The organism is Arthrobacter sp. NPDC056727, from assembly GCF_042790555.1.
GTDB lineage: Bacteria > Actinomycetota > Actinomycetes > Actinomycetales > Micrococcaceae > Arthrobacter.
The window spans coordinates 1-57,047 of the sequence record NZ_JBHTZA010000010.1 but is presented as its reverse complement, the minus strand read 5'-3'; the positions used below and the strand labels follow the sequence as shown (position 1 = coordinate 57,047).

Sequence of the window (57,047 nt, the reverse complement as noted above, 5' to 3'; positions counted from 1 at the left end):
ACGCCGATGCTCATGATCGTGCTCGGCGGGGTGGTCACGGGGTCCTTCTTCTCGGCCCTGGTGGCCCTGGTGACCTACATTGCGGACCCCAACACCACGCTGCCCGCCATCGTTTTCTGGCTGCTGGGCAGCGTGTCCTCGGCCACCTTCGCCAAAGTGGCGGTGGCCCTGCTCCCTGTCCTGGGCGGTGCCACCGTCCTCGTGGCCCTGCGCTGGCGGATCAATGTGCTGTCACTCGGCGACGAGGACGCGGCCGCCCTGGGGGTCCGCCCGCGGCCGCTCCGGTGGGTGGTGCTGGTGGCGGTGGCCATGATCGTGGCCGGCGCGGTGGCGGTCAGCGGCGCCGTCAGCTGGGTGGGCCTGGTGATCCCGCACCTTGCCAGGATGTGGGTGGGCCCGGACCACCGCGTCCTCCTGCCGGTGTCATTCCTGCTCGGCGGCGCCTACATCGTCCTGGTGGACACCATTGCGCGCACCGCCACTGCCGGGGAGATCCCGCTCGGTGTCCTCACGGCCCTGATCGGTGCGCCCGTGTTTTTCCTGCTCCTGCGCCGGAACCGGGAGAAGGTCTGGGACAGTGCTTGAACTCGACGGCGTGGGTTTCGGCTACTCGCCCCGGGACTGGGTGTTCCGCGGCGCCAGCTTCCGTGTGCCGCCGGGAACCGCCACCGCCGTGCTGGGGCCCAACGGCAGCGGAAAGACCACGCTGGTGCGCTGCGCCGCCGGGTTGCTTGATCCGCAGGAGGGAACTGTCCGGCGGAGCGCAAGCGCCGGCTACGTTCCCCAGGCCCATGGCAGCGCCTTCGCCTACCGGGCGCTGGACATGGTCCTCATGGGGCGGGCCCGGCACGTTGGCATGTTCCGGACGCCCGGGCCCTCCGACCATGCCGCAGCGCTGGAGGCGCTCGAGCGGGTGGGCGCGGCCGGGTTGCGGAACCGGCGATTCCCCACACTCAGCGGCGGTGAGCAGCAGCTGGTACTGATCGCCCGGGCCATCGCTGCCGGCTCGCCCGTCCTGGTGCTCGATGAGCCCGCCACCGGACTCGACCTCAGGAACCAGGCACGCGTGCTGACGCTGCTGCGCGAATTGATGGCTGACGGCATGGCCCTGCTCCTGAGCACCCACCATCCCGACCACGCCCTGCACCTGGCCGACCGCGTGGTCCTGCTGGGCTCGGCGGGGGTGCGGACAGGCCCGGCTGGGGAGCTCCTGACCGACGCGCAACTGTCGGCACTCTACGGCGTGCGCGTCAGCACCGTGGCCTACTCCGACGATGCCCCCGGCAGCCCCGGCTACGGGAAAAACACAGCCCGCCGGACCATAGTCGTGCACTACGGCAACTGACGCTTCCTCACCTTTTGCAACTTTTCCACGAACGCTCCATCAGATCCCGTCGCCTGGATCCAAACCCTCCTGCAAGTCCTGTCGCCTGGATCCAAACCCTCCCTCACCCGCACTTACGATCGGTGAGGAAGGGTCCGAAACAACCCGACCAAACGTGAGGAAAGGTCCGAAACAACCCGACCAAACATGAGGAAGGGTCCGGGGTGAGAACTACCCGGTGTTGCGGAGGCCTGCTGCCACACCGTTGACGGTGATGAGCATGGCCCGCTGCAGGCGCTCGTCGATCTCGCCCTTGGAAATGCTGTCACCCTCGGCACGCACGCGGCGAAGCAGTTCCACCTGCAGGTAGCTGATCGGGTCGAGGTACTGGTCGCGGATTTCCAGCGACCGCTTGAGCGTGGGCTGGGCGTCCAGGAGCACGTTCTCTCCGGTGAGGTTCTGGATCTCGGACACGGTGAGCTCGTATTCGGCGCGGATGGCGCGGAACAGGTGGTGGAGCTCCGCCGGGACCAGGGTGTCCACGTAGTAGCTCGCGATCTCCATGTCCGTCTTGGCGAGGGTCATCTCCACGTTGGAGAGCACCGAGCGGAAGAAGTGCCAGCCGTGCATCATCTCCACGAGCTGGGCGGAGTTGCCGGCTTCCCGCGCTGCCTTCAGCCCCGAGCCGACGCCGAACCAGCCCGGCACGATCTGCCGCGACTGGGTCCAGCCGAACACCCACGGGATGGCGCGCAGACCACCGAGCCCCGCACCGGAGTCCGGGCGCTTGGACGGGCGGGAGCCGATGTTCAGCGACCCGAGCTGCTCCACCGGCGTCGAAGCCAGGAAGTACGCCGGCAGGTCCGGGTGGTCGATGAGGCTGCGGTAGCGGGCAAACGCGGCGTCGGAGATGGTCTCCATGACATGGCCGAACCGCTCGCGCTGGTCGTCCGAGGTGCGGGGCGTGCGGTGCAGCGCAGATCCCTGCAGCACGGCGGCCAGGGACAGCTCCAGGTTTTCCCGGGCAAGCTCCGGCAGCGAGTACTTGTCCGAGATGACCTCGCCCTGTTCGGTGAACTTGATTTCGCCCTCGAGGACGCCGTTCGGCTGGGCCATGATCGCGTCGTAGGTGGGTCCGCCGCCGCGGCCCACGGAACCGCCGCGGCCGTGGAACAGGCGCACGCGGACGCCGTGCTTGGAGGCGATGTCGCGCAGCTTCCGCTGGGTCTTGTGGATTTCCCACTGGCTGGTCATCACACCGGATTCCTTGTTGGAATCCGAGTAGCCGAGCATGACTTCCTGGACATCCCCGCGCAGCCGGACCAGCTCACGGTAGGACGGGTCGGACAGCAGCTGGTCCACAATCTCCGCCGAGGCACGCAGCTCCTCGACGGTTTCCAGCAGCGGCGCAAAACCGATCTTGGCGTACGGGGCGTCGCCGAAGAGGCTGACCAGCCCGGCTTCACGCGCCAGGACAGCGGCGGCCAGGACGTCATCAGCGCCTCGGGTCATGGAGATGATGTACGTCTCGATGACGTCGGGACCGTACGTGCGCAGGGCGCGGCGGATCTCACGGAAGACGTCGTACGTGCCGTCAGCGGCGCCGTCGAGCCTGATCGGGTGGCCGGACAGCGGACGGCGGGACGCGAGCTCGGCGCTCAGGACCTCGAGGCGCTCGCCCCGGGTCAGTTCGGCATAGCGGATGCCGGGGCCGCCGAGGCGGTCCATGAGCTGCCCGACGGCGTCATGGTGGTGGTCGGCGTGCTCGCGGATGTCGAGGGTGGCCAGGTGCAGGCCGAAGGAGGCGATGGCGCGGCGGACACGGGCCAGCGCGCCGTCCGCCACAAGGGACGCCGAGTGGTTGCGCAGCGACAGTTCCAGCAGCTCGAGTTCGCCGATGAGCTCCTCGGTGGAGGTGTAGTCGCGCCCCGGCTGGTGCTTCGAGCCGGCGGAGACCCGCTTGCCCGTGTTGATGAGCTTGGCCTTGATGCAGGTCAGCTTCAGCCGGTAGGGCTCCTGGGCATTGAGTTCCAGGATGCGGCGGTCCAGTCCGGGCAGCTTCGCGAGGTCGGCGTCGATGGAGTCGAGGAGCGCCTGGTCGGCACCGGCGAGCGCCGTCGAGTTGGACAGCACAGAGATGAGCTCGTCGATCATGGCGATGCTGATCCGCACCGCGTTCTGGTTCTGGAGCTGCAGGATGTCGTGCGTCACGGCCGCGGTGACGTTGGGGTTGCCGTCCCGGTCACCGCCGATCCACGACCCGAACCGGATGGGGGCGTTCTTGGCCGGGAGGGCGACGCCGTGCTCGCCGAGGAGCTCCGAGAAGTCCGTGAGCATCTCCGGCAGCGCGTCCGTCAGGATGCTGTTGAGGTAGTAAATGGCGTTGCGGGCCTCGTCCACGGGCGTGGGCCGGACCTGGCGCAGCTCGTCCGTCTGCCACATCTGGTCGATCATTTCGGACAGCTGGCGGTCCTGCCGGCGCCGGGCGCTGGTGCCTTCCTCGGTGGGCTGGGCCAGCACGTCCGAGAGCTTGCGGATTTTGTCCAGCACGGAACGGCGGGAGGCCTCGGTGGGGTGCGCGGTGAAGATCGGGCGCACATCCAGTTCGTTGACCACTTCCTGCAGCACCGCCGGGCCGGCCTGGCCCGCGATGTCCTCGACGGCCTTGGCCAGCCAGCCGTCCTTTTCCTGCCGGGTGCGCAGCCCGCGGACCCGGTGGACCTGCTCGGCGGCGTTGGCCAGGTGGAAGTAGAAGGCGAAGGCGCGGACCAGGTCGGTCGCCTGCTCGAGCGGCAGGGAGGCGAGCAGCTCGCGGACCTGGGCGACGACGTCGTGCGCGCTCCACGGGCCCGTCGCGTCCGCGCCGCCCCGGGCGGCCTCCTTGGATTCCTTTGTCAGCAGGCGGACCTGCTCCACCAGGTCAAGGAGCTCGGGGCCGTGCTGGCGGACCAGGGATTCGCCCAGCAGGGTGGAGACGCGGCGTACGTCCGCGCGGAGTTCGGCGGCGAGATCTGTTTCGGAATTCATTGCAGTGTCAGCCATGGAAACTATCTTTCGAGTGTTTGACTTTGGCTCGTACACTGCGCTGGATACTGTGAGCCGGGTTACTGTTCCTATGGGATGTTACCCGCAGCAGGCCGCAGCCCGGGAATATGTCTCAGATGCTGTCGCACCCTTGAATCGAGCATAGGGTCGCTGTATTGGGACGCTGCATCCGGGACACGGCCACCGGTTCCGGCCGGAACGGACCCCTTCACCAAGGCTACGCCGGCTGGCGCCGGAATGAACCGGCACTGCGCGGAGTTGTCGCCAAGGCCGCTCGAGGACACGCACCATTGGAGGACACATGAGCACCGCAGCAGACGCCCAGCTGGAGCGCTGGCTCCGCTTCCGCAAAGGCCGTGACACCGCCCTGGCAGCCGAACACGGCTGGCTCACCCTCACGTCGTTCCAGTGGCTGGAAAGCCGGCCGGCCGCCGTCGACCTCGTCCCCGGGCTGTGGTCAGCGGACAGTACGACGGCGACGCTCACCGCGTCAGCGTCGGACGGGCTGACGCTCGTGGAGAGCGGGGTGCGGGTGGACGGGACGATCACTGCGGGGCTCGCCGACGAGGAATCGCTGATGTGGGTACAGTTCGGCGGCACCGACGGCCGGCAGGTGGTGGTGGAGCTGGCCATGCGCGCGGACAGGTATGCGATCCGCACCCGGGATTCGGCGTCGCCGGTGTTCACAGAGTTCGACGGCGTGCCCACCTTCGATTACCGGCCCGACTTTGCGGTGGAGGCCAGGTTCGAGGCCTTTCCGGAACCGGTGGACGTGCCCATTTCCACCGCCAATCCGCTGGTGGATGGGGTGCACCGCAGCATCGGCGAACTCGTGTTCCGGCTGCCGGGCAAGGACCACGAGTACCGGCTCCAGGCCGAGGAGGAGAAGCTCGGCGCCCTGACGGTCACGTTCCACGACGAGACGAACGGGGAAGAGACAGACGAGTGGCGCAAGGTGTCCACCGCTCGCCCGCGGCCGGACGGCTCCGTGGTGCTGGACTTCAACCGCGCCATCAACTACCCCAGCGCCTTCACGCCGTACGGCACCTGCCCCATGCCGGTCCGGAACAACAGCCTGGACGCCCGGATCGAGGCCGGGGAGAAGCAGCCGGTCTTCTAAGACGTCAGGCGATCGCCGACACGCCCGTCACAGCCCGGCCCACGATCAGCGTGTTGATCTCGTACGAGCCCTCGTAGGTGTAGATGGCCTCGGCATCGGCGAAGATCTTGGCCATCCGGTAGTCCGTGACGATGCCGTTCCCGCCGAGGATGGACCTGCCCATCGCCACGGTTTCGCGCATCCTGGCGGACGTGTAGGACTTGGCCAGTGCCACCTGCGCCATCCCGGCGCCGTGCTCCAGGGAAGCCTGCTCCTGCAGCTGCGCGATCCGGACCATCATGCCCATGCTCGCCACGGTGTTGCCCAGCATGGACACCAGCTGCTGCTGGATGAGCTGGAACCGCGCCAGCGGCCGGCCGAACTGCTGGCGTTCGACGGCGTACTGCCGGGCGGCGTCGAACGCCGCCAGCTGCTGTCCCACCGCCTGCCAGGCGACCATGATGCGCGAGCCGCGGAGCAGCTCATTGGTGTCCTCGAAACTGCCGATGCCTGCAAAGCGGTCGGTTTCGGCAACCCGGACATCCTCGAACACGATGTCGGCGTTCTGCACGGTCCGCAGCGCGATCTTGTTCTCGATCCGGCTGCGGCTCACTCCGGGCAGACCCGCGTCCACGATGAAGCCGCGGACGGCGCCGTCGGCCTCATCCCGCGCCCACACCAGCATGTAGTCGCAGAACGTCCCGTTGCCGATCCACCGCTTGGCGCCGTTCAGCACCCAGCAGTCCCCGCCGGCGTCGGCCTCCCCCGTGAGACTGGACATGCGGCGCGCCCGGGTCTCCATGCCGCCGGCCACGTCCGAGCCGTGATCCGGTTCGGTCAGGGCAAACGCGCCCGTGGTCCTGAGGTTCGAGGCGTCGTCGAGGTACCGGCCGCGCTGCTCCTCGGAGCCGAACCGGTAGAGCGACTCGACGAAAAGGTCGTGGTGGACCAGGAAAAACGTGGCGATCGAGGTGTCCACGCGCGTCATCTCCGCGATCACCAGCCCGGCGAAGAGGTGGCTGTAACCGCGCTGGGCCGGCGTGCTCAGCTCCAGGGCGGCCAGTTTGGGGAGGATATGCGCCGGAAATTCGGCCTTGTTCCACCAGTCCCCCGCGTACGGCGCGATCTCCGCGGCCAGGAACCCGCGGAGCTCGTTCAGTTTCCGCTGTTCGGAGGCGCTGAGCAGGGACTCGTAGCCGAAAAAGTCGGCGCTGGGCAGGGTGTCGACGGCGGTCACTGGCTGTGCGGGTGCGCTCACGCCGGTGCCGTGAAATCCCGTGCCGCTCACTTCGGGCCCATCCGGATGGCGCCGTCGAGGCGGATGGTTTCGCCGTTGAGCATCGCGTTCTCCACTATGTGCGCGGCGAGGTTGGCGTACTCTGCGGGCCGGCCCAGGCGGGACGGATGCGGCACCTGCTTGCCCAGCGACTCCTGCGCCTCCTGCGGCAGCCCGGCCATCATCGGCGTCTCGAAGATGCCGGGGGCAATCGTCACCACGCGGATCAGCGACCGGGCGAGTTCGCGGGCCAGCGGCAGGGTCATGGCCGCCACGCCGCCCTTGGACGCGGCATAGGCCGGCTGGCCGATCTGCCCGTCGAACGCGGCCACCGAGGCGGTGTTGATGATGACGCCGCGTTCCTCCCCGCCGAGTTCGGACACGGCCGGCTCGGTGGCGGCCATCGCGGCGGCAGCCAGCCGGACCACGTTGAACGTCCCCACGAGGTTGATCTGGATGACGCGCTGGAAGGTCTCCAGCGGCAGCACGCCGTCGCGCCCCAGGACCTTGCCCGGCGTAGCGACGCCGGCGCAGTTCACCACGATGCGCAGCGGTCCCAGGCCGGCGGCGGCTTCGACGGCGGCCTGCACCTGCTCCTCACTGGTCACGTCAGCGGGGACGAAGACCGCCTTGGGGAGGGCGGAATTTCCGCCCGCGAGGTACTGCGGTCCGGCCGCGTTCAGCTCGTCGGCGTACGCGGCACCGTCCGAGGAGCCAAGGTCGGCGAGCACCACGGAGGCGCCGGCGTCGAACAGCCGCCGGGCCGTTGCGGCTCCCAGGCCTGACGCACCGCCCGTGATGAGCGCGACGGAACCCTCGATTTCCATCCATCCTCCTTGATGCGGAACCGGTCGATGCGGATCCGGGATACCCGGCCGCGAGCGTTAGTTAGTGAATGTTAACTGAAATCCGCGGCGGGCGCACCCCGCACCCCGCCGCCAGCTAGGCTGGCCCCATGACCCAGCCAGATGCTGACGCCACCCCGGACACCTCCAACGGACGCGCCCCCGGCGGGCCTGACAGCGCCTGGGGAGAGCGGGCCGACGAGGCAGCGAGGTCGGTGACGCACCTGTTCGGCCAGCGGCTGTTTTTCCTTCCCGGAACACACATCGCCGCCACACTGCGCCCCTCCGGCCGCGTCGGGAACCTCCGCCGCCCATGGCACTACTGGTGGCAGGCACACTATCTGGACTGCCTCGTGGACACAGGTTTCCGCGAACTTGGGAAGGCGGGTCAGCCGCCGGAAAAGTTCGACGGCGATGCCCGCCCCAGCGCCGGCCGGCTCGCTTCGCGGCTGGTCACCGGCATCCGGCTGCGGAATTTCCTGACGTACGTCAACCATTACTACGACGACATGGCCTGGCTGGCCCTGTCCACACTCCGGCTGGAGCGGCTGGCCGAGGAGAGCCGCAGGCCCAGCCCCCCGCGGCAGGAGAGAATCCGCAGAAGCCTGACGCTGCAGTTCGACTCCGCCTCCACCGACGACCTGGGCGGCGGCACCTTCTGGAGCACCAAGCGGGACTTCAAGAACACCCCGGCCACGGCGCCGGTGGCGCTCTACTACGCGCGCACAGGCAACACCGGCAAGGCGCAGGCCCTGCTCGACTGGCTGGACGCGCGGCTGTTCGACAGCACCCGGGGGCTCTATCTGGACGGAATCCGGATCCGCAGCGCCGGGGAAACGGTGCTGGAGGACGCGATTTACACCTACAACCAGGGGCCCGTCCTCGGTGCCCTGCTGGAGCTGGGCGGCACCGCCAACCTGGAGCGCGCCGCCACGGTGGTGCGCGCGGTGGCCACGCACCTGACCCTGCCGGGCGCGGCCGGCACCGGGACGCCGGCCGACCAAGCGGACACCAACTCCACGGCGAAAGACACCAACTCCAGCTTGGTCCTCCGCTGCGACGGGACCGGCGACGGCGGCCTGTTCACCGGCATCCTCACCCGCTACCTGGCGCTGGCCGCCACCGACCGGCGGCTCCCGCAGGACGTCAGGACCACCGCCGCCGGGCTGGTCACCGGCACCGCAGGGGCCTTCTGGGCGGGCCGGCGCGAAATAGCTGCCGGCGAGCCGCTGGCCCCGAGCCGACGGGCCCGCGGCCCCATTTTCTCTTCCGATCCCCGGCGGCCGGCGGGCGAGACGTATCCGGCGGGCGCCGCCGTCGAACTTTCCACCCAGCTCCAGGCCTGGATGGCCCTGGAGTCAGCGGCCAAAGTGGCGGCAGCAGACACCCGGGGAAGCGGGAATTAGGACACGCAACAGTGTCGTAATTGATGTGATCCTCATCACTTAATGCCCTCGGCGCTTGGTTGCTTAGGTTTGGCTAACCTACAGTTTTTCGAGTGAGCTTCGCCTAACTTCCCCAGCTCACCGAGGGCCTCGCCCACCTGACTTTGCAGAAAGAAGCACCCTGATGAAGATCCGCATCAACGCGCTGGCCGGCATCGCGATCGCCGCCACTGCAGCCCTTGGCCTGTCGGCCTGCGGCTCCAGCACCTCCCCCGCTGCCTCGCCTTCCGCTGATCCCGCCAAGGGTGAGATCACGGTCTACAACGCCCAGCACGAAAGCCTGACCAAGGAATGGGCGGACGCCTTCACGGCGGAAACCGGCATCAAGGTCACGGTGCGCCAGGGCTCGGACACCGAGATGTCCAACCAGATCATCCAAGAGGGCGCTGCCTCCCCCGCCGACGTCTTCCTGACGGAGAACTCCCCCGCAATGGCGCAGGTGGAGAACGCCGGACTCTTCGCCGACGTGGACAAGGCCACCATCGCCCAGGTCCCCGCGGAATTCCGGCCGTCCACGGGCAAGTGGACGGGCATTGCGGCCCGCTCCACCGTCCTGGTGTACGACAAGAACAAGATCTCCGAGGACAAGCTGCCGAAGTCCATGCTGGACCTGGCCAAGCCGGAGTGGAAGGGCAAGTGGGGAGCTTCCCCCAGCGGCGCCGACTTCCAGGCCATCGTCTCCGCCCTCGTGGAGCTCAAGGGTGAAGCCGCAGCCAAGGAATGGCTGAAGGGCATGAAGGAAAACTTCACCGCCTACAAGGGCAACAACACCGCCATGAAGGCAGTGAACGCCGGCGAGGTTGATGCAGCACTGATCTACCACTACTACTACTACGGCGACCAGGCCAGGACCGGCGAGAACTCCAACAACGTCACGCCGTACTACTTCAAGAACCAGGACCCGGGCGCGTTCCTCTCCGTCTCTGGCGGCGGCGTCCTGAAGTCGTCGAAGAACGCGGACAAGGCCCAGGCCTTCCTGAAGTTCATCACCGGCAAGAAGGGCCAGGAGGTCCTGCAGAAGGGCACGTCCTTCGAATACGCCATCGCCTCCGGCGTCCCGGCCAACGACAAGCTGGTCCCGGTCAAGGAACTCGCGGCCCCCACCGTGGACCCCGCCAAGCTCAACTCCAAAAAGGTCACCGAGCTGATGACCGAGGCAGGACTGCTCTAATTCTGTGATCACGCAAGTATCGGCGCCGGAAACTTCCGGCAGCACGACGACGGCGGGCCGGGGCAAGCGCCCCCGCCCGCCTTTCGGCGTTTCAACAGTGGCCATCCTGGCCATGCTGATCGCCCTGTTTTCCCTCCTGCCGCTGGGCTACGTCGTGTTCATGACCGTGTCCACGGGCTGGGACACCGCCATTGAACTGGTTGTCCGCCCGCGCGTCGGCGAACTCCTGCTGAACACCGTGCTCCTGATCGTGTGCACGGTGCCGCTCTGCCTCATCCTGGGTGTGGGCGGCGCGTGGCTCGTGGAACGGACCACGCTGCGCGGGCACAAAGTGTGGGCCGTGCTGCTCGCGGCCCCGCTGGCCATCCCGGCCTTCGTCAACAGCTACGCATGGGTGTCCGCCGTGCCGTCGCTGCACGGCCTGTTTTCGGGCGTGCTCATTGCCACCCTCTCCTACTTCCCGCTGGTTTACATTCCCGCGGCCGCGACGCTGAGCCGGCTGGATCCCGCCGTGGAGCAGTCGGCCGCGTCCCTGGGCCTGGGGGCCTGGCGGACGTTCTTCCGGGTGGTCCTGCCCCAGCTCCGGATCGCGATGACCGGCGGCGCCCTGCTGGTGGCCCTGCACCTGCTGGCCGAGTACGGCGCCTTCGCGATGATCCGCTTCGACACGTTCACCACCGCCATCATGGTGCAGTACCAGTCCACGTTCAACGGCACGGCCGGCACCATGCTGGCCAGCGTGCTGGTGGTCTTCTGCCTGATCCTGCTCCTCGTGGAAGTGCGCAGCCGCGGCACCGCCCGCTACGCCCGCGTGGGGTCCGGTGTCCAGGCCAAGGCCCTGCGCCTGCCGCTGCACGTGTACCAGGTGCCGGCCCAGCTGGCCCTCCTTGCCCTGACCGTGCTGGCGTTCGGGCTTCCGCTGCTGTTCGTGCTGCGCTGGATCTTCGCGGGCGGCGCGGAAATCTGGTCGGCTGACGAGTTCGTTCCGGCCCTCTGGCAGACCCTGCTGTATGGACTCGTGGGCGCCGCGGCCACCACCGTTGTTGCCTTCCCCATGGCGTACCTTGCCGTCAGGCATGCCAGCTGGTTCAGCAAGGCCCTTGAACTCTCCAACTACGTCACCAGCTCCATGCCGGGCATCGTGGTGGCCCTGGCCTTCGTCACGGTCAGCATCCGGATGTTCCCGGGCGTCTACCAGACGGCGGGCGTCCTGGTGGCCGCCTACGTCCTCCTGTTCCTGCCGCGGGCATTGGTGAACATCCGTGCCGGGCTGGCCCAGGCACCCAAGGAACTGGACGAGGCGGCGCAGGCCCTGGGCACGCCGCCGCTGCTGTCCTTCATCCGCGTGACGCTCCGGCTCACGGCCCCCGCCGCGGCCGGCGGTGCCGCGCTGGTCTTCCTCGCCATCGCCAACGAACTCACCGCCACCCTGCTCCTCTCCCCCAACGGCACCAAAACCCTCGCCACCGAATTCTGGAGCAAGAGCAGCGAAATCGACTACGCCGGCGCTGCGCCGTACGCCCTGCTCATGATCGTGATCTCGGCGCCCATGACCTATTTGCTCTTCCAGCAGTCCAAGAAAGTAGCGGGACAGTGACCGAACAATCCCCGTCCAGGCTTCCGGCACCGCGGATCTCACCGTCCGTGGCTCCAAGCACCAACAGCCACCTGGAGATCGACGCCGTCACCAAGAACTTCGGCCCGCAGGCCGTCCTCAAGGGCGTCAACCTGTCCGTGGCCAAGGGCGGAACCACCGCCATCGTGGGCCCCTCGGGTTCCGGCAAGACCACGCTGCTCCGGCTGATCGCCGGCTTCGAGCACCCGGGCACCGGCACCATCTCGCTGAACGGCTCGCCGGTGGCGGGCGACGGCGTGTGGCAGCCGGCGCACAAACGCCACGTCGGCTATGTGGCGCAGGACGGCGCCCTGTTCCCGCACCTGACCGTGGGGCAGAACATTGCGTTCGGACTCAGCCCGTCCAAGGTCGACGGCGGCCGGCGCGCGGTTAATGCGCGGGTCGAGGAACTCCTGGAGATGGTGTCACTGGACACGGCCATGGCCAAGCGCCGCCCGCACCAGCTCTCCGGCGGCCAGCAGCAGCGCGTCGCCCTGGCCCGGGCCCTGGCGCGGGAACCCGAACTCATGCTGCTGGACGAGCCGTTCTCCGCCTTGGACGCCGGGCTGCGCGTCGCCACCCGGCGCGCGGTGGCCAAGGTCCTGAACGAGGCCGGGGTGACCACCATCCTCGTCACCCACGACCAGGCCGAGGCGCTGTCCTTCGCGGACCAGGTGGCGGTGATGCGCGGCGGCAAGCTGGCGCAGATCGGCAACCCGTTCGTGGTTTACACCCGGCCGGCGGACCGTGCCACGGCTGAATTCCTGGGCGACGCCGTGATCCTCGATGCGTGGATGGAGGGGTCCCTGGCCACCTGCTCGCTGGGCGGAATCCCGGTCCGGCGCCCGCCCGCGCAGGGCCGCGTCCAGCTCATGCTGCGCCCGGAGCAGATCCGGATCGCCGAGGACGGGCCCATCCGTGGCGTGGTGGTGGATACCGACTATTTCGGCCCCGAGACCACCGTGCGGCTCAAGCTCGCCGTGCTGCCGAAACTGGCCGGCGCCATGCCGGACCACCGCTACCCCGGTGGCGGCGAGGTCATCACCATCCGGCACTGGAACGCGTCCATCGCCCAGCCCGGCACGGAACTGTGCCTGCGCGTCGTGGGTGAAGCGGTGGCCTTCCCGATCGAGTCGGCCTGACGTTCACCTGCGTCTATCGCGCGTCCAGCACCGTCGCCAGCGGCGTGTACTTGAACGACTTCAGCGTCAGCTTTCCGCCGGCCGTCGCGGCGCTGACCGCCGGCTGTCCGGACTTCGGCAGCACCACCGAGGTCAGGGTCTGCTCCCCGCCGTTCACGAAGACCTCCACCGACGAGTAATCCACGAAGATGGTCAGGTCCACACTGCCGCCTTTTTGTGAAACGGTGTTGCCCCGCTGGCTCCCGTCCCGGGGCGGGCTCTGGGCGCTCCTCCGGTCGGTGAAGAGCGGTCCGAGGGCGTCCGCGCCCGGCACCACGGCTGCGCGGTCCACCCACGCCGTTCCGGCCTCGAAGTTGTAGCCCACCGTGGCGTAGTCCGCCCCGCCGTTGCCGAGTTTCAGCAGGGCTTCCGTGCCGTTGTCGCCCGGCGCACGCTCCAGCGTCACATCCAGCCGGTAGGCGCCGCTGGCGGGCACGGGAAGCTCCCCGGCGCCCTCCGCGGTGAGCGCCCTGGTGCCGGCCGTCTTCGCTTCGCCGTCCAGGGTGGACAGGGCGGGAGTGGGGGTTGACACGAGGGTGGGCCTGCCCCGCACGGTCTTCAGCCGGATGTCCCGGACGATCGAGTCGGCACCGCCCTGCCAGTCCGTGGTGGGCAGCTGGCGGGCGTACGCCCAGTTGTTCATCCAGCCGATGGCGTGGCGGGACGCCATCCTCTCGTTTTCCGGAAGCCGGGGATCGTCCCAGGTGACGGCCGCATAGAAGTCTGACCCGGCGTCGAGCCACTGGTGTTTGTCATTCGCCGGGGTGAACGTGGTCCCGTCAAAGATCCCGGTCCAGTAGGCCACGCCGGTGGTCCGGCCTTCCTCCGTGCCGTTCGCGCTTGCGGCGAGGATCCAGGTGCGCTTGGCGGGATCGCCGTCGAGGTCCAGCTGGAAGAGGTCGGGGCATTCGAGGATCCCCAGGCCCTTACGCTCGAAGCCGGACACGTAGCGCCAGTCCTTCAGGTCCCGCGAGGTGTACAGGCCGATCTTCTCCCCCTCGGCCAGTGCCATGACCCACTGGCCCCGGGCCTCGTCGCGGATGATTTTGGGGTCGCGCCAGTGCGGCGCCCCGGGGTTGTCCATGACCGGGTTCCCGTCCGCGGCCTTGAACGTGTAGCCCTTGTCCGTGGAGTAGAACAGCGACTGCCGCTGCACGCCCTTGTCCTGCTGGGTCATAACCGCGACGACGGCGCCCTTGCCGAAGCCGGCTGTGTTGTCGGAGTCCACCACGGCGCTGCCGGTCTCAATGTCCCCGAGGCCGTTCTTGAACTTTTCGATGGCAACGCCCTCGTCCTTCCAGTGCACCAGGTCCGTGCTGGTGACGTGGAACCATTCGGTGCCGTTCCCCTCGGGGTGGTCCGCGTTGTAGAGGTAGTAGTAGTGCCACACCCCGTCCAGCAGGAAGGGGCGCTGGGGATCGTTCATCCATTCCTTGGCTGGCGTGAGGTGGTAGGAAGGCCGGAACTGTGAGGCGCCCTCCGGCCTGCTGAACGCCTGGGGGGCTTCGCTCTGAGTGCCGCTGCTTTGGGGGCCGGCACTGCCCGGCGATACGCCGTCGCCCGAACGCCCGGCCAGGCCGATCACCAGAGCCGCAGCGAGCACCAGGGCAAGGACCACCGCCGCCGCAATCCACCGCCCGCGGGGGCCCAGCGTGCGTAGGGAATACCGCTGCATGTCCGCCGTTCGTGTTGGGAATAGGCACCAATTTTAGCGCGGGCGCTCTTTTCCGGCTGGTTCAGGCCTGAACGGGCGGGCGCTTCTTCTGCGGATACGGCGTCTCGCCGCGCGCCAGCATCTCAACGAATCCGGCGATCTTCCGTTCGCGTGTAGCGGCCTGCTTGACCGAGTTGGTGCGGTAGATCAGCGCGAAGCGGTTCACGGAGGTGAGTACGTCGAACATGGCTTGCGCCTCGGGCACGGCGGCGATGGCGGCGGCCAGGTCGGCCGGGACTTCCGCCGTCGCCGGACCGGCGTATGCGGCCTCCCAGCGTCCGTCGGCCTTGGCGGCGTCGACGGCGGCCCTGCCGGCAGCGGTCATCTTTCCTTCCGCCTCGAGCCGGGCCACATGGCCCACGTTCCGCTCGGACCAGGGGCTCTTGGCACCCCGGCGGGTCATGCGCTGGAAGTAGCTTTCGCCGTCGCGCTTTTTGACCTGGCCGTCGATCCAGCCGAAGCAGAGTGCTTCGTCCAGGGCGGCGTCGTAGTCGAGTTCGGTGACGTTGCCGCCTTTCTTGTGCAGGACCAGCCAAACGCCCGGGCTGTCGCTGTGGTGGGATTCCAGCCAGGTCCGCCAGCCGGCGGCATCGGTCAGCAGCAGTTCCTCGAGTTCAACGGCCATGCGCCTATTCTGCCCGCAGGGCCATTTGATTCAACCCAGTGCTGCGTGATTCCACCCGGTGCCACGCGATTCAAGACGTGGCATCATGGCCATTGTCGGCGCCGTTTTCGAAGATCCTGGTGTTTCGAGTTCGAGGAGAGAGCATGCTTCGTGTCCGCCCCATCCACTTCACGTCCCGCATCGAGCCCTGGGAGCGGTTCCTCACCGATCTGGGGATGATCAAGTCCGCCGGCGAGGGGTCCTGGCGGGAGTACGACGCCGGAGCGGGCCGGCTGGCGCTGCACCAGGCCGAGCCGGGCGCCGCGGAGGACGGCATCACGCACTTTGGCGTGGAGGTCGGCGACCTCGAGGAGTTTGCCCGCCGCACCAACCAGGCTGGCGCGGAATCGGACACCTCCACCGCAGAGCTCGTCCAGGCGGACCACGGCGACTCCTGCCGGATCACCGGCGCGGACGGCTTCAGCTTCTTCGCCGACAAGGCCGCCCACGGGGCCAACTGTGCGGATGCTGATCCCGCCCTGGCCGTGGTGGAGGTCTGGTTCAGCGAGGACGTGACGGCCGCCGCCCAGGCACTGCGGGACATCGGCGCCCGGTTCCGGCCGGTCCCGGACGATGACGAAACGGCCGATTTCACGGCCAAGAACGGCGGCGTGCTGATGGCAAGGCCCGGGACGGGCGCGGCGCACGCGGGTCTCGGTTTCGAATACACCGGTGACCTTGACGCCCTGCGGCTCGGCCTGACCGCCGCGGGGCACGAGGTGACGCTGACCGAGGAGGCCTTCGGACGCACCCTGCACGTGCCGCACCCGGACAATGAGGGCGCGGCATCCCAGCGGGCCCCGCTGTGGATCTCGGCCCGTCGCCCGTCGTAGCCGGCGGGCACGCTGCCTAATCCGCGGCCGCGCCCGAACGCGAGGCGGATCTAGGGGTGGGATCTCGCCGCTTTGGCCGCCGCTAAACGCCGGGATCCCACGCTTCGGCGGCCGGACCTGTGGCGATGGGGTAAAAATGATTCATGAACGTGCGCACCCCTGACCCCAACCCCGGCTGGCTCTCGGACGAGGATCTCTTCGAAGCCCGAGGCAGGCTCCCCATGGTCTACGTGGAGGCGGTGCCCGTCCGGCTGGATCCCCTCGGGTTCGTCAACGAGGTGGGCACGCTGCTGCAGGCGGACGAGGACGGCACCATGGTCCGGTCCCTCGTCTCCGGCCGTGTGCTTTACCGCGAGACCATCCGCGCTGCCCTGCTGCGCCACATGGAAAAGGACCTCGGACCGCTGGCGTTCCCCCAGCTCCCTATCAGTCCCGTGCCGTTCACCGTGGCCGAATACTTCCCCGCGCCCTCCCACACGGGCTTCACCGACGACCGCCAGCACGCCGTTTCACTGGCCTACATCATCCCCGTGACCGGCGAATGCGAACCCCGCCAGGACGCGCTGGAGCTGACCTGGATGACGCCGCAGGAAGTGCTCAGCGATGGCGTGCAGCTCGAGTTCACCGGCGGCCGCGGCGCCCTGGTGCGGCAGGCGCTGGCCTACGCCGGTGTGGGCGCCTGACGCCCGGGCGCCCGCGCCTCCCCGACTTCGCACCCTCTCCTTTGTAGACTGTTGGGCGGACCGCAAGAGAACTTAAGGACTCCCGATGAACCACCCCGCAGCTGCCAAGACCTACCGTGAACAGCAGGCAGGATCTCTGCGGGCGGGCGATCACCTCCTCCTGCCGGACGGCGAGCGGTCCGCGGAAATCCACTCCGTGGAAGTCGAAACCGATGATTTCGGCAGCCCCGCCATCATCCTCGCAACCCTCACCGGGGGCGGCACGCTGCGGATCGCAGCCGGCTCGTCGGTCCGGATCCCCGGACCCGCCGCTGAGGACTTCTTCTCCCCTGAGGATGCCCAGGACACTTCTGCCGCAGACGGCGACGCAACGGCAAACGGCGACCGAACAGCGGACGGCGCCGCCCCGCCGTCGGACATCCAGCCGCCGGACATCCAGGCGTCCGACGCCGGCACTCCCCTTTCCGTGGCGGGGAACCCGGGTGGTGACGCGCCGCAGCGCACGGCGCCTGCCGCCGTCGTCGTTCCTCCCCTGCCTTCCACCACGCCGGTGGTGATCGGCCCCGGCGCCGAAGACCTGGCCCTGATCCCGGAGCCCTCCGGAACGCCCGAATCCGTGGTGGAGGCTGTGGCTGAGGCGCATCCTGACTCTGTCGGGGTGCAGCTGCTGGCCGACAAACTTGTCAAGGGCATCAACACCAAATCCGGCAGCTGCCTGAAGGACCTGAGCGACCTCGCGCATGAGCTGTTCATCATGCTCAAGGACGCCGACGCATCACTGAGGGTGGCCGATTTGCTGAACGTGCTGCCGTTCGACGGCAACCCGGGGCGCTGGGGATCGGTGGAGGCGTCGCTGGCGCTGTCCAGTTACGTGTGCCGCCAGACGGGGCACAAGGACCGCGCCGCCGTGTATGAGAAGCTGCTCCGGGCCCCGGACAACCAGGAGACGGATCCGTTCAAGGCGCGGATGCAGGCAAGGGTCCGCCAGCGGTCGCTGAACGAGCCGAACCTGTACGACAAGGAGATTTTCCGCTCCATCGACAACTCCAACCACGAGGCCGAGCGCGAGTGGCGGCTGCTGCGGCTGGAATCGCTGCTGTTCCTGCGCGCGCACGGCGGATCACAGACCATCAGCCCGTCCGAACTCGAGCGGCGGATCGCGAACGAACTGGAATCCGTCCGGGGTTAGGCGGCCCAGTCCTCCGCCGGGGACGACTCAGCCTGTTTTCGGCCGGAAATTTCCCTAGCCCGGTTGCGCCCCAAGTTGTAGATTCAGGCCATGACGAACAATCTCAGCGTTGTGATCAATTCGGACGCGCCACAGGTTTGGACGATGCTGCGTGAACCCTCGAAGGTCGCGCAATGGCATGGCTGGGAAGCCGATGAGCTGGCGGCGGAAATCAATGATATCTACTTCAGCAAGAACGTGGTTGAAGGGCCGGACCACACCGAGCTGACGGTCAATAACGGCGATGTCTTCGAGCTCAAACCCGTGCCCACCGGAACCGAGGTCTGCGTCACCCGCGCCGGTGTGGACCACAACTCGGAATGGGCCGCGTGGGACGAGGACATCACCCAGGGGTGGCTGGTCTTCCTCCAGCAGCTGCGGTTCGCGCTGGAACGGCATCCCCACGGAAGGCGCCGCACCTGCTACTTCTCCGTGCCCGGCTCGGGCGGCTCCGCCATCGAGAAACTCGGCCTGAAGGAAGTCCCTGCCACCGGCGAGGAGTACTCGCTCACACTGGGCACCGGCGAGGAGGTCTCGGGCAGGGTTTGGCACAGGACCAACCACGTGGTGGGGCTCACCGTGCACAGCTACGCGGAGCACGGCGAGGGCCTGCTGATCGTGGCCGACCAGCCCGTGATCCCGGACAAAAGGCCCGACGGCGGCTCCATGGTGATCCTCTCGCTGTACGATCTGGGCGCTGGCAGCATGGAAACGATCCGCACCCTGTGGGACGACTGGCGCTCTGAGAACTACCCCACATCCGAACCCATCCAGTGAAGGTCCGCCGCCGTTAGCTGGCACACTTGAACCGTGCCAGCCAATCCTGAACCGCCCGCCCGGCGTGAACTGTCTTTGTCGGAGGCGGTGACGGCCGCGCGTCAGTCGGAGTTTTCTTTCCGCGTGGGCAAGCGGCTGACTGAAACGTGCAGCCCCTCCGCAGAGCAAGTGGCCGACAACGGCGGCGGGTTCCTGGGGCGGACCGGCACCATCACCACCCCGCACGGCGAGATCCAGACGCCGGCGTTCATCGCCGTCGGCACCAAAGCCACGGTGAAGTCAGTGCTGCCCGAATCAATGGCTGACCTCGGCGCGCAGGCCCTGCTGGCCAACGCCTACCATCTGTACCTGCAGCCCGGCCCGGAGATCCTGGACGAAGCGGGCGGCCTCGGCGCGTTCATGAACTGGCAGGGACCCACCTTCACCGATTCCGGCGGCTTCCAGGTGATGAGCCTCGGCTCGGGGTTCAAGAAGGTCATCGACATGAAATCGGTTGACTCCTCCGGCCCGGATGATGCGGTGGCGCCGGGCAAGGAACGCCTGGCCCACGTGGATGACGACGGCGTGTGGTTCAAGAGCCACCTCAACGGCGACCGCCACCGCTTCTCGCCCGAGATCTCCATGCAGGTCCAGCACCAGATCGGCGCGGACATCATGTTCGCGTTCGACGAGCTCACCACGCTGCAGAACTCCCGGGGGTACCAGGAGGAATCGCTCGAGCGCACGCGGCTCTGGGCTTTGCGGTGCCTCGAGGAACACTTCCGGCTCACGGCGTCCCGGGCGGGGAAGCCCTACCAGGCACTCTTCGGCGTGATCCAGGGAGCGCAGTACGAGGACCTCCGCCGGAAGGCCTGCCGGGACCTCGGTGCCATGGCGTTCGACGGCTACGGGATCGGCGGCGCCCTCGAGAAGGAGAACCTGGGCACCATTGTGCGCTGGTGCAATGAGGAACTCCCGGAGAACAAGCCGCGGCACCTGCTCGGCATCTCCGAGCCGGACGACATCTTCACGGCCATCGAGAACGGCGCCGACACGTTCGACTGCGTCTCCCCCACCCGTGTGGCCCGGAACTCGGCGTTCTACACCCCCGACGGCCGCTTCAACCTCTCCGGCGCCAAGTACAAACGGGACTTCGGCCCGCTGCAGGACGGCTGCGACTGCTACGCGTGCCTGAACTATTCGCGGGCCTACATCCACCACCTGTTCAAGGCCAAGGAGATGCTCTCCGCCACCCTCATCTCCATCCACAACGAGCGCTTCGTGGTGAAGATGGTGGATGACGCCCGGCTGGCGATCGAGTCCGGCGACTTCTTCGCGTTCAAGGCCGAGACCCTGGGCCGGTACTACTCCTAGGCGCTGCGCCGAACCCGCCGGAAACGTGCCGGGCCGCCGGAAGGCAACAGCGGTCCGACGGCTCTCCGGCGGGTTCGCGTTTTCCACATAGCGACGGCGGTGTGTCGCCTGCTGCGGGACGCTCGCCGAAGCTGGTGCCATGCCTTCTCACAACTCCCCTGGACTCCCGCCAACCGGCAAACTGTGGCGAACTGACGAGCTGACGGACCTTGGATATGGCTCGCGGTCCATCAAGTCCCTGCTGGATTCGGGGTCGCTGGTCCGGCTGCGCTACGGCTGTTATATCCGCGCCAGCGTCTGGGAAGCCCAGTCGCCACGCGTCCGCAGCCTGCAGCTGATTTACTCGCACGCGCACGGAACACGCACGACGTCGACCGGTCACTTCGCATACAGCCACACCTCCGCGGCACGCCTGCACTCTCTCTACCTCTGGAATGTGGACGATCTGATCCATCTTCTGCAGCGGGTGAATCCGTCAAGCGAGCGCCACGGCAGGGACGTGAAATGCCATACCCGTCCCTTCTCGGACGACGAGATAGTGACGCTGAACGGACTCCGCGTGACTTCCTTGGAACGGACCTCAGCGGATTGCGCGATGTTGCTGACATACCGGCAGTCATTGATCGTTATGGACCATGCGCTCCGGCGGGGCGCGGACCGCTCCCTGCTGCAGGCGATGGCGGATTCACTGGATGGGCGGCGCGGCGTCCGCACGTTCCGCCGGGCGCTGGAGAACGCGGACGCCCGTGCGGAGTCCCCCGGCGAAACGCTCACCCGGGCACTGATCCTCCGGCTCGGGATCAAGCCGCCCACGCCCCAGTTTGAGGTCACGAGCCCGATTGGCCGGCACCGTCTGGACTTCGCCTGGAAGAAGGAGAAAGTGGCTCTGGAGTTCGACGGCAAGGTCAAGTACTTCGACTACAAACGCACCGACGAAGTCCTTCTCGAGGAGCGTCAGCGGGAGAATGCCTTGACGGAGGAGGGCTGGAAGTTCCTTCGGATCGTGTGGAAGGACTTGTTCAACGAGGCACGGTTTAAGCACCGCGTGCTCCATGCACTGGCTGGCCGGTGAACCGCCTGAGCGGGGCCGGGGCACCGAACTCGCCGGAACGCATCGCGGACGCCGGAGTGCTACGGCGTCGTCGAACGATTCCGGCGTCCTCGGCGCAGCAGGAAACGGCGCCGAGACTACGCGTAGCTCGGTTCGCGCTTCTTGACCCAGCCGATCGCCAGGGCGGTCACGGGGACGAAGAGGAACTCCACGAGGGTCTTGTACAGGAAGCCCACGAGCACGTAGTTCGCAAACATACCGAAGTCGCTGATGCCGATCACGGAGGCGGCGATGCTGCAGAAGATCACCGTGTCCACAAACTCCCCCGCCACCGAGGAGCCCATGATGCGTGCCCACAGGGACTTCTCCCCGGTCCGGGCCTTCATCCGGACCAGGATCCAGGAGTTGATGGTCTGCCCGGCGAAGAACGCGAGAAGCGAAGCCAGCACGATCTGCGGAACCGGCCCGATGGCGCCTTCGAGGGCGGCCTGCTTGGCGGTGCCAAAGTCGTCGTCGAAGCCGGGCAGGGCAATGATCACCCAGTAGCAGAGCGAGGCGAAGACCGACAGCCCGAACGTGGTAACAATGGCCTTCCGGGCAACCCTGAAGCCGTAGACCTCACTGATGACGTCGCCGAGGATGTATGCCAGCGGGAACAGGAAGAAGCCGCCGTCCGTGACGATTGGGCCCAGTGCCACGCCCTTGGAAGCGCCGATGTTGGACAGGATCAGCACCACGGCCATGACCGCGAGCATGATGCCGAAGTAGGGCGAACCCACCGAGGCGAACTTGGGCGCCTCTTTGGGCAGGGAGGACTGGGCGGTGGTCATGGGTTTCCATTCGTGGTGGTTCGCCTGGCCCCTGCTTAAGGTGCGGGCGCCGGCTGTATTAGCACTGGACGGGTCCCGCCGGCTGGCCACCGAAACCGCCCTCCATTCTGGCACCCCCCGGTAACGGACGACGGCGGGCTGCCGCCCCGGAGACCCGAAGGTCACCGCGGCGCCGGCCACCCGCCGTCGTGCGTTACATGAGTTGTGCGTTACTGGGGATCAGGCGTTGACGAAGTCCTCGTCGTCGTCCTTGCGTGTGGACGCAGACCATGCGTGTCCCTGCTCGCGGTCCAGGTGCGTGGTCTTCTTGTTCTTCAGCGCGAAGATGTAGACCAGCAGCGACAGGCCGATCGCGATGGTGACGTAGGTGAAGAAGACGTCCACCTGGTCCGACTTCTGCAGGGCGGCGCCGACCAGCGGAACCGTGCCGCCGAACAGTGAGTTGGCGATCGCGTAGCCCAGGCCGACGCCGAGCGCGCGGATGGAGGCCGGGAAGAGCTCGGCCTTCACGAGGGCGTTGATGGAGGTGTAGCCGCCCACGATCAGCAGGCCGCCCATCATCAGCAGGAACGCGGTGAACGGGTCCTTGGTGCCGGCGAGGGTGGACAGCAGCGGCCAGGTGAACAGCACACCGGTGATGCCGAACCAGAGAAGCAGCGGCTTGCGGCCCACCTTGTCGGAGATGATGCCGTAGACGGGCTGGAGCAGCATGAAGATGAACAGCGCCCAGAAGTTGATCACGGACGTGTCGGTCTTGGCGATGCCGGAGGTATCGTTCATGAACTTCAGGATGAAGTTGGTGTAGGTGTAGAAGGCCACGGTGCCACCCAGGGTCACGCCGATGCAGACCAGCAGCGGCTTCCAGTGCCGGGTGAAGAGCAGCCTCAGGGTGCCGGGCTGGGCCTCGCCGGATGCGGCCGGAGCCTTGGCGGCCTGGACCTGCTCCGCCGAAACCGTCTCCTCCATGGAACGCCGCAGCCACAGGACCACCAGCGCCGCAACACCGCCCACCGCGAACGGAATGCGCCAGCCCCATTCCTTCAGAAGGCCGTCGCCCAGGGAGTTCTGCAGGATCACCAGCACCAGCAGGGCGAGCATCTGGCCGCCCACGAGGGTCACGTACTGGAAGCTGGAGAAGAAGCCGCGGCGCCTGGAGGTGGCGGCCTCGGACATGTACGTGGCACTGGTGCCGTATTCGCCGCCCACGGAGAAGCCCTGCAGCACGCGGATGAGGATCAGCAGGACCAGGGCCCAGATGCCGATGACGTCCTGGGTCGGGAGGACCGCGATCGCGAAGGACCCGGCGGACATCAGGGTCACGCTGAGGGTCAGGGCAGCCTTGCGCCCGTTGCGGTCGGCGTAGCGGCCGAAGAACCAGCTGCCGATGGGGCGCATAAGGAACGACGTCGAGAAGACGGCCATCGCCTCGAGCCCCGCCTGCAGCTCGTCCTTGGAATTGAAGAAATGCGCCTGGAAGTACGCCGCGAAGACTGTGTAGACGTAGAGGTCGTACCACTCCACGAGGTTGCCGGCGGAGCCTTTGAGGATGTTGCCGACCGCCCTGCGTGTCTGTGCGGCCTCGCTGGATGCCGCGCTGTGGGGCGCGGCGTGCTGGGTGCTCATCAATGAACCTTCCTGGGTCGGTGCCACCGTCGGCGTCCGAGGTGCGAAATGGTGTCCTGCCGGAATTCCGCTACGGTTTCCGCTGCGTCTGTCCGGCGGCGTTGAGCGGTTCCCCGCCGGCAGCCCCGGACCGGGCGCCTTGCCGGCGGATCCTGCGATTGGACACCTGCCAACCTATGCGTGATCCTTGGCACATCCAACGTGGAGAGGCAATTCCTAACACTTCCTTAGGAATTGGAAACTGCCGACGGCGGCGGGTCGGCTTTGCGCTCCACCCAACGGCACTGAAGGCACTCCGTCATCCCGCCACGGCAGCAACAAGGCGAAATCCGCAGACAAGGAGTAATGTCCAAACGGACTCCGATGGCCCCCAACAGCAACGAAGGCAGAGGACACAGGCAATGCGCGTGCTCATCGTCGAGGACGACGACGCGATGGCGTCGGCCCTCGAGGCGGCTGTCGTTTCCGCAGGCCACAAGGCGCATCGGGTGTCCCGGGGTGCGGATGCATTGCTGGTCCACCGGGAGCACGATGTCATCCTCCTGGACCTCGGGCTTCCGGACATGGACGGCCTCGAGCTCCTGCGCAAGCTTCGCCAGGTCACGGGCTGCCCCATCCTCATCCTCACAGCACGCGACGACGAGCGGAGCGTGGTCCTCGGGCTCCGCTCCGGCGCTGACGACTATCTGGTCAAGCCGGTCAAGCTGGTGGAACTCCTCGCCCGGATCGAAGCCGTCACACGGCGGACGGGCCGCGGCGGCCCCGGGAAATCCCACAGCATCGTCCTCGGGGAACTCGACGTCGACCTCGACCGGCGGGTGGCGGCCATCGGATCCCGGGTCCTCCCATTGACCGCAACGGAATTCGATCTCCTGGCCCTGCTGGCCCGGAACGCCGGCTCCGTGGTGACCCGCGAACAGATCCTCGATGCCCTGTGGGGTGATGCTTTCCTGGCCTCGTCCCGGTCCCTGGATGTGCACCTCACCGGGTTGAGGTCCAAGCTGCAGATGCCCGGCTTCATCATCAACGTCCGGGGCGTGGGATACCGGGTCGAAGCGGAACCGGCGTGAAGCGCCGGGTCCTGGGCATCCTGAGCCTGTTCGCCCTGGTGATGGTGCTGGCGGTCTCCAGCGCCATCCTCACCTCGGCCGGGCGGGAGCTGACCCAGGAAGTCCAGATCAACCGCGTCTCGGCACTCAACCGGTTTGCCCAGGTTGCCTACGACGCCTCTCAAAGCGGCGACCCGACGCAGCTCCAGCACGAGATGGAGCGTTATTCCAGCCTTTACGGCGAAGGCGTGCTGGTTCGACTGCAGGAGGCCGCCACGGTGCAGTCCGGAGGCCTTAACCCTGACCGCCCCGATGTGCGGGATGCGGTCTCCCGCGCCGGCCTGAACCTCAATGACACAAAGCTCGAGCCGTTGCAGCCGTTTGGCTCCGGCAGGGCCCTTATTTCGCGCTCGTTCGGCAGCGCCAGCCAGGTGCTGGGCGAAGCGGTCCTGGAAGTGGACCTCGAGGCTGCACGGCAGAAACTTCGCGAACGCTGGCTGCTGGTGGGCCTGGGCGCGGCAGGACTTTCGGCGGTCCTGCTCCTGGGGGCGCTCCGTGCCACGGGATGGGTGATCCGGCCGGTGCTGCGGTTGAACTCGGCGGTGGCGGAACTGGAGGCCACCGGCAGGGCCGCGCGGCTTCCCGAAGCCGGGCCGCCCGAGCTCAAGGAACTGAGCCGTTCCTTCACCAAAATGGCCGAGACCGTGAGCAACAGCACCGAGTCCCAGCGCCGGCTCATCGCCGACACCTCCCACCAGCTGCGCAACCCCATCGGCGCGCTGCGGCTGCGGATCGACCTGCTGCAGCTGGAGCTCCGGACCGACGCCGAACGGGCCAAAGCTGCGGGGGTCGTGAAGGAACTCGAGCGCGTTGAGGAAATCCTGGACGACGTCCTGAAGCTGGCCACCGCCGAGCACCGTGCTTCCGAGGGTGCGGCCAAAACCGTCAGGCCTGGCGCGGGCGGCTCCGTGCAGCCCATCGATCCGTACCCCGTGCTGCAGGAGGAAGCGGACCGGGCACGCCCCGCAGCCAAACACGCCGGCTCCAGCCTCGTGCTGAAGGCTCCTCCCGCGCCGCCCCTGCAGCTTCGCTGCAGCGCCGCCGAGCTCGCCCAGATGGTGGGTGAACTGATCACCAATGCCATCAAGTATGCGCCCGGGGCCACCATAACGGTGGACGCCCGCCCGCTGGCCGGCTCGGTGGTGGTTGAAGTGTCCGACGACGGCCCGGGGCTGCCGCCCGAAGAGCTCGCCGCTGCGGCCACGCGGTTTTGGCGCTCCCCGCGTCACGGCGACATTCGGGGCACGGGACTGGGAATGACCATTGTGGACCGGCTGGCCGGTGCGAACGGCGGCCGCCTGACGCTTCGCGGACGCCATCCGCACGGCCTGCTCGCGCTCCTGGAATTTCCTGCCGCCCCGGCAGCAGCCGCTCCGGCACCTGCCGCTCCGGCACCAGCCGCTCCGGCTACAGACAGGGACCGCAGCTCCGGAGGGACCCCCGGGACGGGCGCTGGAGACCGGGAAGGACGGCAACCATGAGGCCGGCAAACCAGCACCCGGTGGGCCGGCGCGGGGTCCTGAAGTCCGGACTGGCCCTGGTCCTCGGGGCCGTTGGCTTCCCGGGCATTGCGGCATGCACTGCGCCACCGGGGCCGGCCAGGGTGACCGTGGCCGGCGGTGAAGCCGGCGGCTTCTACCTTGAGTTCGCCACGCTCCTCGCAGAGTCGCTCCAGCGCCACGGAATCGCCCAGCGCGCGGAACCCCTGACCACCGGCGGCAGCCTGGACAACATGAAGCGGCTGATCGCCGGCGAGGCAACGTTCGCCGTCGCCCTCCTCGACGCCGCAGTTCAGCAGTCAGCAGTGCAGCAGGCAGGTGGGCAGCAGGCGGTGGGCCAGGCCGCCGGGGCGATGGCCGCCGTCGGGAAGGTCTACGAAAACTATGTCCACTGCCTGGTGCGGCGGGACAGCGGAATCGGGAACTACCGCGACCTCACAGGCAGGAGGATCGGGATTGGTGAGGCGGGGTCCGGAACGTCGCTGACGGCCAACAGGATCCTGGAAGTGTCAGGGCTGGGAGGCTCCGGCAGGGCCGTTACGAAGGTCAATCTGGGCCTCAACGACGGACTCGCCGCGCTCCGGAGCAAAGCCGTGGACGTGCTGTTCTGGTCCGGCGGAGTTCCCACCGCCGCCATCACGGACGTGAACGACGGGCCGGGGCTTCGGCTGCTCGACCTGTCCAACCTGGTCCCGCCCCTTCGCGAGCGCTTCGGCGCCTTCTACGACCGCGTGCTGATTCCCGGGAGCGGCTACCCGGGAGCCGGGTCGGTCTGGACCGTGGGCGTGGCGAACCTCCTGCTGTGCCGCGGCGACCTCGACGCCGACATCGTCCGGAACACCGTCAGGCTGCTGGTGGACCATGCAGACGAGCTCGTTCCCCGTTCCAGCCTCGGCGTACAGTTCCTGAGCCCGGATACCCTGATCAACACGGCCGACCTGCCCCTGCATCCTGCCGCCGCAGAGGCCTACCGCACGCTGCACGGTTAGGCAGGGTCCCCGATGCGGCCGGCTTCCGGGGCATGGCAGGATGGAACGATGACTTCTGTTGCTTCTGACAACCTTTCCGGGGCGAATCCCGCCGCCGCCCCCGCCGTCGTACTGACCATCGCCGGCTCGGAGGCTACCGGCGGCGCCGGAGCGCAGGCGGACCTGAAGACGTTCCAGGAACTGGGCGTCTTCGGCATCGCCAACCTCACGTGCATCGTCTCGTTTGATCCGAAGAATGAGTGGGGCCACCGCTTCGTGCCCGTGGACCAGGAAGTCATCGCGCACCAATTGGAGGCGACGACGGCGGCCTACGGTGCCGCTTCCGGCGCACCTTCCGTCCTGGACACCGTGAAGATCGGCATGCTGGGCAGCCCGGCCACCATTTCGACCGTGGCCTCCGCGCTGTCCGCCGGTGCCTTCAGCAACGTGGTGCTGGATCCGGTGCTGATCTGCAAGGGGCAGGAGCCGGGCCACGCACTGGACACGGACCAGGCACTCAAGGCGCAGATCCTGCCGCTGGCCACGTTCGTCACGCCCAACCACTTCGAAGCTGAATCCCTGTCCGGCCTGGAGATCAACGACGTCGAGTCCCTCAAGGCTGCGGCAATCCGCATCCACGAACTGAGCGGGGCAGCCGTCCTGGCCAAGGGCGGCGTGCGCCTGACCGGGCCCGACGCCGTGGACGTTTTCTTCGACGGCGAAACCCTCGAGGTGCTGACCGCCCCGAAGGTGGGCGAGGTGGCCGTGTCCGGCGCCGGCTGCTCGCTCGCCGCGGCCGTGACGGCAGAGCTGGCCAAGGGAGCCACACCGCTGGAGGCAGCGCGGGCGGCGAAGGCGTTCGTGACCGCGGGCATCCGGAACCGCGTGGCCTCCGGCGCTCCGTTCGACGCCCTCTGGCAGGGCGGCCCGCGCTAAACCCGGCCGTCAGGAGCGGGGGTCGGCCACTATTCCCATGAACAGCGGCAGCCCTGTTTCAACGTGCACGATCTGGTAATGGAACGGCCGGTCGAAGTCGATGGTCTGCTCGGGCCGGGGCGGCGCGCTGGTGGCCCTGCCGTTGATCTGGGTTACCGCGGCAGCCACGGTTCCCTTCTCGGCCACCGTGATGTTGGCGGCCTGCGCCGCCTGCGTGATGGTCATTTTCGGCTGGATGGCGTTGAAATCCTCGGTGGTCGAGAGGGTCTTCCGCAGTCCGGCGGATTCCAGGACCTTGCGAAGGTCGAAGCTGCATCTGTGGTCCCAGCGCGGCAGCTGAATCTGCACAGTCGCCAAGGGCGCGGCGTCCAGGGCATCCGCAATTTCCCCGAGCTGTGCCACCCCGAATAAGGCGTCTGTTCCTGAGTCCGGCAGGACAAGCCGCATCACGAATCCCTCAGCATACGGGAGGTCCACGCCCCGCCAGCCGGGACCGTCCGCGTACTTCATCCCAAGCAGGTTCTGCATGGCGGGAACGTCGATTTCCGTTCCCCCGCCCGTGGTGAAGGGCAAATCCGATGTGGCGCTTGGGTCAAACGGGGCCTGCCAGGCTGCCGCGACGTACAACGAATTGAGCAGACTGAACGTGTTCCGGGGATCGTACTTCGCGGGCGCCTCCTTGATCCGGCCGCCCGTGTTCCTGTCCACCCAGGCGTCCATAGCGGGCTTGGTCACGCCCTCGTTGCTGAAGTCCACCGGGTAGACGCCGGTCCCGTAGTGCCTGGCCAGCGTGCCGAGATATGCCTCCCCGGTTGGCACGTCCTTGTCCACGAACAATCCGTTGGCGGCATGCATGACAGGCTTCCGCGGCGGATTGTCCTCATCCACGGCGCCCGGGTCGCCGTCGAACTTTGACAGGGACGCGAGCAGCGCATTCATTGCCTCGTCACGCCCTTCCGGCGGAAGACCCAGCACGGCGTCCAGCTCGGCGGCAGATTCCCCGGCGGCGCCGGCGCGAAGCATCGCCAGCGCAATGAGCAGGCTGCCGGGCGAGGACACCACATTCCCGCCTGTACCGTCACCGCCGTCGGCCAGCAGTTCACGCCCGAGCCCCAGCGCGGAGTCCCGGAAGGCGCGCAGCTCGGCGGCGTAAACCGCTGCATCCACCGAGACCCGCTCCACGCCGTCGGCCTTCAACAGCTCCGGCACCGGGGGCGGCGCCGAACACGCTGCCGCAAGCGCAACTGCGGCCGAGGCCGCCGCCATTTTGGCCATTCGAATCCTGTTCATTGCAGTCCTCGGCTCATCCGCAGAACACCGTATGTCCCCAGTCAACCAGTGGGCACTGACAGTATCGATGCCGGACCGGTCACGGTTTGCCGTCGGTTTGATCTCAGGCCCCCGCGCTCTCATTCCTGCGCAGGCGTATTCTCAAGGCATCCCGATGGATCCTGGAGGAGCGCGGCATGGCCCAGCATTTCGACAGCGTTGACGAGTACATTGCACAGTTTCCCGGCGAAGTGCGGGATGTCCTCCAGGAGGTCCGACGCCGATGCCACGAAGCCGTGCCAGGTTCCGGCGAAATGATCAGCTATGGCATCCCCACGGTCACCCTCGGCGGCATATACGTGATGTACTTCGCGGGCTGGGCACACCACATTTCGGTGTATCCCGTTCCAACCGGCGACGACGCCTTCCAGACTGACATTGCACCCTTCCGGGCCGGCAAGGGCACCCTCAAGTTCCCACTGGGCAAGCCTGTCCCCTACGGCCTCATCGAACGGACGGCGGCGCTCCTCGCCGCCGGACGCCGCGGGCGGTAACGCCCGCCTGCAGCTACCGCCGCGGAATGTTCCGAAGGTTGCTGCGGGCCATGCTTACGGCTTCGCCGGCGCCGCGGTTCAGAACCACCTTGGACATCGCTGTCGCGAAGCCGAGCACCTGCGAGCCCTTGATTTTTGGCGGAATCGAAAGTGCCTTGGGATCGGTGATGACCTCCACGAGCGACGGTCCCGGATGGGCGAAGGCTTCCCGGTACGCGTCCTCGATCCTGGTCGGATCAGTGACCCGGACCGCATGGAAACCGAGTGCACGGGCGACTGCGGAGTAATCGGCGTCGGGCACGTCCACGCCGAAGTCCGGTAGCCCGTCCACCAGCATTTCGAGTTTGACCATCCCGAGCGTCGAGTTGTTGAAAACCACCACGTTGACCGGCAGCCGGTGCGCGGCAACGGTGATGAGCTCGCCCAGCAGCATGGACAGGCCGCCGTCGCCCGACACTGAAATCACCTGGCGTCCGGGGTACGCCACCTGCGCCCCGATGGCGTGCGGCAGCGCGTTGGCCATGGAGCCGTGGAGGTACGAGCCGATCAGCCGGCGGGTGCCCAGCGGGTTGATGTAGCGCGCCGTCCACACGTTGCACATGCCGGTGTCCGCGGTGAAAACGGCGTCCTCGGCCGCCACCTGGTCCAGGATCGAGGCAGCGTATTCGGGATGGATGGGCACCTTCTTCCCGACATTCCGGGTGTATGCGCCGACGGCCTTGTTCATGAGCCGGTCGTGCTTCTTCAGCATCTGGTTGAGGAATCGGCGGCTTTTCTTGGGCTGCAGCAGGGGCATCAGCGACTTGAGGGTCGGCAGCACGTCGCCATGGACGGCTACGTCGACGTCGGTGCGCCGGCCGAGCTTGTGGGCAGCGCGGTCCACCTGGGCGGTGCGGGTATCCGGAAGGAACTGGTCATACGGAAAGTCAGTGCCGAGCAGGATCAGCAGGTCGGCATCCTCGATCCCCTCTGCGGCGGCACCGTAGCCCAGCAGGCCGGTCATGCCGATGTCGTAGGGGTTGTCGTACTGCAGGAAGTCCTTGCCCCTCAGGGTGTGGCCGATCGGGGCGCCGATGAGCTCCGCGAGCGCGACGACCTCATCATGGGCTCCCTGGGTGCCCGCACCACCGAAGATGGCCACCTTGTCTGCCGCGTTGATGGCATCGGCGAGTTCCCTGACGCTTTCGGAGGCCGGGATGAGCGTCGCGGGCCGGAACGTCGCGGGAAGCGGGGTTGCGCCGGTGGCCTCCAGCCCGGCTATGTCGCCGGGAAGGGTGACGACGGCGACGCCGCCCAATGCGACGGCGTGCTGGATCGCGCTGTGCACCACCCGGGGCGCCTGTTCGGCTGTGCTGATGAGCTCGGAGTAGACGGAGCATTCGTTGAAGATCCGGTCCGGGTGGGTTTCCTGGAAAAAGCCGCTGCCGATCTGCTTGCTGGGGATGTGCGAGGCGATGGCCAGGACGGGTGCGCCGGAACGGTTCGCGTCGTACAGGCCATTGATCAGGTGCAGGTTGCCAGGGCCGCAGGAGCCGGCGCACACGGCAAGTCTTCCGGTCAGCTGGGCCTCGGCCGCGGCGGCGAAGGCTGCCGCCTCTTCGTGCCGGACATGGATCCAGTCGATGCCGCCCTGCTGTGAGCCGCCGGTCTGGCGGACGGCGTCGACGATCGGGTTGAGGCTGTCCCCGACGATTCCGTAAATCCGCTGCACACCTGCAGCCTGGAGTTGTTCGATGAGCTGGGTGGCAAGTTCCTTGGCCATGGGTGCACGCTCCCGCGATCAGATGGGTGGGCTGACAAAGGCCAATATAGTCCGCCCACCTTGGCGCGGGGTCAGATGCAGGACCGGTGGGGCCCGTTCTCCACATACGGGTTCGACCCCATGGAATCCCAGTGTCCCGGCTCTTAGCCTCGTGGAAGGGCAATCTGTCTGTCTCCCTATCCACAGTGAGGATCGATCTTGGCCCACAAATCACCAAGAGTACGGGATACTGCCAGACGTTAACCCCGTCCTGGTGCAACTGAAGGCGTTGTTTCCGGTCTACGCTGAGCTGTCTTCCGGCGCCCCAGTGAGCGCAATGGATCCCGGACTGGTTGCTCAACATGTGGAGTTACTCGAAGATCGAGATCCAGAATTTGCATCCTATTTCTGTGCCGTCCTGTTTGAATACATGCACTTCCTGAAGGAAACGGGCCGCGGGTCCGGTACGGAAGAATGTCATCGGGTTTTGCACGACGCTGTACTACGGGATGCTCAATGAAAAGTTCTCCCCCGTCGGGTGGCCGCGCACGCGGGCAGGGAGTAGCCAACAGGCCTCCTCCAGGAGCGCGTGAGCGTTTCGGAGAAAGCCCGCAGGGCCGGCGGAAGCCGGATCAGCTTCCCGAGTGGGCCTGCAGGAAGGTGTACACCTCGGTCTCGTCCACGCCGGGGAAGGCGCCCGGGGGCATGGCCGCGAGCAGGTGGGCGTGGGCCCGGGCGGACGGCCAGGCGTTGCCTGCCCACTCCGAGGTCAGTGAGGCCGGCGGCCGCTTGCAGCAGTTGGGGTCGGGGCAGTTGGACGTTGCCCGCGCCGTGGTCTCGCGTCCGCGGAACCATTTGACGTGCTGGTACGGCACCCCGATGCTCAGCGAGAACTGCCCGGTGGCCGACCGGTCCGTGCGGGCGGTGCACCAGTACGTGCCGGACGGGGTGTCGGTGTACTGGCTGTAGGCGCTGAACTTGTCCGGCACGTCGAACACGGCGCGCGACGTCCAGGCCTTGCAGGACGGCTGCCCCTCGATCGCACCCGTGTGGTCCTGCGGGAAGTTCACGCCGTCGTTCTCGTAGGCCTTGTAGATGATCCCGCTCTGGTGGGTCTTCTGGAAGTGGGTAGTGATCCCCAGGTGTTTGGTGGCCAGGTTGGTGAAGCGGTGGGCTGCGGTCTCGTAGGAAACCGCGAAGGCATCCCGGATGTCCTCGACCGCAATCTCCTTCGCCGCTTTCGCTTTTTGCAGAAATTCCACGGTGGCCTGCTCCGGCAGCAGGAGCGCAGCGGCGAAATAGTTCGTGGCCACCCGCTGGGCCAGGAAATCGCCGTAGTTCTTGGGCGTCTCATGCCCCAGCACGTAGTGCCCCAAAGCCTGCAGCAGCACAGAGCGGGGGTCGTGGTCCTGCCGTTGGCTCTGCGTCAGATAAATTTTGCGGTTCTTCAAATCGGTCACGGACCGCGTGGAATGCGGCAGATCACCCACGTGGTGGAGGGTGAATCCGAGGTGCGCGGCGATATCTGCGATGACGTGCTGGCTGAGCGGACCGGACGTGTAACCCACCTCCTTGAGCACCTTCTGCGCCTCGGCCTCATACTCCGGAAAATAGTTGCCGCGTTCACGCATCATGGCACGCAGTTCACCGTTCGCGCGGCGGGCCTCCTCGGGCGTCGCCACCTGCTCGTTCATCTTGCGTTCCAGCTCCTGGAGCAGGCCCACCTGGGCCTCCAGCACATCCATCGGCAACCGCGAGCTGATGCGGATTTTGGGCAGGTTCAGAGACTCGTAGAGAGGGCCGCGCTGGTAGCGTTCGAGTTCGATTTCCAGGCCGGCCCGGCGGCTCGGCGGCTCGGCCCCCAGCAACTGGTCGATGCCGACTCCGAGTGCCCCGGCCAGGTGCTGCAGCAACCCGAGTTTTGGTTCCCGCTTGCCGTTCTCAATCAGGCTCAGCTGGCTCGGTGCGGTTCCGACGGCGGCACTCAGGTCATCGAGCGTCAGGCCGGCCTGCTTGCGCAGGTGGCGCACCCGGCGGCCCAGTGCAATCACGTCCAGTTCCGCGTTGGGCGCGGACGACGGCGGCTGCGAAACTTCCCTGTTCCAGCTTGAAGGCGACATTTCTGAAGAATACGTGAAGAAACGCATTTCTTTCCAGCTTTTTCCTCTAGAAAGCGCTTTGAAAGTGCAGAAAAGTAGGTGTCACGAAGGAAAACCCCTCCGGAAACTGGCTGGACCTGCAAAGGCGCAGGGACGGCCGGCCCGGAACCAGAACCCCCGGAACGGCCCGGGAGCTAACAAGGAGACAAAGATGACTGCAGCATTTGAGCCCACCCAGCAGACGCCCGAACAGCAGGCCGCCGCACTGGAGCTCGAGTGGGCTGCCAACCCGCGCTGGGAAGGTGTCACTCGGGACTACTCAGCCGCCGACGTCGTCCGCCTCCGCGGCAGGGTCTCCGAAGAGCACACCCTGGCCAAGCGCGGCTCCGAGAAGCTGTGGAAGCAGCTCACCGAGGAGCACAAGGAAGGCAAGTACACCAACGCCCTGGGCGCCCTGACCGGCAACCAGGCCGTGCAGCAGGTCAAGGCCGGCCTCCGTGCCATCTACCTTTCCGGCTGGCAGGTCGCCGCCGACGCCAACCTCTCCGGCCACACCTACCCGGACCAGTCCCTCTACCCCGCGAACTCGGTGCCGCAGGTGGTCCGCCGCATCAACAACGCCCTCCTCCGCGCCGACCAGATCGAGTTCTCCGAGGGCATCCAGACCGTCGAGGACTGGCTGGTCCCGATCGTCGCAGACGCCGAGGCCGGCTTCGGCGGCCCGCTGAACGCCTACGAGCTGATGAAGTCCATGATTGCCGCCGGTGCTTCCGGCGTGCACTGGGAGGACCAGCTCGCCTCCGAGAAGAAGTGCGGCCACCTCGGCGGCAAGGTCCTGATCCCCACCCAGCAGCACGTCCGGACCCTGAACGCGGCCCGTCTGGCTGCCGACGTCGCGGGCACCCCGTCCGTCGTCATCGCCCGCACCGACGCCGAAGCAGCCACCCTGATCACCTCCGACGTCGACGGGCGCGACCAGGAATTCATCACCGGCGAACGCACCCCCGAAGGCTTCTACAAGGTCCGCAACGGCATCGAACCCTGCATCGCCCGCGCCAAGGCCTACGCCCCCTACTCCGACCTCATCTGGATGGAAACCGGCACCCCGGACCTGGAGCTGGCCCGTAAGTTCGCCGAAGCCGTCAAGGCCGATTTCCCCGACCAGATGCTCTCCTACAACTGCTCGCCCTCGTTCAACTGGCGCAAGCACCTGGACGACGCCACCATCGCCAAGTTCCAGCGCGAACTCGGCGCCATGGGCTTCACGTTCCAGTTCATCACCCTGGCCGGATTCCACGCCCTCAACTACTCGATGTTCGACCTCGCCCACGGCTACGCCCGTGAAGGCATGAGCGCGTACGTCGAACTGCAGGAGAAGGAATTCGCCTCCGAGTCCCGCGGCTACACCGCAACCAAGCACCAGCGCGAAGTCGGCACCGGCTACTTCGACGACATCTCCACTGCGCTCAACCCGAACGCATCCACCCTCGCCCTGGTCGGATCGACCGAAGAAGGCCAATTCCACTAATACTTTCCCAACCAGATCGCAGTAGATGTCGTTTTGAGCCTTCAAAACGACATCTACTGCCAGTCAGTTGGGTGCTCCCAAGGAGACAGAGATGAACAGCTTTACTGACAACTTCACGATCAACGGGATCACACTGACCGCGCAGCCCATTTGCCGGCAGGGCGAGGTGCTCACTCCGGATGCGCTGGCCTTCGTTGCAAAGCTGCACAAGGCTACGGCCGGGCGGCGTGAGGAACTTTTGCGGGCGCGTCGTGCCCGGCGGGACAGCATCGCCCGCGGCCAGGACCCCCGGTTCCTACGGGAAACGGAAGAAGTCCGGAACGATCCGCACTGGCGCGTTGCTCCTCCGGCACCGGGCCTGGAGGACCGGCGGGTCGAGATCACCGGACCGGTGGACCGCAAGATGACCATCAACGCTTTGAACTCCGGCGCCAAGGTGTGGCTGGCGGACATGGAGGACGCCTCCACGCCGTCGTGGCGCAACGTCATCCAGGGCCAGCTGAACCTCACCGACGCGCTGGAACGCCGCATCGACTTCACCTCGCCGGAGGGCAAGGAATACAAGCTCAAGGCCGCCGAGGACCTGCCCACCATCGTGGTCCGCCCCCGCGGCTGGCACCTGCCCGAGAAGCACATGCTGATCAACGGCGAACCCATCGCCGGAGGCATCGTGGACTTCGGCCTCTACTTCTTCCACAACGCCCGCCGCCTCCTGGCCCAGGGCAAGGGCCCGTATTTCTACCTGCCGAAGATCGAAAACCACCTCGAAGCCCGGCTCTGGAACGACATCTTCATCCTGGCCCAGGACCTGCTCGGCATCCCGCAGGGCACCATCCGTGCCACGGTGCTGATCGAAACCATCACCGCCGCCTTCGAGATGGAGGAGATCCTCTACGAACTGCGGGACCACGCCGCGGGCCTGAACGCCGGCCGCTGGGACTACATCTTCTCCCTCATCAAGAACTTCCGCACCCGCGGCCCGCGCTTCGTCCTCCCGGACCGCGGCCAGGTCACCATGACCGCCCCGTTCATGCGCGCCTACACCGAACAGCTGGTGCGCGCATGCCACAAGCGCGGCGCCATGGCTATTGGGGGCATGGCCGCCGCAGTTCCCAACCGCAAGGACGAGGCCGCCAACGCCAACGCCTTCGAGAAGGTCCGCGCGGACAAGACCCGCGAGGCAGCCGACGGTTTCGACGGCTCCTGGGTGGCGCACCCGGACCTGGTCCCCGTGTGCCGCGAGGTGTTCGACGGTACCCTCGGCGATAAGCCCAATCAGCTGGATCGCCTGCGTGAAGACGTCACCCCGGACGACCGCGCGCTGATCAACGTTGCCGCAACCCAGGGCACCATCACCGAGCAGGGCATCCGGAACAACATCGAGGTGGGCATCCGCTACATCGAGTCCTGGCTCCGTGGCAACGGCGCAGTCGCCATCCACAACCTGATGGAGGACGCCGCCACCGCCGAGATCTCCCGCTCCCAGCTGTGGCAGTGGATCTACTCCCGCGCCATCACGGACCACGGCGAGATCATCAGCCGGGAATGGGTGGAGGAGATGCTGGACGAGGAATTCGCCCGGCTGGAGCGCTTCGACGGAGACCGGTTTGCCGACGCCCGCGACATCTTCGAGGAGGTCACGCTGAGCGACAAGTTCCCCAGCTTCCTCACCGTCCCCGCCTACGCCCGGTACCTGCACGAAGCCCGCGAAGGCATCGACGCCACGGCCGAGGCCATCGAGGACGAGCTCGTCGCCGCCTAGAACCGCCCAGGCAACGCAGCCTGAACCGGTGAACATTTCCGTCCGCCGGGCCGCCACGCCCTTCGCAACAGGCACCCCGAAGGCCGGGGAGGCGGCCCGGCAGCGGAACCACCCTTGAAGCGCGAACTGGCAGCTAACAACCCGAAAACCCAGGTTTGAGGGCATTAGCTGACAGTTCGCGCCTGGGTTTTAAGGAACGTGCGACGGCGGAACGCACCTTAGCGCTGGCGGGGCACCTTCCGTACGGAGAGGGTCGTCGAAATAAAGAACGTCAGCACGGAGCCGAGGATCACCAGGAGCGGCACGGACCAGGTGCCCGAGGCGCTGTGGACGTAGCCAACCGCCGTCGGCGCCAGCGCCGCGACACCGTAGCCCACACCCTGGACGACCGCCGACATCCTGCCCGCCGAGGCCTGGTCCCGTGCGAGCTTGATGATCGCAATGAAGATCAGCGTGATGCCGCCGCCCTGGGCCACTCCCCCGAGCGAGGACCACAGCCACCACAGCTGCGGAACGAACAGCAGCCCCAGCGGAACGGTCAGCCACATGGCACCCAGGGTGACCGCAACCGCCGTCGTACTCATGAACCGGGCCGCGAGCGGCACACCCAGGCCGCCCGCGATGGCCATGATTTGGAACAGGGACGAACCTGCCCCAGCGGCTGCCGGCGTCATGCCGAGTTCATCGGAAAGCAGGGTGGGCAGCCAGGCGGTCACGCCGTAGTAGGAGATGGCCTGCCCGGCGAAACCGACCGTAAGGCCCGCCGTGATCCACCGCGACGCCGGGCGGCCGGCTGCGGGCGGACCGCCCGTACCGTCGTCGGCCGCGGGGAGGAACGCCCGGCGGCCGGACGCGAAAACCCAGAAGCCGACGGCCGCAATGGCAAAAGCCGCCGAGGCCGCAATGGCAGCCCGCCAGCCGGCCAGCTCGGCCAGCGGCGCCGTGACCACGGACGTGACAAACGATCCAACGTTCAGGGCGGCCGTGTAGATGCCCATCGCGGTCCCCTGGCGCCTCGGCGAGAAGTCGCGCCGGATGATTAGCGGCACCGCGATGTTGCCCACGGTGATGGCCAGGCCGAGGATGACCGTTCCCGCCATCACCATCGCGCCGCCGCCGGCCGAACGGACCGCGACGCCTGCGAGGACGCCGGCGAGCGTAAGGGTGATGGCCAGTTCCGCGCCAAGCCGGCGCCCTGCGAGCGAGGCAAGGGGCGCCGCGAGGGAGAAGCACAGCACGGGGATCCCGGTCAGCAGGCCCAGCTCAACAGGCGAGAACCCCGTATCCTGCTGCATCGGGCCCAGCACCGGTGCCACCGCCACGAAGGGACCCCGCATGTTGAGGGCAATGAGGCCAATGCACGCGAGGAGGATCCAGCTGCGGGGAATCGCGGTTCCGGTGGTGCCCCTCATGAGGCGCAGGGGGCAGGGGGCTGGAAGCGGGAAAGGGGTTTCATCACTCTTATTGCTATCACGCGGCGCCTCTAGCGGCGGAAAAGTCCGCTCGTGGTGAGGGCCACAAGTGTACGTACGCGCTCGGTACGTTCTTTTAGGGGGTGTTCAGGAACCAGTCGCGTGGGGCGTTGCCGACGGCGGGTGCTTCGCGGAAGCGGCCGGGTTGCGCCGCCCAGCCCACGCCGTTGGCGATCACCTGCCGGATTTGGGGTTGGTGGTAGACGGGGTATTCCTGGTCGCCGGGGCTGAAGTAGAAGATCCGGCCCTTGCCGCGGGTGAAGGTGACGCCGGAGCGGAACACCTCGCCGCCTTCGAAGGAGCTGATGAAGATGAGGTCGTCGGGTTCGGGGATGTCGAAGAGTTCGCCGTACATTTCCTGCTTCGGGATCACGATGGGGCTCTGAACGCCGGCGGCGATCGGGTGTGAGGGTTTCACGGTCCAGACGAGTTCCCGTTCGCCCTCGTTGCGCCATTTCAGCGAGCACGTGGTGCCCAGGAGCCGGGTGAAGATTTTGGCGAAGTGCCCGGAGTGCAGGACGATCAGGCCCATCCCGCCCAGGACGTGCCGTTGGACGCGTTCGACGACCTCGTCGCTGACGTCTCCGTGGGCGACGTGGCCCCACCAGAGGAGCACGTCGGTGCCGGCGAGGGTCTCCTCGGAGAGGCCGTGTTCGGGGTCGGCGAGGGTGGCGGTGGTGATGCCGGCGTCCGGGTAGAAGCCCTTCAGCCCGTCGGCGATGGCGCCGTGGATGCCGTCCGGGTACATTCCGGCCATGGTTTCGGGCTGGTTGTTCGCCTCGTGGACGCCTTCGTTCCAGACCAGGATGGTGAGTTTGTCGGTCATTGTTTTAGAGCCTCACTTCGCGCTGTTCGAGGGCGGATTGGTAGCAGGCGTCCAGGACCAGGGCGCGGGTCAGGGCGAGGGACCCGTCGTGGGCGCCCCACACGGTTTCCCCGCCGCGGACGGCGTCCACGAAGTCCTCTACCACGCCCTGGTGCGCCGTCCCGGGCTCGGCCACCACCGTGTAGTCGGCGTTCTCGCCGTCCTTCTCCTTGAAGATCCGGACATCGGCGACGGGTGTGTTGGAGGCCCCGACCGCGCGGAGTTCCGCGCCGCCGTCGGTGCCGTAGACGGTGAAGTCGATCAGGTCCTCCTCGTCCCGGTAGGCGGCCCAGCCGGCCTCGAGGATCAGCGTGCCGCCGCCTTCAAGCCTGATGAAGGCCGAGGCGAAGTCTTCCACCTCGAACTTGTGGGTGGATTTCATCGCGGTGTAGCGGGCGTTGCCGCCCAGTCCGCGCGGGCCCAGCTCGGAGTGCGTCGACGCCGAGACGGAGAGGACCTTGGGTTCACCGAGCAGGTGCAGGGCGTAGTCCAGGACGTGGACGCCGATGTCTGCCAGCGGGCCGCCGCCGGCCAGGGCGGGGTTGGTGAACCAGCTGCCGAGCATGGGGATGCCCTGGCGGCGGAGCCAGGAAGCCTTGGCGTAGTACGGCCGGCCCAGCTCGCCGTCGTCGATGATGCCCTTGAGCTTTTGGATGTCGCCGCGGCGGCGGTGGTTGAAGGCCACGTCCAGGACCCGGCCGGCCTTCCGCGCCGCTTCCACCATCTGCCGGCCTTCCGCGCCGTTGCGGGCCAGGGGCTTTTCGCTCAGCACGTGCAGGCCGCGGTCCAGGGCGGCGATCGCGATCGGGGCGTGCAGGAACGTCGGCACCGCCACGCTCACGGCATCGAGGCCGTCCAGTGCGATCAGGTCCTCCCAGCGGGCAAACGTGTGCGCGACGCCGTACTCCTCCTTGATGCCGGCCAGCAGGTCCGCCTCCATCGCGGCAACAGCAACAAGCTCCACGCCGTCGATGTTCCTGTAGGCATCAATATGTTGCCGGCCGGCCCAGCCGATGCCGATCACGCCCACCTTCAGGGGCGCGTGCTTCTGCGTGCTCAATTTTCAAGACTCCGTTTCGCGTGGATGTGAAAGTTGGTCTGCCTGCGGCTGCCAGCGCCCGCTGCGGGGTCAGCCGGTGGCCTGCAGCGTGGCTTCGATGACTGTCGGGGACAGGACGTGCTGGGTGACCATCTGGCTCGCGCCCAGCACGGCCGCCTGGCCGCCGGCCATGGACAGGCCGATGCGCAAGTGCGCGGTGGCGAGCGGCAGCGATCTGCGGTAGACCACTTCGCGCACGCCGGCCATGAGGTGTTCGCCGGCCTGGCCCAGGCTTCCGCCCACCACAATGACCGAGGGATTCAAGAGGTTCACCACGGTGGCGAGCACGTCGCCCACGTCCCGGCCGGCCTGGCGCAGGGCCTGGATGGCCTGCAGGTTGCCCTCCGCCACCAGACGAAGGACGTCGGCGCCGCTCTCAGCTGCGACGCCGTGCGCCGCCAGTGCGCGCGCCACGGCAGGACCGGACGCGAGCGCCTCGAGGCAGCCGTAGTTGCCGCACCGGCACAGGACGTCATCGCCCCGGGGCACGCGGACGTGGCCCAGGTCGCCGGCCGTGCCGTTGGCCCCCCGCTGCAGTTCGCCGTTGCTGATGATGCCTGCCCCGATGCCCGTGGCCACCTTGATGAACAGGAAGTTGTCGTGCTCCGGCCAGTGGGCCGTGCGTTCACCGAGCGCCATGATGTTGACGTCGTTGTCCACCAGCACGGGCACGGGGAACGAGCGCTGGACGTGGCTGACCACGTCAAACCCGTCCCAGCCCGGCATGATGGGCGGCTTCACCGGCATGCCGGTGGCATGTTCCACGGGTCCGGGCAGGCCGATTCCGACGCCGGCAAGATCGCCCGCCGTCCGCCCCGTCTCCGCCAGCAGCGACGTCGCTTCCGTGACCACACGGCCCAGCACCGCTTCCGGGCCTTCGGCCACATCCTGGGCCAGGCGCCGCTCGCTGAGGATGTTCCCGCCCAGGTCGGTGACCGCGATGATCACGTGGGTGGCGCCGACGTCGACAGCCAGCACCGCCCGCGCGGCGGGCTTAAAGGCAAAGCGCGACGGCGGCCTGCCGCCGCTCGATGTTGCCTCACCGGCCGGGCCCACCAGCCCGGAGGCGATCAGGGCATCGATGCGCGACGCCACCGTGGAGCGGGCAAGCCCCGTGGTCAGCGCCAGCTCGGCCCGGGTCCGGGCCTTGCCGTCGCGGAGCAGCTGGAACAGGTCGCCGGCGCGGGACAGGCTGCCTGCACCGTCGGCCGAGGCCGGCTCCGCAGTTTGGCCATTTCCTGTTCGTGGATTCATGGGTTCAGTGATAGCACGAATGCTTCTGGGTGTCACAGGACAGAAAGAATGCCGATAACTTTCTGACTTTTGCTTGACGATCGGCAAAAGTAGTCCTAGGTTGAGCTGTGAGCCGCATCACGGAAATGGACCGGGCGGCGGCAAATCTTTTTCCGCGATTACGAAGAGGTAATGAATTTGTCGAGCCAGCACCAATCAGGGACGCCCCTCGGCGTCGGCATCCTGGGCGCCGGGCCTGTCACGCAGGCCATCCACCTTCCGTCCCTGGCCAGACTGACCGACATTCTTCAGGTACGCCACATCATGGACGTGGATCCGGCCGTGGCGGAATCCGTCGCCGGCAGGGTCGGGGCGCGTTTCAGCACCAGCATGGAGGAACTGCTGGCCGATCCTGACGTGGACATCGTCGCCATCTGCAGCCCGCACCAGTTCCATGCGGCACAGGTGATCGCCAGCTGCCGGGCCGGCAAGAAAGCGGTGCTGTGCGAGAAGCCCTTCGCGATGAGCGGGGAGGAAGCTGCCGGCATTTCCGCCGTCTCAGCCGAAACCGGCGTCCCCATCATTGTCGGAGCGATGCACACGTTCGATCCGGGCTGGCTCGCCGCCGAGGCGGCCTGGGAGGACCTGCCGGAACAGGTCCACACCATCCGTTCCTCCATCATCCTGCCGCCCAACCCCCGCTTTGAGGACTTCGCCACCGAGATCGTGGGCAGGGTCCCCATGCCGGAGCGCGACACCACCGACCCCGGGGTCATCAAGGCCATGCTTCAGGGCGGCGTGATGGGCCTGGCCATTCATGATCTGCCGCTGGTCCGCCGTTTCACCCCCGATTTCGCGTCCGTGGAGGTCCTGCACGCTGAGCTCACCTTCCCGTTCGGCTACATCATTTCCCTGCGGGCGGGAGCGGTCACCATCGAGCTGCGGGCCGCGATGAACAACACCTGGGAGCCTGACTGGGTGTTCGAGGCCATCGGCAACGATGCCGCACTGAGGATCGACTTCACCCCCTCCTACGTCCATGCCGGCTCAGCCACCGCCCACATACGTAAGGCCGGCCAGACACTGGTCCTCGGCCCCTACGGCCACAACGGCTACGAGGGCGAATGGCGCAAGCTGGCCGAGCTGGCCCGCGGAACGGGACAGCCGCCGTCGGCCGAAACACTTATCCAAGACCTTGAGTTCGCCCTGTCCATCGCCGACGCCGCCGTCGGTCTCGTGGACGCCGGCACCTCCGCAGGTGAGGAGATCAACGCATGACCACGCAGCTGTCCCTGTACGCGGACCCGCAGGCCGACGCCGCGGGCGCCGTTGCCGCCGTCGCCGCATCCCTTCCCCTGTCCTTCGGAGCGGCTGCTTCAGCCGGCGCCACCCAGGACGGTTCCCCCGACGTCGCCGCCGTCGCCGGCCACGCCGGTTGGACCCGGCGCGCAGCCGAGGCGATCCGCAGCGGCGCCAAGGGCGTCGTCGTCTCCTCGCCGGCCCCGGAGAATGCGGATCTGCTGGCAACCGCCGCGGCCGCCGCCGGCGCCCCGGTGGTCCTGGACCAGCGCTGGGCCGGGAACCCGGCCATCGCCGGCTCCAACACCGACGCCCGCCGCGTCATTGCCGACGCGCTGGCAGACGCCATGCTGCTGGACTCCGTTGCCGTCGCACCGCCGGGCACAGAACCTATGCAGCTGCTGACCGAACAGCTCTCCGTCATTCTGCAGTGCGGCATTGAGCTGCGAAACGTTCGCGTGATCCAGCGTAGCCCCAACGGCTACACCGTGGCAGCCGTACTGCCCAACGGAGCTCCCGCAGCCCTGCAGGGCATCCTGAGTTCGGCGCTGCCGGCCACCGCCAGCGTCTCCGTCCTGACGTCTGCCGGAAGTGCCGACGTCGTTCTCCCGGACCCCGCAGCGGCGTGGCCGGCAAAGGTCCGCGCGGTAACCGCGGAGGGAGCGACGACGCTTCCCACGCTTTACGAATCGGCCCACCGGACCAGCTGGTCCCGGGCCCACTCCCACATCACGTCCGGGAACGCCGCAAGCGACCTGGCGCAGTTCACCGCCGTGATGTCACTCCTCAGCCAGCTCACCGACTAAACAGTTTTCCCAGCAACTCCAGTTAGACCTTCGCTATCCACTCACCGTCGAGAAGGGCCCCGGCGCTCAACAGCCCGGGCCTGAAAGGAAACACCGTGTCTTCCAAATCCTCCATCGCATCCTCCGCCTTTTCCCGCCGGGGATTCCTCGGCTTCGCTGCCGCTGCTGCCTCCGCCCCGCTCCTGGCTGCCTGCGGCGGCGGTTCGGCCACCAAGGGAGGCGGCGGAGGCGCCGGCGGGACCGTCAAGTTCTGGGATATGCCCTGGGCCACCCCCGCATACAACGACGCCGCCAAGGGCATTGCTGAGGGCTTCTCCGGAGCCAACGGCGCCAAGGCCAGCTACCAGATCATCCAGTGGAACAACTTCTACCAGACGTTCTCGTCAGCCATCGCGTCCAAGACCGGCCCGGCCGTGTCCACCGGCGGCGGCTTCCAGGCCTTCCAGTTCGAGCAGCAGGGCCAGATCGCCTACGCGGACAAGGTAATCGAGAAGCTGAAGTCCAACGGACAGTTCAACGACTTCCTGCCGGGCGTGCTCGATCCGTTCAAGTCGGACAAGGGCTATGTGGCCGTCCCGTGGCAGCTGGACATGCGCGTCTTCTGGTACCGGAAGTCCCTGTTCGAGAAGGCGAACGTTGCCCTCCCCACAGACTGGCCGTCGCTCCTTGAAGCCGGCAAGGCACTGAAGAAGGTCGGCGCCTTCGGGTTCACCACCGGCGCCGGCGCCGGCAACAACTACGCCAACCACTCCATGATCATGATGATGGTCAACAACGGCGGCGGCGTGTTCAACAAGGACGGCGAGCTGGACCTTCTCAACGACCGGAACGTCGAGGCCATGGAGTTCGTCCTGGAACTCGTCTCCAACGGCATCGTCGATCCCGCGGCTGTCAGCTACACCACCGACAACATGTCCGCCCAGTGGAAGGACGGCAAAGCCGGCTTCGGCCTCTTCCAGGTGAACGTCCCGCAGCGCGTGGGCGACACCTCCGGCGACCTTCTCGTCGCCGACCCCCTGACCGGGCCGCACGGGGACAAAGCCACCATCGTTTTCCCCAACAACATCATGATGTACACCAACACCCCGTCCCAGGACGCGTCCGAGGAATTCCTGGTTTACTACCTGGGCCAGCTCAAGCAGCTGTGGCAGAAGAAGCTCATGTCCGCACTGCCCGTGTTCAAGTCCATCACCGAACTCCCCGAGTTTGCCAACGACCCCAACAACGTCAAGATCGTGAAGGACTGGCAGCCCATCGCCAAGACCTTCGCCTCGCAGGGGAACACGTTGAACGCCAACCTTGCCGCCCTTGACGGCGGGCAGGCGCTGAACCAGTTCAGCCAGACCATCATCACCGGCAAGTCGGACGCCAAGACCGCGCTGCAGACGTTCCAATCCGGCCTCGAATCCGTCCTGAAGAAGTAGGGCGGAACCAGCCATGTCCACCACCACAACCCAGTCCGGCCTCGCCCGGGCCCGCCGGGGCCTCGCCCCTGCCGGGTCCGGGGGCGGGTCCCGCAGCAGCGGCGCCAACCGCAAAAGCAAGCTCTCCGCCCAGGCAACCAGGACGTTCTTCTGGCTCCTGCTCCCCTCCGTGGTCCTGCTTGTTTTGATTCACGGCTACCCGCTGGTCTATGCGGCCGTTCAGGCCACGCACGACGGTAACCTGCTGCAGACCGGCAACTTCGTCGGCGGCGAGAACTTCGCCACCGTCCTGAGCTCGCCGGCCTTCTGGAAGGCCGCGCAGTTCACCCTCTGGTTCACCATCGTCGGCGTCTTCGGCTCGTGGCTCCTCGGCCTCGGCCTGGCCCTGCTGCTGCGCACCAAGATCCCCGCCGGCGGCACCTTCAAGGTCCTGCTGCTCCTGCCCTGGGTGGTGCCGATCGTGGTCTCCTCCACCGCCTGGAACTGGCTCGTCGCCACCCCGGACAGCCTCATCCCCTCCCTGTTCCGCAACCTTGGCCTGGGCACCCCTCTGTTCCTGGCGGACCCCACCCTGGCCTCCATCACGGTCATGGTCTTCAAGGTCTGGGTCAGTTTCCCCTTCATGATGATGATGACCTCGGCAGCCCTGGCCTCTGTGGACAGCACCGTCTACGAGGCGGCCAGCATGGACGGCGCCACCCGCTGGCAGCAGTTCAGCCAGATCACCCTGCCGCTGATCGCCCGCTCCACCTACATCAGCTGGATCCTGATGACCATCTTCTGCGTCAACGACTTCCCCACCATCTACCTGCTCACCGGCGGCGGTCCGGTCAGCGCCACCACCTCCCTCGTGGTCCTGGCCTACCGCACAGTGTTCCAGGACTTCGCCACCGGCCCCGGCGTTGCCATCGCCTTCCTCATGACCATGACCCTCGTGGTCATCTCGGTCATCCTGTACCGCCAGATCCGAAAGTCGAGCGTCGAATAATGAGCGCAGTCCTCCACGCCCATCCCGAAACCGGCCCCGCCCTCGGTGTCGGCGCCGGCAAACGCCGCACCCTTTCCGAAGCCGGCATGCGCGGACGCTGGTGGCGCTTCACCGCCATCCTGGCCATCACCGCCGTCGTCCTGGTGCCCATCATGGTCACAGTGCTCCTCGCCTTCACCCCCGGCCCCAACAGCACCGCCACAGGCCTGACGTTCGAGAACCTCGGCAACGTCTTCTCCAAAACCCTGGCCGCCACCTGGCTGCAGAACAGCCTCATCACCACGCTGTCCACCGTGGTGGTCTCCGTCGCCGTCGCAGCACCGGCCGGCTACGTCCTCTCCCGCGGCCGCTCCAAGGCCGTCTCCGGCTACTCCCTGCTGCTGTTCGTGATGCAGTCCCTGCCCATCATCACCTCCGTGGTGCCGCTCTTCATCCTGTTCGCCGGCATGGGACTGGTGGACAACCTGCTGGGCCTGACCATCATTTACGTCGGTTCCACCATGACCGTGGCCACCTGGATGATGGCCGCCTACTTCGACTCCATCCCGATCAGCCTCGAGGAAGCCTCCTGGATCGACGGCTGCTCCGTCTTCGGCTCCTTCACCAAGGTCGTCCTCCGCAACAGCCTCCCCGGCGTGCTCTCCACCGCGATCTTCGCCTTCCTCCTGGCCTGGAACGATTACCTCGTCGCCATCGTCTTCCTCCGCTCCAACGAGATCTTCACCCTCCCCATGGGCGTGCAGTCCTTCTTCCAGCAGAACGCCACCGACTGGACGTCGGTCATGGCCCTCGCCGTGGTCATGATGCTCCCGCCTGTCATCGTCTTCGCGGCCCTGAACAAATACTTCAGCGTCGGCGGCATCGGCGGATCCCTCGCCGGCCGCTGATCACCCATTTTTTCGAGAACAAACCAACTCCCGCAAAGGAACGACATGTCTTACTCTCTCCAGCTGTACACCCTCCGCAACGCCATCCAGGAGGACCTGCCCGGCACCATCCGGAAGGTGGCGGGGATCGGTTTCACGCAGGTGGAGCCCTACAACTTCGTGGCAACGGCCAAGGAGCTTGGTGCCGCGCTGAGGGAGAACGGCCTCACCGCCCCGTCCGGCCACGCGCCGCTGCTCAGCCAGGACCAGGACCAGATCTTCGCCGCCGCGAAGGAACTCGGCATCACCACCGTCATCGACCCCTACCTCCCGGCGGAGCACTGGCAGGATGCGGAGACCATCCAGGCCACCGCGGCCAAGCTCAACGCCGCGGCCAGGAAGGGCGCCGAATACGGCATCCGCGTCGGTTACCACAACCACGCGTGGGAGCTGCAGTCCACCATCGAAGGCAAGACCGCGCTGGAGTACTTCGAAGGGCTGCTCGACCCCGAACTGGTGCTGGAGGTGGACACCTACTGGGTTGCCGTCGGCGGCCAGGACCCGGTGGACATCCTCACCAAACTGGGCGACCGGGTGAAGTTCATCCACATCAAGGACGGCCCGCTGAACACCGACACCAAGGCGCAGCAGCCTGCCGGCCAGGGCAAGATCCCGGTGTGGGACGTCATCAACGCCGCGAAGTCGCTGGAGGTCGGCGTCGTGGAATTCGACGACTACTCCGGGGACATCTTCGACGGCATCACGCAGTCGCTCAGCTTCCTGAACTCCTCGGCCAACGCCACCGAAGGGGCACAGGCATGAGCGCCGCCGCCTCTTCCCGCCGCGGTCCGGTCGGCGTCGGTGTCATCGGCGCCGGCAACATCAGCAAGCAGTACCTGGACAACCTGACCGTCTTTCCGGACCTGAAGGTCCACGTCATCGCCGACCTCTTCGAAGAGGCCGCCGAGGCGCGCGCCAAGGAATACGGCATCCCCGAGTGGGGTGGCGTGGACGCCGCGCTGAACCATCCCGACGTCGAAATCATCGTCAACCTGACCATCCCGGCCGCCCACGTGGAGGTGGCCACCGCCGCCGTCAACGCCGGCAAGCACGTCTGGACCGAGAAGCCGTTCTCGCTGGACCGCGAATCGGGCCTGGGGCTGCTGAAGACGGCCGACGCCGCGGGCATCCGGCTCGGAACCGCGCCTGACACGTTCCTCGGCGCCGGGCTCCAGACCGCCCGCCGGCTCATCGAACGCGGCGACATCGGCACCCCGCTCACCGCCATGACCACGTTCCAGACCCCCGGACCGGAGTCCTGGCACCCGAACCCGGCGTTCCTGTTCCAGTACGGCGCCGGCCCCCTGTTCGACATGGGCCCGTACTACCTCACCGCCCTGGTCCAGACGTTCGGCTCGGTCCGCAAGGTGGCCGCCGTCGGCTCCAAGGCCAAGGAAGTCCGTGTCATCGGCTCCGGCCCGAAGGCCGGCGAGGAATTCACCGTGGACGTCCCCACCCACGTCTCCGCCATGGCCCAGTTCGAGGGCGGCCAGTCCTCGCACAGCGTCTTCTCGTTCGAGTCGCCGCGCCTGCGGATGGGATTCGTGGAGATCACCGGCACCGAGGCCACCCTCTCGCTTCCGGACCCCAACTATTTCGACGGCGACATCAGGCTCTGGCGCGCCGGCGACGAGGACTGGACCGTCATCCCGGCCACCGGACCGGCCAACGGCCGCGGCATGGGAGTCCTGGACATGGCCCGCTCCATCCGCGCCGGCGTTCCGCACCGCGCCACTGGCAACCTCGCCTACCACGTCCTGGACACCATGGTCTCGATCTCCGAGTCCATGGAGTCCGGAACCTTCGTCGACGTCGCAAGCTCCGCCCCCGCGTCCGCAGCCCTCCCCGAGGACTGGAACCCCACCGCCCCCACCCTCTAGGAACGACCCATGACTTCCTCCGAATCCCCGGGCACACCGCCGGGAGCCCAGCGCCCCCTGGGCGTGGCAATGATCGGCTACGCGTTCATGGGCAAGGCCCACTCGAACGCGTGGCGGAACGTTGCCAGCTACTTCGACGTTCCGGCCTTCGAGCAGAAGGTGCTCGTGGGCCGGCACGCCGGCCAGGTCGCCGCCGCGGCGGCAAAGTACGGCTGGGCCGAGTCCGCCACGGACTGGCGTTCCGTCCTGGAACGGGACGACATCGACATCGTTGATATCTGTGCCCCGGGGTGGATGCATGCCGAGATCGCCATCGCCGCACTCGAGGCGGGCAAGCACGTACTCGTGGAGAAGCCGCTGGCCAACACCCTCACCGAGGCCGAGGCCATGACCGCCGCGGCGCAGGCGGCCCGTGCCAGGGGCGTGCAGTCCATGATCGGGTTCAACTACCGCCGCGTGCCGGCCCTGGCCCTCGCCCGGGAACTGATCGCGGAGGGCCGGCTCGGAACCGTCCGGCACGTCCGCGCGGCGTACCTGCAGGACTGGCTCGCCGACCCGGAATCCCCCATGACCTGGCGGCTGAACAAGGAAACCGCCGGATCCGGCGCGCTCGGTGACATCGCCTCCCACGCGATCGACCAGGTGCTGTTCCTCCTCGGCGACGCCGTCACCGAGGTCTCGGGCCGGCTGCACACCTTCACGCCGGTCCGGCCCGGCAAGAACGGGCCGGAGGATGTGACGGTCGACGACGCCGCCTGGGCCACGCTGTCCCTCGCCTCCGGGGCCATCGCCTCCGTTGAAGTCTCCCGGGTGGCCACAGGCCAGAAAAACTCCCTGAAGCTCGAGATCTACGGCGACAAGGGCACCATCCTCTTTGATCTGGAGAACCTGAACGAGCTCGGCTTCCTGGACGCCACCGTCCCGGTGCGGGAGCAGGGTTTCCGCCGGATCCTGGTCAACGAACCCGAGCACCCCTACCTGGACGCGTGGTGGCCGCAGGGCCACATCATCGGCTGGGAGCACACCTTCACGCACGAAATCCGCGACTTCCTGGCCGCGATCGGCAGCGGCGGTTCGCCGTCGCCGTCGTTCGAGGAGGGCCTCGCCGTCCAGCGCGTGCTGGCCGCCGTCGAGGAGTCAGCGAACGCCAAGTCCTCCATCATTCAACTCACCGTCCCCGTTACCGAAGGAGCCTGACCATGCCCCGCCCGTACACCCTGTTCACCGGCCAGTGGGCCGACCTCCCCTTCGAGGAAGTCGCCAAGCTCGCGTCCGGCTGGGGCTACGACGGCCTGGAAATCGCCGTCTCCGGCGACCACCTGGACGCCTGGCGCTGGGACGAACCCGGCTACGTCGACTCCAAACTCGCCATCCTCGAAAAGTACAACCTCAAGGTCTGGGCCATCTCCAACCACCTCAAGGGCCAGGCCGTCTGCGACGACCCGATCGACTTCCGCCACGAAGCCATCGTCGGGTCCAAGGTCTGGGGCGACGGCGACCCCGAAGGCGTCCGCACCCGCGCCGCCGAGGAAATGAAACACACCGCCCGCCTCGCCAAAGCCCTCGGCGTGGACACCGTCGTCGGCTTCACCGGCTCCTCCATCTGGCAGTACGTCGCCATGTTCCCGCCCGTCCCCGAAAAGGTCATCGACGCCGGGTACCAGGACTTCGCCGACCGCTGGAACCCCATCCTGGACGTCTTCGACGAAAACGGCGTCCGCTTCGCCCACGAAGTCCACCCCTCCGAGATCGCCTACGACTACTGGACCACCGTCCGCACCCTCGAAGCCATCGGCCACCGCGAAGCCTTCGGCCTGAACTGGGACCCCTCCCACTTCATGTGGCAGGGCATCGACCCCGTCTCCTTCATCTGGGACTTCAAGGACCGGATCTACCACGTCGACTGCAAAGACACCAAGCTCCGCCCCACCGGCCGGAACACCGTCCTGGGCTCCCACCTGCCCTGGGGCGACCCCCGCCGCGGCTGGGACTTCGTCTCCGCCGGCCGCGGCGACGTCCCGTGGGAATCCTCCTTCCGCGCCCTCACCGCGATCGGCTACACCGGCCCGATCAGCATCGAATGGGAAGACGCCGGCATGGACCGGCTCCACGGCGCCCCCGAAGCCCTCAACGCGCTCAAAAAATACGACTTCCCCGCATCCCAAACCAGCTTCGACGCCGCCTTCAGCACCAAGGACTGACCCCTTCCCATTGGAGTTTTTGTACAGATATCGGCCGCTAAAGTGCCTTTTGCGGCCGATATCTGTACAAAAACTCCACGGACACAGCCAAAGAACCAGGACCGCCAAAGGAATTACCCCTATGCACGAAACACCGGACGGGTTCGTCCCGCTTTTCGACGGCGTGAGCCTGGCCGGCTGGCATGCGGCGCCCCGAATCTACGGCACCGTCTATCCGGGCGGCCCGTCAGTGCTGGAGCACTTCGACCAACGGGGCCTCGCCCGCCCGGTGGACCCGGAGAAGCATCCGGCGCGCTGGTTCGTCGAAGACGGCGTGCTGGTCGGCGAGCAGGACGCCCCCGGCAGCGGCTACGGCGGCTACCTTGTCAGCGACGAGGCGTTCGGCGACTTTGAACTCGTGCTCGAAATGCGCCCGGACTGGCCTGCAGACACCGGCGTCATGATCCGGCGCCAGCGGGACAGCTGGGAGGGGTTCCAGGTGCTGGTGGACCACCGCCCGTCCGGCGGCATCGGCGGCTTCTTCGGCAACGGCCTGGCGAGCTTCTCCGCTGTTCCGTTCGCGATCGACGCAAAGTACGACGACGACGGGCGGCCAGCCGGGCTTGTCGCCGATGATCCGGCCACCTCCGTGGAACCGGTCACGGAAGCAAAGCGCTCCCGCCTGACGCACGCCGCCGCCGTCGACGACTTCCTGAACGTCTGGCGCTGGGACGACTGGAACGAGCTGCGGATCCGCTGCGTCGGACCGATGCCCGTGATCACCACCTGGGTCAACGGCCTCAAGGTCGCAGAGCTGGACACCGCCGCGCTGGAATCCCCCAACTACGATCCGGAGGCAATCCTCGGAGTGCTCGGCAGCCGGGGGCACATCGCCCTCGAGGTGCACGACAACGACGCCATGTTCGGCGAGGCCCGCTGGGGCAAGGGCGCACAATGCCGGTGGCGGAACATCCGGATCAGGGAACTGGCCCCCGAAGCCGGGAGGAACGCCCAATGATCCGCACACTCCAACCCGGCCAGCGCTGCGAGGTCTGGATCGCCTCCGTCACCGGCGAGCGCAAACTGGTGTTCAGCACTGACGAGGTACTCCTTGAGGCGCCCAACTGGACGCTCGACGGCGGGTCGTTAATCCTCAACGGCGACGGCATGCTGTGGACGTTCGAGGTTGCCGGCCGGACCATCAGCCCTGTCCCGCTCACGGGAATACCCGACCTCAACAACGACCACGTCCTGGACCCCGACGGCCGGCACATCTTCCTCTCGGCCAACGACGGCCACATCTACCGTGCAGCCCTTGGCGGCGGCGCGGCCGTACGCATCACCAAGGACGACGGCGACTTCCATTTCCTCCACGGCGTCAGTCCGGACGGCCGGGAGCTGGCCTACGTTGGCATCCAAGCCGGGGATTTCAGCCAGCCGGGCAGGCTGATGACCATCCCTGCCGGCGGCGGCGCCTCCACACACATCAGCGTCGACGGCCACTGCGACGGGCCCGAGTACTTCCCCGACGGCGACTGGCTGTACTTCAACACCGAGGCTTTCACTAGCAAGCCCGGACACGCCCAGCTTGCCCGGCTGAACATTTCCCGCGGCGGCGCACCGGAGCAGCTCCTCAAGAGCGACTCCGTCGACTGGTTCCCCCACCTCTCCCCCGACGGCCGGCTGGCCAGCTACATCCGTTTCCCCAGTGGCACGGAAGGGCACCCCGCGGACCTGCCGGTCGACGTCGTGCTTGTCTCCACCGACGACTGGGACACCCCGCTGCACACCTGGCCGCTCTTCGGCGGGCAGGGAACGCTGAACGTCAACAGCTGGTCGCCCGGCTCCGACCGCTTCGCCTACGTCGCCTACCCGCTCGCCGACACCTCAAAGGACTAACTACGTGACCACACAACACACCGGCACCTCCGACGGGCATATCCGCTGGGGAATCCTCGGCACCGGGTTCATCGCCGGCCTGCAGACACAGGACCTGGCCGACCACGGCTTTACCGTCCATGCCGTGGGCTCCCGCACGCTGGAAGCCAGCAAGTCGTTCGCCGAAGAGTTCGGCATCCCCACTGCCCACGGGAGCTACGAAGCACTGGCCGCAGACCCCGACGTGGACGTTGTCTACGTTGCCACGCCCCACACCTTCCACCACGCCCACGCACTGCTGGCTTTGAACGCCGGCAAACACGTGCTGGTCGAGAAGCCCTTCACCATCAATGCCCGGGAAGCACAGGACATCGTCACGCTGGCCAAGCAGAAGGGGTTGGTGGTGCTGGAGGCCATGTGGAGCCGCTTCCTCCCCCACATGGCCCGTCTCCGCGAGATCATCGCCGAGGGCTCACTGGGCCAGGTCCGGAAGGTCACGGCCAGCCACAACCAGAACCTTCCCAAGGACCCCGCGCACCGGCTCAACGATCCTGCCCTGGGCGGCGGCGCCCTGCTGGATCTCGGCGTCTATCCCGTCTCCTTTGCATTCGACGTCCTCGGCAAGCCGGACAACATCGGGGCGAGCGCCGCGATGACGGCAACAGGCGTGGACCGACAGACTGCGGCGATCTTCGAGTACCCGGACGGACAGCAGGCGATCGTGGACTGCGCCCTGGACACCGCGTCCAACAACCGCGCCGCCATCATCGGGACGGACGGGTGGATCGACGTCGAACCCACCTGGTACAACCCCACGCCCTTCACCCGGTTCGACAACCAGGGAAACGTGGTGGAGCGCTTCGACCAGCCGGTGTCCGGCAGGGGCATGCAGTACCAGGCCGCCGAGATGGAACGCCTCATCCGGGCCGGCCTCACGGCTGGCACCGTCCTTCCTCCTGGGGAGAGCGTGGCCGTCATGGCCGCGATGGATGAGATCCGCCGCCAGATCGGACTCAAGTACGTCGCCGACGCCGCACCGGATGCGGTCACGAATGACTGAGGCTGTCCCGTCCCGGATCACCGAACTGCAGCTGCACGAGGAAGAACTCGTCTTCCCCGGATTCGACCACCACGATGCCTGGCGGCTCGGCTCGCTCATCGCCAACCATGCGGTCGAGGCCGGACACGCCGTTGCCATCGACATCCGGCGGCACAACCTGGTCCTCTTCCGCTGCGTCCTGCCCGGGGCGACCGCCGACCAGGAGGAGTGGATCCGCCGCAAGGCGGCCAGCACCCTGCGCTTCGAACGCAGCACCGCCCTGCTCTCCGCGGAGTTCGCAGCCAAGGAGTTTGACCCTACGCAGGGCGGATGGCTCGCGCCGGAGGACTACACGCTGGCCGGTGGCTCGTTCCCGATCCGGGTCCGCAGGACAGGCGTCGTCGCGGCCGTCACGGTATCCGGCCTGGCCTCCGACGACGACCATCAGCTTGCGGTGGACGGCATCAGGGAGTACCTCCGGACGGCCAGCGGCTAACCACCAGCGCTGGAGTTTTTGTACAGCTGGCGCGACTTGAGGGGACTCTTCGGGCCATTATCTGTACAAAAACTCTCCGCCTGAGCCCGCCGCTACGGACGCAGGCGGCCGAGGATCTGTTCATACAGCGCCAGGTGGTCGGCCACCATGCGGGCCGAGCTGAAGCGCTGCTCCGCCGATGCCCGGCAGGCCTCCCGGCTGAGGCCCGCGGCTTCGGCGGCGAACGACGCCAGCTGGTCGACGCCGCCCAGGTAACCCGTGACGCCGTGCTCCACGATTTCCGGGGCAGCACCGGCGGGTGTTCCCACCACTGGCGTGCCGGTGGCCAGCGCCTCGATCATCACCAGGCCGAACGGTTCGGGCCACTGGATCGGATTCAGGAAAGCGACGGCACCGCCCACCAACTCGTATTTTTCGGCGTCGGACAGCTGGCCCATGAACTCGACGTCCGGCCCCAGGACCGGCCGGATGACGTCGTCGAAATAGCCCTGCTCGTCCGGTCCCTGGATCCGGGCGCTGGCGCGCAGCGGGATTCCCGCCGCGCGCGCAATGTGTATTGACTCGAGGATGCCCTTGTCCGGGGACAGCCGGCCGACGAAACACAGGTAACCGCCGTTCCCCTGGCCGACGGGCACGGACGCCACATCCATGCCGTGGTGGATGACCTTCGTTACCGGCACCTCCGGCGAACGGCTGACCTGGTCGCGGGAGATGGCGATGATGTCGGTGGTCTTTCCGATTGCGCTGTACAGGTCCACGGCCTGCTGGGCCAGGCGGATGTGGATCGTGGTGACCACCGGGACCCCGGCCGGCCGGTGTGCGTACAGGGGTCCGCTCATGGTGTGGTCGTGGATGATGTCCGCGCCTTCCATGCCATCGTAGGCGCGGATGATGTGGCTGAGCTCAGACAACGCGAATCCCATGTCCGCCGGTTCGGAGGGGCGCATCCGCGGGGCGAGGGGAACGGGGCAGGTGCTGTCGGACGGGGCGGCCAGCAGGACGTCGTGTCCGGCCTCCGCGAATCCGCGGGCAAGGCTGTCCACCACCCGTTCTGTGCCGCCGTAACCGGGCGGCGGAACCGGGATCCAGGGTGCCGATATCAGTCCAATGCGCACTCTTGCCTCCCAGGAATGTGTGGCGCGCCGGCCGGGAGTTAGTCCAAAGAATATGGCGGGCCCCTCCCGCCGGACAAGGGCTGTATGAAGCCCGGCTCGGGACAGCACCGTTGAGCCGGAGTGACCAAGGCAACTGTCCGGGGCAGGAATGCCGGGCATGGAAGAGGAGTTGTCGCAGGCATGAAGATTGAGATCTGGTCAGACGTCGCGTGCCCGTGGTGCTACATCGGCAAGCGCAGGTTCGAGGCCGCCCTTGCCGAGTTCCCGCACCGCGACCAAGTGGAGGTGCAGTGGCGCAGCTACCAGCTGGACCCGGGCCTGCCGGAGCACTATGAGGGGACCGAACTCGATTACCTCAGCACGCGCAAGGGCCTGGCCCCGGACCAGGTCACGCAGATGTTCGACCATGTAGCAGCCCAGGCCAAGGGCGAGGGGCTGAACTACCGGTTTGACGCCGTCGTCGTTGCCAACAGCTTCACGGCCCACCGGCTGATCCACCTGGCCGCAGCGCACGGCAAGCAGGATGCCGCGAAGGAGCGCCTGCTCAGCGACCACTTCGAGCACGGCAAGGACATCGGCAGCCGCGACTACCTCACGTCGCTCGGTGCGGACCTGGGGCTCGACGCCGGCGAAATCGATGAGCTGTTCAGCACCGACAAGTACGCCGACGACGTCCGCCGCGACTTCGCCGAGGCCCGCGCCCTTGGCATCAGCGGCGTCCCGTTCTTCGTGATCGACCGCAAATACGGGCTGTCCGGAGCCCAGCCGGCGGCCACCTTCAGCATGGCCCTGGAGCAGGCATGGCAGGAAGCGCACCCGCTGGTGATGGTGGGCTCCCCCAAGCCCGACGGCGGAACGGCCGGCGAAGGGGCGGGAGAAGCCTGCGGCCCGGACGGCTGTCCGGTCTAAGTTCCTGAACCGCTCCGGAGTTTTTGTACAGATATCGTCCCCTGGAGGGCGGCAAATTCAATGGGTGCGTGCAACGCGTGGGTTTATGCCGCTTGTAGCAGCTGGGTGAGTCGGTTGGCTGGGGTGTCTAGGTTGAGGGTTGGCCGGGGCCGGCGGTTAAGTTTGGCTGCGATGCGGTTGAGGTCATCGGGGGTGTGGACGGAGAGGTCGGATCCT

49 protein-coding genes (1 of these 49 running past the window's edge) are annotated in these 57,047 nt (G+C 67.2%); 34 read left to right on the top strand and 15 right to left on the bottom strand.

The window, feature by feature from the left end; genetic code table 11:
• Positions 1-585, top strand: partial view of a FecCD family ABC transporter permease gene (locus ACFRAH_RS11905; RefSeq protein WP_377991088.1) — the 3' portion only. 462 nt of this gene lie to the left of the window's left edge; 585 of the gene's 1,047 nt are visible here — the last part of the coding sequence; the start codon falls outside the window, past its left edge; it ends in the stop codon at positions 583-585.
• Entirely contained in the window at positions 578-1,345 is a 768-nt protein-coding gene (locus tag ACFRAH_RS11900) for an ABC transporter ATP-binding protein (protein ID WP_377991087.1), read from the top strand. The genes ACFRAH_RS11905 and ACFRAH_RS11900 overlap by 8 nt, the downstream gene beginning before the upstream one ends.
• A 210-nt stretch (positions 1,346-1,555) precedes the next feature.
• On the opposite strand, the gene ppc is transcribed toward ACFRAH_RS11900, so the two are convergent.
• On the bottom strand, positions 1,556-4,366 hold the full coding sequence (gene ppc, locus ACFRAH_RS11895) for a phosphoenolpyruvate carboxylase (protein WP_377991086.1): 2,811 nt from the start codon (positions 4,364-4,366) through the stop codon (positions 1,556-1,558).
• A 304-nt stretch (positions 4,367-4,670) separates the two neighbouring features.
• On the opposite strand from ppc, the gene ACFRAH_RS11890 reads away from it, so the two are divergent.
• On the top strand, positions 4,671-5,489 hold the full coding sequence (locus ACFRAH_RS11890; RefSeq protein ID WP_377991085.1) for a DUF1684 domain-containing protein: 819 nt from the start codon (positions 4,671-4,673) through the stop codon (positions 5,487-5,489).
• A gap of 4 nt (positions 5,490-5,493) precedes the next feature.
• Here the strand turns inward: ACFRAH_RS11890 and ACFRAH_RS11885 are convergent, their stop codons facing one another.
• Positions 5,494-6,726, bottom strand: a complete 1,233-nt coding sequence (locus ACFRAH_RS11885; RefSeq protein ID WP_377991084.1) for an acyl-CoA dehydrogenase family protein — start codon at positions 6,724-6,726, stop codon at positions 5,494-5,496.
• 26 nt (positions 6,727-6,752) lie between these two features.
• Positions 6,753-7,571, bottom strand: coding sequence for an SDR family NAD(P)-dependent oxidoreductase (locus ACFRAH_RS11880; RefSeq protein WP_377991083.1), 819 nt, complete (start codon positions 7,569-7,571; stop codon positions 6,753-6,755).
• 128 nt (positions 7,572-7,699) lie between these two features.
• Between ACFRAH_RS11880 and ACFRAH_RS11875 the strand changes: the two genes are divergently transcribed.
• From ACFRAH_RS11875 to ACFRAH_RS11860, 4 genes are all read left to right on the top strand, one after another.
• Positions 7,700-8,995, top strand: a complete 1,296-nt coding sequence (locus ACFRAH_RS11875; RefSeq protein ID WP_377991082.1) for a glycoside hydrolase family 76 protein — start codon at positions 7,700-7,702, stop codon at positions 8,993-8,995.
• A gap of 163 nt (positions 8,996-9,158) precedes the next feature.
• Positions 9,159-10,205: an iron ABC transporter substrate-binding protein gene (locus ACFRAH_RS11870; protein WP_377991081.1), complete on the top strand. Its 1,047-nt coding sequence runs from the start codon at positions 9,159-9,161 to the stop codon at positions 10,203-10,205.
• Between the two features lie 4 nt (positions 10,206-10,209).
• On the top strand, positions 10,210-11,802 hold the full coding sequence (locus ACFRAH_RS11865) for an ABC transporter permease (protein ID WP_377991080.1): 1,593 nt from the start codon (positions 10,210-10,212) through the stop codon (positions 11,800-11,802).
• On the top strand, positions 11,799-12,962 hold the full coding sequence (locus tag ACFRAH_RS11860; RefSeq protein WP_377991079.1) for an ABC transporter ATP-binding protein: 1,164 nt from the start codon (positions 11,799-11,801) through the stop codon (positions 12,960-12,962). Before ACFRAH_RS11865 ends, ACFRAH_RS11860 begins: the two co-directional genes overlap by 4 nt.
• 13 nt (positions 12,963-12,975) lie before the next feature.
• Here ACFRAH_RS11860 and ACFRAH_RS11855 read toward each other — a convergent pair whose 3' ends face one another.
• Together ACFRAH_RS11855 and ACFRAH_RS11850 are read right to left on the bottom strand one after the other, a co-directional pair.
• Positions 12,976-14,676: a glycoside hydrolase family 32 protein gene (locus ACFRAH_RS11855; RefSeq protein WP_377991078.1), complete on the bottom strand. Its 1,701-nt coding sequence runs from the start codon at positions 14,674-14,676 to the stop codon at positions 12,976-12,978.
• Positions 14,677-14,737: 61 nt separating this feature from the next.
• Complete coding sequence (locus ACFRAH_RS11850) at positions 14,738-15,340, bottom strand: YdeI family protein (RefSeq protein WP_377991077.1); 603 nt, start codon at positions 15,338-15,340, stop codon at positions 14,738-14,740.
• A 143-nt stretch (positions 15,341-15,483) separates the two neighbouring features.
• On the opposite strand from ACFRAH_RS11850, the gene ACFRAH_RS11845 reads away from it, so the two are divergent.
• The 6 genes from ACFRAH_RS11845 (at position 15,484) to ACFRAH_RS11820 (ending at position 21,325) form a co-directional block, all read left to right on the top strand.
• Positions 15,484-16,212: a VOC family protein gene (locus tag ACFRAH_RS11845; RefSeq protein WP_377991076.1), complete on the top strand. Its 729-nt coding sequence runs from the start codon at positions 15,484-15,486 to the stop codon at positions 16,210-16,212.
• A gap of 143 nt (positions 16,213-16,355) precedes the next feature.
• The gene (locus tag ACFRAH_RS11840; protein ID WP_076798919.1) at positions 16,356-16,895 is read left to right on the top strand and encodes an NUDIX hydrolase family protein; all 540 of its coding nucleotides are present in this window, start codon (positions 16,356-16,358) and stop codon (positions 16,893-16,895) included.
• 85 nt (positions 16,896-16,980) lie between these two features.
• Positions 16,981-18,084, top strand: a complete 1,104-nt coding sequence (locus tag ACFRAH_RS11835; RefSeq protein ID WP_377991075.1) for a DUF6707 family protein — start codon at positions 16,981-16,983, stop codon at positions 18,082-18,084.
• A 90-nt stretch (positions 18,085-18,174) separates the two neighbouring features.
• On the top strand, positions 18,175-18,900 hold the full coding sequence (locus ACFRAH_RS11830; protein WP_377991074.1) for an SRPBCC domain-containing protein: 726 nt from the start codon (positions 18,175-18,177) through the stop codon (positions 18,898-18,900).
• Positions 18,901-18,969: 69 nt separating this feature from the next.
• On the top strand, positions 18,970-20,253 hold the full coding sequence (tgt, locus tag ACFRAH_RS11825; RefSeq protein ID WP_377991184.1) for a tRNA guanosine(34) transglycosylase Tgt: 1,284 nt from the start codon (positions 18,970-18,972) through the stop codon (positions 20,251-20,253).
• A 139-nt stretch (positions 20,254-20,392) separates the two neighbouring features.
• The gene (locus tag ACFRAH_RS11820; protein WP_377991073.1) at positions 20,393-21,325 is read left to right on the top strand and encodes a hypothetical protein; all 933 of its coding nucleotides are present in this window, start codon (positions 20,393-20,395) and stop codon (positions 21,323-21,325) included.
• A 116-nt stretch (positions 21,326-21,441) separates the two neighbouring features.
• Here the strand turns inward: ACFRAH_RS11820 and ACFRAH_RS11815 are convergent, their stop codons facing one another.
• Together ACFRAH_RS11815 and ACFRAH_RS11810 are read right to left on the bottom strand one after the other, a co-directional pair.
• Positions 21,442-22,134 (bottom strand): queuosine precursor transporter, encoded by a 693-nt coding sequence (locus tag ACFRAH_RS11815; protein WP_377991072.1) that lies wholly within the window; start codon positions 22,132-22,134, stop codon positions 21,442-21,444.
• Between the two features lie 219 nt (positions 22,135-22,353).
• Positions 22,354-23,757 (bottom strand): MFS transporter, encoded by a 1,404-nt coding sequence (locus ACFRAH_RS11810; RefSeq protein ID WP_377991071.1) that lies wholly within the window; start codon positions 23,755-23,757, stop codon positions 22,354-22,356.
• Positions 23,758-24,158: 401 nt separating this feature from the next.
• Here ACFRAH_RS11810 and ACFRAH_RS11805 point away from each other — a divergent pair, with 401 nt between their 5' ends.
• Genes ACFRAH_RS11805 through ACFRAH_RS11790 form a run of 4 tightly spaced genes read left to right on the top strand, consistent with a single transcriptional unit; the run spans position 24,159 to position 28,269 of the window.
• The gene (locus tag ACFRAH_RS11805) at positions 24,159-24,827 is read left to right on the top strand and encodes a response regulator transcription factor (protein WP_377991070.1); all 669 of its coding nucleotides are present in this window, start codon (positions 24,159-24,161) and stop codon (positions 24,825-24,827) included.
• On the top strand, positions 24,824-26,347 hold the full coding sequence (locus ACFRAH_RS11800; RefSeq protein WP_377991069.1) for a sensor histidine kinase: 1,524 nt from the start codon (positions 24,824-24,826) through the stop codon (positions 26,345-26,347). The genes ACFRAH_RS11805 and ACFRAH_RS11800 overlap by 4 nt, the downstream gene beginning before the upstream one ends.
• Positions 26,344-27,354 carry a TAXI family TRAP transporter solute-binding subunit gene (locus ACFRAH_RS11795; RefSeq protein WP_377991068.1) on the top strand — a complete coding sequence of 337 codons (1,011 nt, stop codon included), beginning with the start codon at positions 26,344-26,346 and terminating at the stop codon, positions 27,352-27,354. The genes ACFRAH_RS11800 and ACFRAH_RS11795 overlap by 4 nt, the downstream gene beginning before the upstream one ends.
• A 48-nt stretch (positions 27,355-27,402) precedes the next feature.
• Complete coding sequence (locus tag ACFRAH_RS11790; RefSeq protein WP_377991067.1) at positions 27,403-28,269, top strand: hydroxymethylpyrimidine/phosphomethylpyrimidine kinase; 867 nt, start codon at positions 27,403-27,405, stop codon at positions 28,267-28,269.
• A 9-nt stretch (positions 28,270-28,278) separates the two neighbouring features.
• Here ACFRAH_RS11790 and ACFRAH_RS11785 read toward each other — a convergent pair whose 3' ends face one another.
• The gene (locus ACFRAH_RS11785; RefSeq protein ID WP_377991066.1) at positions 28,279-29,559 is read right to left on the bottom strand and encodes a serpin family protein; all 1,281 of its coding nucleotides are present in this window, start codon (positions 29,557-29,559) and stop codon (positions 28,279-28,281) included.
• A gap of 176 nt (positions 29,560-29,735) precedes the next feature.
• Between ACFRAH_RS11785 and ACFRAH_RS11780 the strand changes: the two genes are divergently transcribed.
• The gene (locus ACFRAH_RS11780) at positions 29,736-30,092 is read left to right on the top strand and encodes an iron chaperone (protein WP_377991065.1); all 357 of its coding nucleotides are present in this window, start codon (positions 29,736-29,738) and stop codon (positions 30,090-30,092) included.
• Between the two features lie 13 nt (positions 30,093-30,105).
• On the opposite strand, the gene ACFRAH_RS11775 is transcribed toward ACFRAH_RS11780, so the two are convergent.
• Positions 30,106-31,854, bottom strand: coding sequence for a pyruvate dehydrogenase (locus tag ACFRAH_RS11775; protein WP_377991064.1), 1,749 nt, complete (start codon positions 31,852-31,854; stop codon positions 30,106-30,108).
• 611 nt (positions 31,855-32,465) lie between these two features.
• Positions 32,466-33,980: a helix-turn-helix domain-containing protein gene (locus ACFRAH_RS11770; RefSeq protein ID WP_377991063.1), complete on the bottom strand. Its 1,515-nt coding sequence runs from the start codon at positions 33,978-33,980 to the stop codon at positions 32,466-32,468.
• A gap of 163 nt (positions 33,981-34,143) precedes the next feature.
• On the opposite strand from ACFRAH_RS11770, the gene aceA reads away from it, so the two are divergent.
• Both aceA and aceB read left to right on the top strand, forming a co-directional pair.
• Positions 34,144-35,460 carry an isocitrate lyase gene (aceA, locus tag ACFRAH_RS11765; RefSeq protein WP_377991062.1) on the top strand — a complete coding sequence of 439 codons (1,317 nt, stop codon included), beginning with the start codon at positions 34,144-34,146 and terminating at the stop codon, positions 35,458-35,460.
• A 91-nt stretch (positions 35,461-35,551) separates the two neighbouring features.
• Positions 35,552-37,222, top strand: a complete 1,671-nt coding sequence (aceB, locus tag ACFRAH_RS11760; RefSeq protein WP_377991061.1) for a malate synthase A — start codon at positions 35,552-35,554, stop codon at positions 37,220-37,222.
• 218 nt (positions 37,223-37,440) lie between these two features.
• On the opposite strand, the gene ACFRAH_RS11755 is transcribed toward aceB, so the two are convergent.
• The 4 genes from ACFRAH_RS11755 to ACFRAH_RS11740 form a co-directional block, all read right to left on the bottom strand.
• Positions 37,441-38,634: a CynX/NimT family MFS transporter gene (locus tag ACFRAH_RS11755; RefSeq protein WP_377991060.1), complete on the bottom strand. Its 1,194-nt coding sequence runs from the start codon at positions 38,632-38,634 to the stop codon at positions 37,441-37,443.
• A gap of 136 nt (positions 38,635-38,770) precedes the next feature.
• Complete coding sequence (locus ACFRAH_RS11750; protein ID WP_377991059.1) at positions 38,771-39,520, bottom strand: ThuA domain-containing protein; 750 nt, start codon at positions 39,518-39,520, stop codon at positions 38,771-38,773.
• A gap of 4 nt (positions 39,521-39,524) precedes the next feature.
• Positions 39,525-40,619, bottom strand: coding sequence for a Gfo/Idh/MocA family protein (locus ACFRAH_RS11745; protein ID WP_377991058.1), 1,095 nt, complete (start codon positions 40,617-40,619; stop codon positions 39,525-39,527).
• Between the two features lie 69 nt (positions 40,620-40,688).
• Positions 40,689-41,912 (bottom strand): ROK family transcriptional regulator, encoded by a 1,224-nt coding sequence (locus ACFRAH_RS11740; RefSeq protein WP_377991057.1) that lies wholly within the window; start codon positions 41,910-41,912, stop codon positions 40,689-40,691.
• Positions 41,913-42,083: 171 nt separating this feature from the next.
• On the opposite strand from ACFRAH_RS11740, the gene ACFRAH_RS11735 reads away from it, so the two are divergent.
• From ACFRAH_RS11735 to ACFRAH_RS11675, 13 genes are all read left to right on the top strand, one after another.
• Positions 42,084-43,169 carry a Gfo/Idh/MocA family protein gene (locus tag ACFRAH_RS11735; protein WP_377991056.1) on the top strand — a complete coding sequence of 362 codons (1,086 nt, stop codon included), beginning with the start codon at positions 42,084-42,086 and terminating at the stop codon, positions 43,167-43,169.
• On the top strand, positions 43,166-43,996 hold the full coding sequence (locus ACFRAH_RS11730; RefSeq protein WP_377991055.1) for a hypothetical protein: 831 nt from the start codon (positions 43,166-43,168) through the stop codon (positions 43,994-43,996). The genes ACFRAH_RS11735 and ACFRAH_RS11730 overlap by 4 nt, the downstream gene beginning before the upstream one ends.
• Before the next feature lie 95 nt (positions 43,997-44,091).
• Positions 44,092-45,420: an ABC transporter substrate-binding protein gene (locus ACFRAH_RS11725; protein WP_377991054.1), complete on the top strand. Its 1,329-nt coding sequence runs from the start codon at positions 44,092-44,094 to the stop codon at positions 45,418-45,420.
• A 13-nt stretch (positions 45,421-45,433) separates the two neighbouring features.
• Complete coding sequence (locus ACFRAH_RS11720; protein ID WP_377991053.1) at positions 45,434-46,408, top strand: carbohydrate ABC transporter permease; 975 nt, start codon at positions 45,434-45,436, stop codon at positions 46,406-46,408.
• Positions 46,408-47,295, top strand: coding sequence for a carbohydrate ABC transporter permease (locus ACFRAH_RS11715; RefSeq protein ID WP_377991052.1), 888 nt, complete (start codon positions 46,408-46,410; stop codon positions 47,293-47,295). Before ACFRAH_RS11720 ends, ACFRAH_RS11715 begins: the two co-directional genes overlap by 1 nt.
• Positions 47,296-47,340: 45 nt before the next feature.
• Positions 47,341-48,096 (top strand): sugar phosphate isomerase/epimerase family protein, encoded by a 756-nt coding sequence (locus ACFRAH_RS11710; protein ID WP_377991051.1) that lies wholly within the window; start codon positions 47,341-47,343, stop codon positions 48,094-48,096.
• Complete coding sequence (locus tag ACFRAH_RS11705; RefSeq protein WP_377991050.1) at positions 48,093-49,214, top strand: Gfo/Idh/MocA family protein; 1,122 nt, start codon at positions 48,093-48,095, stop codon at positions 49,212-49,214. The genes ACFRAH_RS11710 and ACFRAH_RS11705 overlap by 4 nt, the downstream gene beginning before the upstream one ends.
• A 9-nt stretch (positions 49,215-49,223) precedes the next feature.
• Positions 49,224-50,411 carry a Gfo/Idh/MocA family protein gene (locus ACFRAH_RS11700; RefSeq protein WP_377991049.1) on the top strand — a complete coding sequence of 396 codons (1,188 nt, stop codon included), beginning with the start codon at positions 49,224-49,226 and terminating at the stop codon, positions 50,409-50,411.
• A 2-nt stretch (positions 50,412-50,413) separates the two neighbouring features.
• A complete protein-coding gene (locus tag ACFRAH_RS11695; protein WP_377991048.1) occupies positions 50,414-51,415 on the top strand; it encodes a sugar phosphate isomerase/epimerase family protein in 1,002 nt (333 codons plus the stop codon).
• A 121-nt stretch (positions 51,416-51,536) separates the two neighbouring features.
• Positions 51,537-52,412 (top strand): DUF1080 domain-containing protein, encoded by an 876-nt coding sequence (locus tag ACFRAH_RS11690; RefSeq protein ID WP_377991047.1) that lies wholly within the window; start codon positions 51,537-51,539, stop codon positions 52,410-52,412.
• Positions 52,409-53,293 carry a TolB family protein gene (locus tag ACFRAH_RS11685; RefSeq protein WP_377991046.1) on the top strand — a complete coding sequence of 295 codons (885 nt, stop codon included), beginning with the start codon at positions 52,409-52,411 and terminating at the stop codon, positions 53,291-53,293. The genes ACFRAH_RS11690 and ACFRAH_RS11685 overlap by 4 nt, the downstream gene beginning before the upstream one ends.
• 4 nt (positions 53,294-53,297) lie before the next feature.
• Positions 53,298-54,332 carry a Gfo/Idh/MocA family protein gene (locus ACFRAH_RS11680; protein ID WP_377991045.1) on the top strand — a complete coding sequence of 345 codons (1,035 nt, stop codon included), beginning with the start codon at positions 53,298-53,300 and terminating at the stop codon, positions 54,330-54,332.
• On the top strand, positions 54,325-54,807 hold the full coding sequence (locus ACFRAH_RS11675; protein ID WP_377991044.1) for a heme-degrading domain-containing protein: 483 nt from the start codon (positions 54,325-54,327) through the stop codon (positions 54,805-54,807). Before ACFRAH_RS11680 ends, ACFRAH_RS11675 begins: the two co-directional genes overlap by 8 nt.
• Positions 54,808-54,899: 92 nt before the next feature.
• Here the strand turns inward: ACFRAH_RS11675 and ACFRAH_RS11670 are convergent, their stop codons facing one another.
• Positions 54,900-55,922, bottom strand: a complete 1,023-nt coding sequence (locus ACFRAH_RS11670; protein ID WP_377991043.1) for a glycosyltransferase family 4 protein — start codon at positions 55,920-55,922, stop codon at positions 54,900-54,902.
• A 180-nt stretch (positions 55,923-56,102) separates the two neighbouring features.
• Here ACFRAH_RS11670 and ACFRAH_RS11665 point away from each other — a divergent pair, with 180 nt between their 5' ends.
• Positions 56,103-56,831 carry a DsbA family oxidoreductase gene (locus ACFRAH_RS11665; RefSeq protein WP_377991042.1) on the top strand — a complete coding sequence of 243 codons (729 nt, stop codon included), beginning with the start codon at positions 56,103-56,105 and terminating at the stop codon, positions 56,829-56,831.
• Positions 56,832-57,047: the final 216 nt, after the last annotated feature.

Excerpts from the sequence above, each read along its gene's own strand:
- ppc (WP_377991086.1), bottom strand. The coding sequence starts at position 4,366 with ATGGCTGACACTGCAATGAATTCCGAAACAGATCTCGCCGCCGAACTC.
- ACFRAH_RS11890 (WP_377991085.1), top strand. The coding sequence starts at position 4,671 with ATGAGCACCGCAGCAGACGCCCAGCTGGAGCGCTGGCTCCGCTTCCGC.
- ACFRAH_RS11880 (WP_377991083.1), bottom strand. The coding sequence starts at position 7,571 with ATGGAAATCGAGGGTTCCGTCGCGCTCATCACGGGCGGTGCGTCAGGC.
- ACFRAH_RS11875 (WP_377991082.1), top strand. The coding sequence starts at position 7,700 with ATGACCCAGCCAGATGCTGACGCCACCCCGGACACCTCCAACGGACGC.
- ACFRAH_RS11870 (WP_377991081.1), top strand. The coding sequence starts at position 9,159 with ATGAAGATCCGCATCAACGCGCTGGCCGGCATCGCGATCGCCGCCACT.
- ACFRAH_RS11855 (WP_377991078.1), bottom strand. The coding sequence starts at position 14,676 with ATGCAGCGGTATTCCCTACGCACGCTGGGCCCCCGCGGGCGGTGGATT.
- ACFRAH_RS11850 (WP_377991077.1), bottom strand. The coding sequence starts at position 15,340 with ATGGCCGTTGAACTCGAGGAACTGCTGCTGACCGATGCCGCCGGCTGG.
- ACFRAH_RS11845 (WP_377991076.1), top strand. The coding sequence starts at position 15,484 with ATGCTTCGTGTCCGCCCCATCCACTTCACGTCCCGCATCGAGCCCTGG.
- ACFRAH_RS11840 (WP_076798919.1), top strand. The coding sequence starts at position 16,356 with ATGAACGTGCGCACCCCTGACCCCAACCCCGGCTGGCTCTCGGACGAG.
- ACFRAH_RS11835 (WP_377991075.1), top strand. The coding sequence starts at position 16,981 with ATGAACCACCCCGCAGCTGCCAAGACCTACCGTGAACAGCAGGCAGGA.
- ACFRAH_RS11830 (WP_377991074.1), top strand. The coding sequence starts at position 18,175 with ATGACGAACAATCTCAGCGTTGTGATCAATTCGGACGCGCCACAGGTT.
- ACFRAH_RS11820 (WP_377991073.1), top strand. The coding sequence starts at position 20,393 with ATGCCTTCTCACAACTCCCCTGGACTCCCGCCAACCGGCAAACTGTGG.
- ACFRAH_RS11815 (WP_377991072.1), bottom strand. The coding sequence starts at position 22,134 with ATGACCACCGCCCAGTCCTCCCTGCCCAAAGAGGCGCCCAAGTTCGCC.
- ACFRAH_RS11810 (WP_377991071.1), bottom strand. The coding sequence starts at position 23,757 with ATGAGCACCCAGCACGCCGCGCCCCACAGCGCGGCATCCAGCGAGGCC.
- ACFRAH_RS11805 (WP_377991070.1), top strand. The coding sequence starts at position 24,159 with ATGCGCGTGCTCATCGTCGAGGACGACGACGCGATGGCGTCGGCCCTC.
- ACFRAH_RS11795 (WP_377991068.1), top strand. The coding sequence starts at position 26,344 with ATGAGGCCGGCAAACCAGCACCCGGTGGGCCGGCGCGGGGTCCTGAAG.
- ACFRAH_RS11790 (WP_377991067.1), top strand. The coding sequence starts at position 27,403 with ATGACTTCTGTTGCTTCTGACAACCTTTCCGGGGCGAATCCCGCCGCC.
- ACFRAH_RS11785 (WP_377991066.1), bottom strand. The coding sequence starts at position 29,559 with ATGAACAGGATTCGAATGGCCAAAATGGCGGCGGCCTCGGCCGCAGTT.
- ACFRAH_RS11780 (WP_377991065.1), top strand. The coding sequence starts at position 29,736 with ATGGCCCAGCATTTCGACAGCGTTGACGAGTACATTGCACAGTTTCCC.
- ACFRAH_RS11775 (WP_377991064.1), bottom strand. The coding sequence starts at position 31,854 with ATGGCCAAGGAACTTGCCACCCAGCTCATCGAACAACTCCAGGCTGCA.
- ACFRAH_RS11770 (WP_377991063.1), bottom strand. The coding sequence starts at position 33,980 with ATGCGTTTCTTCACGTATTCTTCAGAAATGTCGCCTTCAAGCTGGAAC.
- aceA (WP_377991062.1), top strand. The coding sequence starts at position 34,144 with ATGACTGCAGCATTTGAGCCCACCCAGCAGACGCCCGAACAGCAGGCC.
- aceB (WP_377991061.1), top strand. The coding sequence starts at position 35,552 with ATGAACAGCTTTACTGACAACTTCACGATCAACGGGATCACACTGACC.
- ACFRAH_RS11755 (WP_377991060.1), bottom strand. The coding sequence starts at position 38,634 with ATGAGGGGCACCACCGGAACCGCGATTCCCCGCAGCTGGATCCTCCTC.
- ACFRAH_RS11750 (WP_377991059.1), bottom strand. The coding sequence starts at position 39,520 with ATGACCGACAAACTCACCATCCTGGTCTGGAACGAAGGCGTCCACGAG.
- ACFRAH_RS11740 (WP_377991057.1), bottom strand. The coding sequence starts at position 41,912 with ATGAATCCACGAACAGGAAATGGCCAAACTGCGGAGCCGGCCTCGGCC.
- ACFRAH_RS11735 (WP_377991056.1), top strand. The coding sequence starts at position 42,084 with ATGAATTTGTCGAGCCAGCACCAATCAGGGACGCCCCTCGGCGTCGGC.
- ACFRAH_RS11730 (WP_377991055.1), top strand. The coding sequence starts at position 43,166 with ATGACCACGCAGCTGTCCCTGTACGCGGACCCGCAGGCCGACGCCGCG.
- ACFRAH_RS11720 (WP_377991053.1), top strand. The coding sequence starts at position 45,434 with ATGTCCACCACCACAACCCAGTCCGGCCTCGCCCGGGCCCGCCGGGGC.
- ACFRAH_RS11715 (WP_377991052.1), top strand. The coding sequence starts at position 46,408 with ATGAGCGCAGTCCTCCACGCCCATCCCGAAACCGGCCCCGCCCTCGGT.
- ACFRAH_RS11710 (WP_377991051.1), top strand. The coding sequence starts at position 47,341 with ATGTCTTACTCTCTCCAGCTGTACACCCTCCGCAACGCCATCCAGGAG.
- ACFRAH_RS11705 (WP_377991050.1), top strand. The coding sequence starts at position 48,093 with ATGAGCGCCGCCGCCTCTTCCCGCCGCGGTCCGGTCGGCGTCGGTGTC.
- ACFRAH_RS11700 (WP_377991049.1), top strand. The coding sequence starts at position 49,224 with ATGACTTCCTCCGAATCCCCGGGCACACCGCCGGGAGCCCAGCGCCCC.
- ACFRAH_RS11695 (WP_377991048.1), top strand. The coding sequence starts at position 50,414 with ATGCCCCGCCCGTACACCCTGTTCACCGGCCAGTGGGCCGACCTCCCC.
- ACFRAH_RS11690 (WP_377991047.1), top strand. The coding sequence starts at position 51,537 with ATGCACGAAACACCGGACGGGTTCGTCCCGCTTTTCGACGGCGTGAGC.
- ACFRAH_RS11685 (WP_377991046.1), top strand. The coding sequence starts at position 52,409 with ATGATCCGCACACTCCAACCCGGCCAGCGCTGCGAGGTCTGGATCGCC.
- ACFRAH_RS11675 (WP_377991044.1), top strand. The coding sequence starts at position 54,325 with ATGACTGAGGCTGTCCCGTCCCGGATCACCGAACTGCAGCTGCACGAG.
- ACFRAH_RS11665 (WP_377991042.1), top strand. The coding sequence starts at position 56,103 with ATGAAGATTGAGATCTGGTCAGACGTCGCGTGCCCGTGGTGCTACATC.